This is a genomic window from Luteibacter jiangsuensis (genome assembly GCF_011742555.1).
Classification (GTDB): Bacteria; Pseudomonadota; Gammaproteobacteria; order Xanthomonadales; family Rhodanobacteraceae; genus Luteibacter; species Luteibacter jiangsuensis.
Genome location: NZ_JAAQQR010000001.1, coordinates 514,350 through 572,020 on the forward strand (window position 1 = coordinate 514,350; position 57,671 = coordinate 572,020).

The window sequence follows — 57,671 nt, forward strand, 5'->3', positions numbered from 1 at the left end:
CGAGACGGCGCCGGATGCCGAGGTTGATGCGCGCACGGCGATCGGCGGCATAGGTCTGCCACAGGTAATCGCGCTCGTTGTCGGTGACCATTTCGAGGGTCAGCTCGTCATGGTTGCGCAGGAAGATCGCCCACTGGCAGTTGTCCGGAATAGCCGGCGTCTGCCGCATGATGTCAGTGATGGGGAAACGATCCTCGCGCGCGATGGCCATGTACATGCGCGGCATCAGCGGGAAGTGGAACGCCATGTGGCATTCGTCGCCGTTGCCGAAGTAGTCCTGCGTGTCTTCCGGCCACTGGTTGGCCTCGGCCAGGAGCATGCGGTCGGGATAGTGCTGGTCGATCTCCGCACGCATGAGCTTCAGGATCGCATGCGTCTCGGGCAGGTTCTCATTGTTCGTGCCCTCGCGCTCGATGAGGTACGGCACCGCGTCGAGGCGGAGGCCGTCCACGCCCATGTCGAGCCAGAAGCGCATCACGTCCATGACCGCCTTCAACACCGCCGGGTTGTCGAAGTTGAGATCGGGCTGGTGCGAGAAGAAGCGATGCCAGAAGTACTGGCCGGCCACCGGGTCCCACGTCCAGTTCGACTTTTCCGTGTCGAGGAAGATGATGCGCGTGCCGTCGTATGCCTGATCGGTATCGGACCAGACATAGAAATTGCGGGCCGCGGAGCCCTTCTTCGCGTGCCGCGCGCGCTGGAACCACGGGTGCTGATCCGAGGTGTGGTTGATGACCAGCTCGGTGATGACACGCAAGCCACGCGCATGCGCCTCGGCGATGAAGCGCCGGGCGTCCGACAGCTTGCCGTAATCGGGGTGCACCGCCTTGTACTCGGCGATATCGTAGCCGTCATCACGGCGCGGGCTGGGATAGAACGGCAGCAGCCACAGCGTGTTCACGCCGAGTTCGGCGATGTAGTCGAGCTTGTCGATCAGTCCTTGAAAATCGCCCACGCCGTCGTCGTTCGAATCGAAATACGACTTCAGGTGCACCTGGTAGATGATCGCGTCCTTGTACCAGAGCGGATCGCTCGAGAAGTCGGGGGCGACCGTTTTCTTCTTTCCCTTGTTTCGGGTTGCCATGGATCAGACTCCGGGAAGCCGCACCTGCCACACCGCATACGGCTGGCCGAGGCCAAGCCATACGTGCTGCGTCGTGCCGCGCCAGCTTAAATGTTGGTCGTGCAGGAGGTCCTGTACGTCGAGGGTAGCGTCTGCGGAGAGTCCCCAGTCGGCGAGCGGCAGGGACAGGTCGGCCGCTTGCGCGTTGTGCGGGTCCATGCTGATCGCCACGAGGACGAGATCGTCGCCCGCGCGTTTTTCGAAGAACAGGACCTGGTCGTTGTTCGCCGGCAGGAAGCGCACGCCGAGGTGCGACTGCAGGGCGGGATGCGCCCTGCGGATGTGGTTCAGCCGGGTGATCTCGGCCACGATATTTCCGGGCGTATCGAAGTCGCGCACGCGGATCTCGTATTTCTCGGAATCGAGGTATTCCTCCTTTCCGGGGATGGGCGCGGATTCACAGATCTCGAACCCGGAGTACATGCCCCACAGGCCGGACAGCGTGGTGGCCAGCGCCGCACGGATCAGGAACCCCGGCCGCCCCGAGGTCTGCAGGAAGTACGGGTTGATGTCAGGCGTGTTGACGAAGAAGTTCGGACGGAAGAACTCCTTCGGCTCCGTGGTGGTCAGCTCGGTGAGGTAATCGATGAATTCCTGCTTCGAATTGCGCCAGGTGAAGTACGTGTACGACTGGCTGAATCCGACTTTCGCCAGGCGATACATCGGCTTCGGCCGTGTGAATGCCTCAGACAGGAACAGGGCATCGGGGTATTTGGCGCGCACGCGCGCGATCATCCACTCCCAGAACGGGAACGGCTTGGTGTGCGGGTTGTCGACACGGAAGGTGCGCACGCCCTCGCCCGCCCAGAACAGCACCACGTCGCACAATGCCTGCCACAGCGACGGCACGGCGCCGTCGGCGTAGAAATCGACATTGACGATGTCCTGGTACTTCTTCGGAGGATTCTCGGCGTATTTGATGCTGCCGTCCGGCCGCCAGTCGAACCATTCCGGGTGCTCCTTCAGCCACGGATGGTCCGGCGAGCACTGGATGGCGAAATCGAGGGCCAGTTCCAGCCCGTGTTCGTAAGCGGCGTCGCGCAGCGCGCGGAAGTCGTCCAGCGTGCCGAGCTGCGGATGGATGTCGGTGTGCCCGCCATCGGGGGAGCCGATGGCGTACGGGCTGCCGGGGTCGTCCGGGCCCGGCGTGAGGGTGTTGTTCGGCCCTTTCCGGAACGCCTTGCCGATCGGATGGATCGGCGGGAAGTACAGTACGTCGAAGCCCATGTCGCGGATCGCCGGCAGGCGCGCGATCGTGTTCCGGAACGTGCCGTGCTCCGACTTCGATGCCGTCATGGAACGCGGGAAGAGTTCGTACCAGCTGGCGAAGGTGGCCTCGCGCCGGTCCACCTCGAGGGGGTACGCAGGCGTGGTGCTGGATTGCTCGCGCGGGTCGGTTGCCGTCATGAGTGCGAGCGTGCTTTCGGCCAGCAGCCATTCCAGCCGCTCGTCGCCTTCGCTCTTCGCTACCGCCGCGGCGAGATGGCGCAGCGCCTTCGCCCTGGGGCCCGTGGCGCCGGCGGCCCGCCTTTCGACCAGCAGCCTGCCCTCTTCCAGTTCCAGTGCGAGGGGAACATTCGCGGCGTGCTTTACCTCGATCTCGTGGCGGTACGTGGCAAAAGGATCGCGCCACGCCTCGACCTGGAATTCGTAACGGCCGATGCGCGTCGGTGTGAACGATGCCGTGTGGATATCGTTGTTCACGAGGACCATGGGGGCCTCGCGCCACGCTTTCTCGTCCGCCGCCCGGTAACGCAGGCGAGCCGCGAGCACGTCGTGGCCGTCCATGAAGACATCGGCGGTGACCGTCACGGCCTGACCGACGATGCGTTTGGCAGGAAACCGGCCGCCGTCGACAGTCGGCTGCACCGCCTCGATCATGACGTGTGGAGCGCGCGTCGCCTCCTGCAGCCACTCCTTCTGCGCCCCGGCGCCCAGCTTGCGCTTGATGGGAGTGGACGGCGTGCCGCGCAGGGTCAGCACCTCGCCCGGGGACAGCGTGATGCCCTCTCCCTGGTCGAAGACCTTGCGGCCGTCGGGTGCCGTCCAGGGCGCGAAGTGCGTGGCGGCGCCGATCAACGCATCCGCCGTCGGGACCGCCACCTCGCGGTCCAGTGAGGCATTCACCAGGGTGAGCGTCGCGCCCGGCGAGGTGCGCGAGTCCATCGTGTCCAGGGTGAGGAAACTCGCGACGCCACCGCGAACGACCACCTCCGGGCGCGCGGCCACCGTCGCGCCGATGGCCGCATTGGCTGCCCTCACGGCCGCGGATAGATCCAGGACACCGTCCTTCGCGAGCGCGGACGGCGTGAGTGCGCTGCCCCGGCGCGGATCGAGCGCGTCGTGCACCGCGTATTCGAAGCCCATCGGCATCATCCAGCCCGCGGGAGACGTCGCGCTGAACGCGACGGCGCGCCCGTACGCATGCGCCAACTGGTTCTCCTCGCCGAGTTCGTCCCCGAGCCGCTTGGCGAACGGTTCCTCCACGCACGCGAGCGCAGGCGCCACCGCGGCCAGACGCTCCGCTTCCTGGGCAAACCAGGGGGCGCGAAAATCCCACCAGTTGGCGGACGACACGACGGCGTCGAACCCGGCGCCCTCGAGGGCCGCCACTTCGTCCGGGGTAAGACCCGGCGTCCACGCCAGGAAGGACGCGCGCGGCGCGCCCGTGTGGACGGCGTCAATCAGGGTCTTCCATGCGGTCGCACGCAGCCGCTGCGGGTGAACCACGCGAAAGCCCGAGACCCCCGCCGCGATCCAGTGGCGCAGGCGCTCGGCCCACCATGCGCCGGCGGCCGCGGCCACGTCCGGATCGTTCAGGCGCCAACGCACACTGTCGCTCTCGCTGGGGGTCCAGCGCGGGTCCGGCGTGCCGTGCTGCGCCGCTACCGCGCGGAACCATTCCGGGTGCTCCGCGCGCAACGGAGCATCGGACGAGAGTTCGTCGAGCGGGAGATCCAGCCACAATTCCAGGTTGTGCGCCCTGCACGCCTTGGCGAGCTGGGCAAGGCGCGTCGTCGCATCGCCGTCGCCGAGCGCGGGGTTGATGCGATCGAAATCGCGCGTGACGAACACGTCCCCGCAAGGCGACGCTGCAAAGGGTGGCGCGACGAGCAGCTGGCGGAACCCGAGCCCGGCGGCTTGTTCGATCCACGCGTTCCAGGCGGTCAGCGGCCCCGCGAGAAGGGGATGCAGGTAATAGATACGAAAGGGCGCGCTGTGGCTGGCCTGCATGTGACTCGCGTTCCTGGGGAATGGACACAAGCATGCCGGGCCGGATGTATGCATCGTGCCAATGACCCGGGCACGCGAAGGCTAGGACAGTGACGCATCCGGGCGTTGCGGGAGTGTGAATGCCGGACGGTGTCGTCGTCCCTGCGAAAGCAGGGACCCAGGGCCTCGGTCTCCGGTCGAACGGCGAAGCGCTGGATTCCTGCTTTAGCAGGAATGACGGGGGCTTCAGGAATGACAGTGGCTTACACCGAACGCATTGCCTCGGCGATGGCCTGCTCGTTGTCGCCCGGGCACTGCTCCAGCAACCGCGCCGAGCCCTCGCGGTCTGCCGCGGGGCGGTTCTGTCCGAGCTTCCACTTCCCTTCAATACGGGCAATGGGAATGCGGATGCCGACGATGCCTCGCAGCATCGGCGCCACGTAGTCCGCCGGGGCGTCGCTCAGCTTCCAGGGCTGTGCTTGGCCGGTGTCGTGCTCGGACTGCTCCGTCAGGCGCGACAGCAGGTCCAGCAGGCGGTCCGGGTCGGTGAACGTCTCCGCCGTACCGTATGCGTGCACGGCGATGTAGTTCCAGGTGGGCACTTCGCGATGGTGCGTGGCCTTGCCGGGATAGCCATTCGGCGAGATGTACGCATGCGGCCCGGTGAACATCGAAAGCACCTCGCCCGCATGCCGCGCGACATGGTCGTTGCCGCGTGCCACGTGGGCGTAGAGGGTGCCCATGGGGCCTTCGTCGCGGGCCAGCACGAACGGAACGTGCGTGGCCTCGATGCCGCCCTCGCCCGCCGTCACCAGCGTGCCGAACGCGTTCGCCCGGATGGCGTCGTGCAGGACCGGCAGGCGCGACTCGACGAAATCCTTCGGCGTGTACATCGGCTTATTGCCCGAACTTGATCTCTTCGCCTTCGTGCCCGCGATCCCAGCCGCGCAGCTCGTCGCGAATATGGGCGATGCGCTGGCGACCGAGCGCGTTGCGCTCCTCGTCCAGAACCAGGCCATCGAGCAGTTCGGCCAGGCGCTGCGCGGTGGGCAGCATGGCGTCCCAGGCATCCAGTGCGGGAACCGGTCCCGGCAGCGCCATGAAGAAGGAAAGGCCCGGGGTCTGCAACGTGGCGATGCGGGCCATGTCGAAATTGCCCGGCTTCACGAGGTTGGCCACGCTGAAGATCGGGCCTTGCTCCGGATGGCCGTCCACCAGGCGGTGGTAGATGCCCATGTCGCCGAATTCGAGGCCGGCCTTCTCGGCCGCCACCACGAGGTCGCTGCCGTTGAACTTGCTGCCTTCGCGGGCGACGACGTAGAGGCTGACGATGCGCTCGACCGGCGCATTGGACGGACGGCGGCCGAGGTCGGAACGGGGCGGCGTCCTCGGCGGCGGCGGCGGAGCCGGTGCGGGCGCAGGGGCCGGTGCAGCGGCCACCGGCTCGTCCATCTCGAAGGGAAGGTCCAGACGGGGGTCCACCCGGCCCGGGCGCGCCTCGGGTTCGTCCTGCAGGACGGGTGCGGCCGAAGCGGTGCGCTCGCCCGCAAGCGAGGCACCCAGGCGCTCGAGTTCCGCGCGCAGGTCGACGTCGAGCTCGCCCTGGGCAGGCCGGGGATTGAAAAGCGGATCGTTGGCGTCGTCGTCTTCGCGCGCGCGGAACGATGTCAGCCCTTCCCCGTCGGCATCGCTTTCCGCCTCGTCGCCGAACACCGGTTCGCGCCGCTCGCGGGCACGCTCCGGCTGCTCCGGCATGGGCTTGCGCCGCCCCTGCTCCTTGCGCGGCTGGCCGAACAGCCAGAGCAGCACGAGCACGACGATGCCGACGAACAGCATCGGGATGCCTACCGCGGGATTCCAGGCGAGGCCGATGGCGGGATTCATGGGTACGATTCCTTAGGTAATGCTCAGGCGACGCCGGCGAGTTTCGAGGCCTCGGCCAGATCGACCTGGACGAGACGCGAGACGCCCGGTTCGCGCATGGTAACGCCGCAGAGCTGGTGCGCGGCTTCCATCGTGGCCTTGTTGTGGCTCACGAAGATGAACTGCACCTTCTCGCTCATCTCGCGCACCATGGCGGAGAAGCGGCCCACGTTGGCCTCGTCGAGCGGTGCGTCCACTTCGTCCAGCAGGCAGAACGGCGCCGGGTTGAGACCGAAGATGGCGAACACGAGCGACACGGCGGTGAGCGCCTTCTCGCCACCCGACAGCAAGGTGATGTTGGACACGCGCTTGCCCGGCGGACGGGCCATGATCGCCACGCCGGTGTCGAGCAGGTCTTCGCCGGTGAGTTCCAGGTAGGCGTGGCCGCCACCGAACAGGCGCGGGAACAGTTCCTGCACGCCTGCGTTCACGCGGTCGAACGTTTCCTTGAAACGCTGCCGGGTTTCGCGATCGATCTTCTTGATCGCGCCTTCCAGGGTTTCCAGCGCGCCGGCGAGATCGGTGAGCTGCGCGTCGAGGTACTCCTTGCGCTGCGACTGCTCGGCGTGCTCCTGGATGGCGGCGAGGTTGACGGGCTCCAGCCGGGCGATCTTCTGCGAGAGATCGACAAGCTGCTGCTGCCAGCGCTCCGGCTCGGCGTCTTCGGGCAGCTCGGACAGCAGGGCTTCGAGTTCCAGGCCCGACGCGACGATGGCCTGCGCCAGTTGGTCCGCGCGCAATTGCAGGGCCTGGGCCGCGAGGCGCTTCTCCGAAACGCTCTCGCGCACCTGGTTGAGCACGTGCTCGATGCGCTGGCGGTCCTGCTCCAGCTTGCGGAACTCCGCGTCGCAATCTTCGAGGGCGCGGCGCGCCTCCACGAGTTGCCGGTCGACCAGCAGTCGCTGGTCGAGGTAGGTCTGCCGCTCGGCTTCCAGTTCGGCGATGGGGTCGGAACCCGCCGCGAGCTGCTGATCGATCTCGTCGCGGCGCGCCACCACCTGCCGCAGCTGCGTGTCCAGGCGCGCCAGCGCCTGTTCCAGCGAGGCGAGCGCCGCGCGCTTGGATTCCATGCCCAGCGCCAGCTGATGCGCCTGCTCGGCGGCCTCGCGCGCGTTGATGCGGGCTTCCTCGCGCGCCTCGAGCAGTTCGCGGCGTTCGTTCTCCAGCCCGCGGCGCTCGTCTTCGCGATCGCCCATATGCCCCACGGCCTCGTCGAGGCGCGCGCGGGCTTCACGCGTCTGGCTTTCCAGTTCGTCGAGCTGGTCGACGATCGCGGAGATTTCGCCGCCAACCTTTTCGGCGCGCGCGCGCGCCGTTTCCATCTTGCCGCGATGGCTCTGCAACTGCCCCGCGAGTTCCGACAGGCGGCGATGCGCCGCGTAGAGGTCGCGCTGCGCGTCATCGCGCTGGCGTTCCGTTTCGAACTTGCGCGTGCGCAGGCCTTCCAGTTGTTCCGTGCGTTCCTCGATGGCAGCTTCGAGCGTCTCGATCTGCTCGTTGAGCTGGCGCAGGTCGCGTTCGCGGGCCAGTACGCCCACCTGGTTGCCGGAGGCACGGCGTATACGCACCCAACCCGGGCCCATCCATGCGCCGTCGCGAGTGATCACGGATTGATGGGCTGCCAGCGAGTCTACGCGGGCAGCGCCTTCTTCGACCGAATCCACCACGAAGATGTTGCCCAGCAGATTCACCGCCGCGAGCGGACCGCGCACATGGGCGGCCAGCGTACCCGGGCTGCCGGGACCGCCGGTTGCACCCGCGAACAGGGCCACGTCGGCCTCGCCCAGCGAGGCGAACTCGCCGGCAAGGGCGTCCGGTGCGTCGACCAGCACGCCATCGAGCACACCTGCGAGCACCGTCTCCACGGCCGATTCGTAACCGGCGTCGACCTGCAGCGATTCGCCGAGGCGGCGGGAACGATCCAGCCCCAGCCGTGCGAGCCAGCCGGTGGCCGCGGATTCTTCCTGGCCGAGCGCCGCCGTCTGTAGCGCTTCGAGCGAAGCCTGGCGGCCACGCGCGGTCTGCAGCTGCTGCCGGGCGTCGTTCAGTGCCGACTGCACCTGACGTTCTTCCTCGAGGGCACCCTCGTAGGCCGCCTTGTGCTGGTCGAGCACGCCGCCAAGGTGTTCGACGCGCTCGCGCTGGGTTTCGTGTTCGGTGTCGAGCTGCTCTGCCGCGGCGTCGAGCGCGGCGACATCGGTAGCGCGCTGCTCGGCTTCCAGTGCTTCGCGGCGGCGCGAGAGATCCACGGACTGGCGATCGAGGTAGGCGAGCTTCGTACGCTCCACCTCGGCCGCGCGGCTGGACTCCGAGGCGCCGCGGGTGTGCGCGTCCCAACGCTGCTGCCAGTCGGCCAGGCGGGCTTCGGTAGCGCGCTGCGCCTCGCCGGTTTCATCCTGGATCTGTTGCAGGGCCTCCAGCTTGGGCTCGCCTTCGGCAAGCGCCATGCGCAAGGTCTCGATCTGTTCGCGGTCTGCCGCGATGTGGCCCTGCAGTTCCTCGTGCTCGCGCTCGGCGTCGGCGCGGGAACGGGTCAGGCGCTCGCTCAGGTCGCGGTTGTGCCGCACCTGTTGCTCCACGCGGGCAATCTCGGCGCCGACCTTGTAGACCTCGGCCTGCACCTGATTCAAATGTTCGCTGGCGCCATGGTGCCGCTCGCGCACGCTTTCCAGCTGCGCCTCGACCTGTCGCTGCGACGCGAGGTGCTTTTCGATTTCCAGTTCGGCTTCGCGCAGGCCGGAACCTTCGCCCTCGTGCTGGCGGTGCAGGCTTCTGTATTCGAGCGCGCGCAGTTCCGCTTCGCGGCGCGTGTGTTCTTCCTTGAAGGCCTTCCAGCGTTCGGCGGCGCGGGCCTGCCGATTCAGGTGTTCCAGCTGTTTTTCCACCTCGTCGCGCACGTCGCGCACGCGGTCGAGGTTCTCGCGGGTGGACTTGATGCGGCTCTCGGTTTCCTTGCGCCGCTCCTTGTACTTGGAGATGCCCGCGGCTTCCTCCAGGTGCGTGCGCAGTTCCTCCGGTGCCGCTTCGATGATCTGGCTGATCATGCCCTGCTCGATGATCGAGTAGGACCGCGGGCCCAGGCCGGTGCCGAGGAAAAGATCGGTGATGTCGCGGCGGCGGCAGCGCGCGCCGTTGAGGAAATAGGCCGACTGGCCGTCGCGGCTCACCACGCGCTTGACCGAGATTTCGGCGAAGCTGGCGTATTCGCCCTGGATGGTACCGTCGCCATTGTCGAAGATGAGCTCGACCGCCGCCTGGCCCACGGGCTTGCGCGCGCTGGACCCGGAGAAGATGACGTCGGTGAGGGAGTCGCCGCGAAGGCGGCTGGCGGCCGACTCCCCCATGACCCAACGGATGGCGTCGATGATGTTCGACTTGCCGCAGCCATTCGGGCCGACGACGCCGGTCATATTGGTGGGCAGGTGCAGCGTGGTGGGATCGACGAAGGACTTGAATCCCGCCAGCTTGATCGTGGTCAGACGCATTATGGTTTCCGTTGGGACGCGGCCGTGGGCCCCGCTCGGGAGCCTCCCCCCGGCTGATCGACCACTTTGCCAAACGGGGACGGGGCGCGCAATACGCGAGGTTACACGAGAAAGCCGCTGTAACCTATTGAAATGTGAGAGTGAGGCCGCGTTTCCGATGCGTTCTTCTGGCAGATGGGCGACGGGGGACTTTGCTTATGACCTTAGAAGGACCTGCTTCGCGAATCCTCAGAGGCGATCTGACGCCGTTTTTGCGGGGTGTTTCGCTTCGTAGGGTGGGCTCGCCTGTTCGGCCTCGCTCGTGGTGCCTGTGCCGGTTTCTGAAAGCCAGTGCCGATGGTGCGGAGTGTTGGTGGGAGAGCGGAGCGCGAGCCGATGATTTGCTTTCGCCTATTGCCGACCGGGGCGCTGGGTGCCTGCTTTCGCAGGCACGACGGTTGGTGGGGACGCTGTGATGCCGTTGCATCGCGCTCTTGTGGGAGCCGCTTCAGCGGCGATGGGTGCTCGCGGCAAGCGGGCCCGCTGCCGCGGGATCGCCGGCGAAGCCGGCTCCCACAGAGCACGATCGTATCTCGTGCGAAGAGGGAACGTCGTACGAGCACGCCTTGCGCGTTTATGCCCGTGTCGGGTACGACATGTTTTGAGGCCGAACCTGGGAGCTGGCGCGCCAGCGTGTGGACTGGCGCGAAAAGCTGTCGTACCCGACACGGGCATAAACGCGCAGGGCTCGCTCCTACACAACACGCAAGAGACTCCCAACTACCGTCGTGCCTGCGAAAGCAGGCACCCAGCGACTCAAGCGCGGACGGTCGCCACAGACGGACAAAACGACGCCACGCCACGCACTACACACCACATGCCACCGCACCGTCGGCTGCCGGCTTTCAAGCCACGAAACAGGCGCCGATGCGAGGCCGAACAGGCGAGCCCACCTTACGAAGCGAGAACCAACAGACACCAAAGAACGCGCAACGCGCGCTCCTATTCGCCCGGCGCCTTTGCTTCGATCGACAGGGCGTGGATGCCGTCGGGCATCATGTCGCCGAGTGCCTCGTACACCATGCGATGCCGCTGGATGGGGTTCTTGCCGGTGAAGGCGGGGCTGACGATCCGGGCGAAGAAGTGGCCTTTGCCCTGCCCCGAATGCCCCACGTGCTTGTGGCCTTCGTCGATCACGTCCAGTTCGACCGGCGCCAGCGCCTGCGTGAGCAGGTGTCGGATGCGCTCGACCTTCTCGACGGTCACGGAAGGACCACCCGGAACGGACGAACGGCCACATCGCGATAGACGCCAGCCTCGACGTACGGATCGGCTTCGGCCCAGGCCTTGGCGGCCGACAGGTCCGGGAACTGGGCCACGATCATGCTGCCGTCGAAACCCGCCTCGCCCGGGTCTTCCGAGTCTATGGCCGGAAACGGCCCGGCCAGCTTCAGGCGCCCTTCCTCGAGCAGCGCCTTGAGCCGAGCGACGTGCGCCGGGCGCGCGGCCATGCGCTTCTCAAGCGAGTTCGGATGATCGAGGGCGACGATGGCGTACCACATGGGCTGGGTTCCTGCGGGAAATCGCTGATTGTAACGCTGCCGCCTGTCCGTCAGTCGACTGGATACAGCGCGAAGGTCTTGCAGCCGTCCATGACATGACCGAACGCCTTCAGCGAAAACTTGTTCAAGGCCTGGCAGCGCGACCCCATGATGCCACCGGCAATGAGCGGCGCCATCTCGTCGGCGCCCCCTCCGCCCTGCATCGAGACGAGCGATGCCTCGCCGATCTCCTCATCGGTCGTCGCGGAAAAGACCGCGAGGTCTTCCCACACCGAGAGTTCCTTCTGGAATCCGCCGATGGATCCCGGCGGACGCGCGGGGCTCAGGCCCGGTGTACGCAGGCGCGATGCGTAGACCGGCCGGAGCACGACGCGATACCGGCTGCCGATGGACGCCTCCGTGGCCTTGTCCGGATCGACCGCGAACCTTTCCGCGTCCTTCGACCACACGTAATCGACGATCCGCACCTTGCCTGCAGCAGGCTGCAGCGCGAGACCCAGCCGTTCGTGCATCGCCCGGCAGCTGAGGTCGCCGGCCAACCAGTCACGCTGGGGCAAGCCCTCGAATCCCTCGTACGGCGGGCAGGACGGAACATAGATGGTCGCGGGCAGCAGCGACTGGTCCAAAGGCACCGGGGCTCTTTTGACGGCCTCGCCGCAGCCGGCCAGCAGAACGGAAGCGCCGGCGATCAGCGCAAAGAAGAAAGAGCGAACCTGCATTCGTAATCCCCTGTAACGAAAGCAAACGACAACGGCGCATCGTGCACCGGCTCGACCGCGTCCCGCCAGCTCAGGCCTCGGGACGCATGGTCGGGAACAGCAGCACGTCGCGGATGGACGACGAGCCGGTGAGCAGCATCACGAGGCGGTCGATGCCGACGCCGAGGCCGCCGGTGGGCGGCAGACCTACTTCGAGCGCGCGAATGTAGTCGGCGTCGTAGTGCATGGCCTCGTCGTCGCCGGCCTCCTTCGCATCCACCTGGGCCTGGAAGCGTGCCGCCTGGTCTTCGGAATCGTTGAGTTCCGAGAAGCCGTTGGCGATTTCCTTGCCGTTGATGAAGAGCTCGAAGCGATCGGTGATGCCCTTGTCGGTGTCGCTCTCGCGCGCCAGCGGCGAGACTTCCACCGGATGATCGGTGATGAAGGTGGGCTGGACCAGGGTGTGCTCGACGGTGGCTTCGAAGATTTCGAGCAGAAGCTTGCCCCAGCCGTACGAAGGCTTCACATGGATGCCCAGGCGGGCGGCATGGGCGGCCATGGCCTCGCGGTCGCGCAACTCGCCCGGCTTGATCTCGGGGTTGAGTTCGAGCACGGCGTCTTCCATGCGCCAGCGGCGGAAGGCCGGGCCGAGGTCGACGGTGGCGCCATCCCATTCGATGACCGTGCTGCCCACGACGTCTGCCGCGGCCGAACGGATCATGCCCTCGGTGAGGTCCATGACCTCGTGGTACGTGGCATAGGCCTGGTACAACTCCAGCATCGTGAACTCGGGGTTGTGCCGCGTGGACACGCCTTCGTTACGGAAGTTGCGGTTGATCTCGTAGACGCGGTCGAAGCCGCCGACCACCAGGCGCTTCAGGTAAAGCTCCGGCGCCACGCGCAGGAAAAGCGGGATGTCGAGCGCGTTGTGATGCGTGGTGAACGGCCGTGCGGTGGCACCGCCGGGGATCACGTGCATCATCGGCGTTTCCACTTCCATGAAGCGGCGCGGCTCGGCTTCGAGCCAGCGGCGCACGTGGCTGATGATCTTCGAACGAAGCGCGAACGTGCGGCGCGATTCCTCGGTGACGATGAGGTCGACGTAACGCTGGCGATAACGCTGCTCGACGTCGGCCAGGCCGTGGTGCTTGTCCGGCAGGCCGCGCAGCGACTTCGTGAGCAGGCGGATGGCCTCGACCTTGACGGACAACTCGCCCGTCTTGGTACGCATGAGCACGCCGGTGGCCCCGACGATGTCGCCGAGATCCCAGCGCTTGAACGCCTCGTAGCCTTCCTCGCCCACGGTGCCCTGGTGCACGAACAGCTGGATGCGGCCGGTGCCGTCCTGCATCTGCACGAAGCTGACCTTGCCCTGCCCGCGCATGAGGATGATGCGTCCGGCAACAGCCACGCGACGCGGCGCTGCCTCGATGGCCTCGGCGGTCCAGGTGTCCTTGTCGGCGAACTCGTCCTGCAGGTCGCCGGCGAAGCTGTCCACCTTGAAGTCGTTCGGGTAAGCGATGCCCTGCGCGCGCAGCGCTTTCAGTTTCTCGCGACGCTCGGCGATGAGGCGGTTCTCGTCGGCAGCGGTGGCGGAGGCTGTGGCGTTGGCGTTTTCGGTCATGGCTTGGGTTGGTTTCGAGGTGGATGCGGGGGTCGAAGCCCCCGGGGGGTTATCAGGCGTCGATGCGCTTGGAGCCGGCTTCGAGGCCCGCCTTGAGGCTTGCCTCGACGAATTCGTCGAGGTCGCCATCGAGCACCTTCTGGGTGTCGGAGCGTTCGATGCCGGTGCGGAGGTCCTTGATGCGAGACTGGTCGAGCACGTAGTTGCGGATCTGGCTGCCCCAGCCGATGTCGGACTTGGTGGCTTCCAGTGCGTCCTTCTCGGCGTTGCGCTTCTGCACTTCCAGTTCGTACAGCTTCGCCTTCAGCATCTTCATGGCGCGATCGCGGTTGGCGTGCTGGCTGCGCTCGGTCTGGCAAGCCACGACCGTGTTGGTCGGAATATGCGTGATGCGCACCGCCGACTCGGTCTTGTTCACGTGCTGGCCGCCGGCGCCCGACGAACGATAGACGTCGGTCTTGAGGTCGGCCGGATTGATGTCGATCTCGATGTCGTCGTCCACTTCGGGCGACACGAACACCGAGGTGAAACTGGTGTGCCGGCGGTTGTCGGAGTCGAACGGGCTCTTGCGCACCAGGCGGTGCACGCCGATCTCCGTTTTCAGCCAGCCGTAGGCGTAGTCGCCTTCCACACGGAACGTGGCGGACTTGATGCCCGCGACTTCGCCGCCGGAGACTTCCATGAGCTCGGCCTTCCAGCCGCGCGACTCGGCCCAGCGCAGGTACATGCGAAGGAGCATTTCCGCCCAGTCCTGCGCCTCGGTGCCGCCGGCGCCGGCCTGGATGTCGACGAACGCCGGGGCGGCGTCGAGCTTGCCGGAGAACATGCGCTGGAATTCGAGCTTGCTCACGCGGGCGTCGACCTTGTTCAGGTCGTCCACGATGGACTGCACGGTGGCCTCGTCGCCATCGGCGGCCGCCATGTCGAGCAGCTCCTTGGCGTCGTCGAGCGCGGCCGTCATCTCGTCGATGCCGGTGACGATGGTATCGAGCTGGGCGCGTTCGCGGCCGAGCTCCTGGGCGCGCTTCGGGTCGTCCCACACGTTGGGACTCTCGAGTTCGCGGTTGACTTCCTCTAGCCGTTCTTTCTTGACGGCGTAGTCAAAGATACCCCCTAAGCGACTCGACGCGGCCCTTGAGGTCCGCGATCTGCGCGAGGATCGGATTGGTTTCGATCATGGTCGGCTGGCCTGATGGGGCGGCGTCGGAGCACGCCGGCTAAAGCGGGTAATGTTACCAAATGCCTGCCCCTTCCGCATCGCAGCACCCGTAGGAGCGGACCTTGTCCGCGACAGCTTTTCGCGAAAAGCGGCAGGACCTGTTGCCATATCGCGAAAAGCTGTCGCGGGCAGGGCCGCTCCTACACGGGCAAGGCCTCCCGGTGCACGCCGCGCACCGACCGGCCCGAGGGGTCGGCGGAGGCGGCGAACGCGGGGTCCCAGGCCAGGGCCGCCGGCGACGAGCAGGCGATGGACTTGCCGCCCGGCACCGTCGCAGCGCACGCCTCGCCCGGGAAGTGTTTCTCGAAAAGGCAGCGGTAGAAATAGGCTTCCTTCGTGGCCGGCGTGTTGAACGGAAAACGGGACGCCGCCGCGGCGAATTCGCGATCGGACACCTGTTTCTCCGCGTGGTCCTTCAGCCCATCGATCCACCCGTATCCGACGCCGTCACTGAACTGCTCCTTCTGCCGCCAGAGAATCTCCGCCGGAAGGGCGCCGTCGAAGGCCTCGCGCAACACACCCTTCTCGATCCCCTTGCGGGCCACCATCTTGGCGTCGGCATCGAAGCCCATGGCGGTATGCAGGAATTCGAGGTCGAGGAACGGCACGCGCGCCTCCACGCCCCAGGCCGACATCGCCTTGTTCGCACGAAGGCAGTCGTAATACTGCAATGCCTCGAGCTTGCGCACGGTTTCGGCATGAAATTCGCGGGCCGACGGCGCCTTGTGGAAGTACAGATAGCCACCGAAGATCTCGTCCGAACCCTCGCCGGAGAGCACCATCTTCACGCCCATCGCCTTGATCCGACGGGCGAGCAGGAACATGGGCGTGGACGCGCGGATGGTGGTCACGTCGTAGGTTTCGATGTGCCGCACCACCTCGGGCAAGGCGTCCAGGCCTTCCTCCAGCGTGTAGCGGAAACCATGGTGCACGGTGCCGAGAGCGGCCGCCGCGATTTCCGCGGCCTTGAGGTCCGGCGAGCCTTCGAGGCCGATGGCGAAGGAATGCAGGCGTGGCCACCAGGCCTCCGCAACGTCGTCGTCCTCGATGCGGCGGCGCGCGAAGCCGGCGGCCACCGCCGCCACCAGCGAAGAGTCGAGGCCGCCGGACAGCAGCACGCCGTACGGCACGTCGGTCATCATCTGCCGGTGCACCGCCGCCTCGAACGCGGCGCGCAGGACGGGGGGATCGATCGTCCGCCCTTCCGTCGCGGCGTACTCGCGCCAGGCGGGCGACCAGTAGGGCACGGCCTCGCCACGCAGGCTGTCGTAGACGTGGCCCGGCGGGAAGGGCGCCACGTCGGCACACACGCCGACTAGCGCCTTCATCTCCGATGCGACGTACAGACGCCCTTCCCTGTCGTGGCCCCAGTACAGCGGACAGACCCCCAGGGGATCGCGCGCGATGAGGACCCGACGCCGCCGGGCGTCCCACAGGGCAAAGGCGAAGATGCCGTTGAGCGTGTGCACGAAGTCGGCGTCATGCTCGCGGTAGAGGGCGTTGATGACCTCGCAGTCGGAGCCCGTGGTGAACGCATAGTCGCTGGCGGCGCGAATCTCGCGGTGGTTGTAGATCTCGCCGTTCACCGCCAGCGCCAGGTCGCCCTCCGGTGAGCGCAGTGGCTGCGCGCCGCTGGCCGGGTCGACGATGGCCAGGCGCTCGTGCACGAGGATCGCTCCGTCGTCGACATACACGCCACTCCAGTCCGGCCCGCGGTGACGTTGCCGCTGCGACAGTTCCATCGCCCGCGCGCGCAGGGCGACGAGATCGTCGCCGGACGAGAGGCCGAACATTCCCAGAATCGAACACATAGGTCTTGCACTCCTTGTGAGAAAGCACGCAAAGAAAAAAGCCCGCCTTGGGGGCGGGCCTTTCGTGATTCGGATGGTTTCGCCTGAAACCGCCTACACGCCGACCCTCCCGAGGTTCCGGGCACGGTTATTGGTGTTGGCGTTATTGGCGGCGATGCGAAGCATGGGCCGACTAAAGCACGTTACGGACGGCGACGCAAGCACCGGTCAGGCGGCAGCCAGGCGTTCCACCACGCGGCGATAGGCGTTTGCGGAAGACGCCTCGGCCACGTGCGCGAAATCGCGTACGCGCCATTGCCCTCCCACCATCACGTCGCGCACCAGCGGCGTGTTTCCTGCGAACAGGAAGCTGTCCATGACGTCCGCCTCGTCCCTGGCGGCCAGTAACGGCGAACGATCGTCGAGCACAAGCAGATCGGCCCGCGCGCCGGCCGCCAGCCTGGCGATGTCGCTACCGGACGCCTGCGCGCCGCCGACAAGGGCACGCTGCCAGAGTGCCGTGCCCACGCTTTCCTCGGGCAGCCGCGCGGCGACGTTGCGGTGTCGCGTCACCAGGCGCTGTCCGTATTCCAGCCAGCGAAGCTCTTCCACCGGCGAGACGGAAATATGCGAATCCGAACCGATGCCGAATGTGCCGCCCGCATCGATGAAGGCGGCCAGAGGGAAAAGGCCGTCGCCGAGGTTGGCTTCGGTCGTGGGACAGAGGCCGGCCACGGCGCCGCTCTTCGCGATGCGGTCGGTTTCCTGGGCCGTGAGGTGCGTGGCGTGGATCAGTGTCCAACGGGCGTCCACGTCGGCGTGGTCCAGCAACCATTCCACCGGCCGCGCGTGACGCACGGCAAGGCAATCCTGCACCTCGCCGATCTGCTCGGCGATGTGGATGTGCACCGGAAGCCCTTGGGCGATACCCGTCGCGAGGAGCGCGCGCATGGCGTCTTCGGGCACGGCGCGCAGTGAGTGCAGCGCCATGCCCAGCGTGAACATGTCGTCCTGCATCGGCGCCAGGCGCTCCAGCAAACTCACGAAGCTGCCCACGTCGTGACGGAAACGCCGTTGCCGTTCCGAGAGTGGCCGGCCGTCGAAGCCGCCCGTCATGTAGAGCACCGGCAGCAACGTGAGACCGATGCCGGCCTCCCTCGCCGCCTCCACGAGTGCCAGCGACATGGCAGCCGGATCGGCGTAAGGAACGCCGCGCGGTCCGTGGTGCAGGTAATGGAACTCGCAGACCTGGGTATAGCCCGCCTTCACCATCTCGACGTACAGCTGTGTGGCGATGGCTTTCAGGTCGTCGGGATCGATCGCCTCCGCGAAGGCGTACATGGTTTCGCGCCAGGTCCAGAAGCTGTCCTCGCCCGGTCCGCGTCGCTCCGCCAGCCCGGCCATCGCGCGCTGGAATGCGTGCGAATGGAGGTTGGGCATGCCCGGCAGCACAAACCGGCCGATGCGCGTCGCATCGCCTGCCGCCGGACTGAACCGCCCTGATGCGATGCCAAGCGCGACATCGTCCCCGGCACGCCACGCGCCGCCTTGCCAGAGAAAGTCTGCGCTTATGGCGGTATTCGACATGACGTCATTCCTGCGACCGGGGATGCGGCATGGTACTCCGTGCCGCCGTTGTGCAGCGGCCGAAACTTTCAGGGAAGGCAGCGGTGGAGTCGCTGGCGCATAATAAGACGATGAACGAGAGCAAGGCTTCACAGCCGCCCAAATTGCTGCTTCGCCTGGCCCGCCCCGCCGACGTTCCGGAACTCGTGGCGCTCACCGCCCGCGTGTACACGGCGGAATGGGGCCACTCCGCCGAAATGCTGCATGGCCAGCAGACGCACTTTCCCGAAGGCCAGTTCGTCGTCGAATACGAAGGCCGCATCGTGGGTTTCTGCGCCACGTTCCGCATCGCCGAGACAGTGGCCCTCGCGCCGCACACCTGGATGCAGATCACCGGCGGCGGGTTCGCTTCGCGCCACGACCCGGAGGGCGACTGGCTCTACGGCATGGAGGTGGTGGTGCATCCCGACTACCGGGGCATGCGCATCGGACAGCGCCTCTATATGGCGCGCAAGCGGCTGTGCACCGACCTCAAGCTGCGCGGCATCGTCTTCGGCGGGCGCATTCCGGGGCTGGCCCGCGCCATCGGCCGCTACGGCAGCGCCGAGGCCTATGTCCAGGCGGTGGTCGAGGGCAGCCGCCGCGATCCCACGCTCAGCTTCCAGCTGCGCAACGGCTTCGAGGTGATCGGCCTGCTCCGCGGCTACGTGCCGTCCGACCACGAATCGCTCGGCTATGCGGCGCACCTGGTCTGGCGCAACCCGCACCGTCTCGACCAACCCGACATGCCACGCGTGTCGCAAAGCCACCGCCTGCCCGACAACGTGCGGGTCGCCTCCGTGCAGTACCAGCAGCGCCGTATCTCTTCGTTCGCCGAGTTCGCCACCCAGGTGGAGTACTTCGTGGATATCGCCGCGGATTACGACGCCGACTTCGTCGCCTTTCCAGAGCTGCTCACGCTGCAACTGCTGTCCATCGAGAACGCGGAACTGTCGCCGGTGGATTCGATCCGCCGCCTTTCGGAATACACCGACGAGGTCAAGGCGCTGTTCCACCGGCTGGCGGTGCACTACAACATCAATATCGTGGGCGGGTCGCATCCCACGCGGCAACCGAATGGCGACATCCACAATGTCTGCTATGTGTGCCTGCGCGACGGCTCCATCCACGAGCGCGAGAAACTGCATCCCACACCGAGCGAGCGCAATGTCTGGAACATCACCGGCGGCGACGCCGCGGCCACGATCCAGACCGACTGCGGCCCCATCGGCGTGATGATCTGCTACGACTCCGAATTTCCCGAAGTGGCGCGCCACCTCACCGACCAGGGTGCATTGATCCTGTTCGTCCCCTTCTGCACGGACGTGCGCGAGGGTTACCTCCGCGTGCGCTACTGCTCCCAGGCACGCGCCATCGAGAACCAATGCTATGTCGTCCTTTCCGGTAACGTGGGGAATCTTCCAGGCGTGAACAATTTCGATATCCAGTACGGGCAGAGCTGCATCCTCACGCCCAGCGACTTTCCCTTCGCGCGCGACGGCGTCGCCGCCGATTCCACTCCGAACATCGAAACCGTGCTGTTCGCCGACCTCCGCCTGGAGAACCTCGCCCGTGCGCGCAATTCGGGTGCGGTGCAGAACCTCAAGGACCGCCGCTACGACCTCTACGAAGTGCGCTGGGCGCGCAGCACGGAGGTGAAATGAGCGACACGCCGGAAACGGAGCCGGTTCCGGCTGCCTCGCCCCTCGAACGACTTCGCGGCCATGCCTGGCTCTCGCCGGCGCAATGGCGGCGCCGCCTGCTTTTCTGGACCGGCGCGGTCATGGTCGGGTTGTCCGCGGTCTTCTTTGCCAAGGCCGCCGACTTCGCGTTCGAGCTGTTTCGCGGGGTGTCGTCCCATGGCTGGTGGGTGCCGCTGCTCATCACGCCGCCCACGTTCGCCCTGCTCTGCTGGCTCACCCAGGGGGCCATGAAGGCCACCCGCGGTTCCGGCATCCCGCAGGCCATCGCAACGCTGGAGGTCGAGGACGAAGCCTTCCGCACCCGCCTGCTCTCGCTGAAGATCGCCGTGGGCAAGATGGCGCTCACGCTGGGAGCGCTTCTCGGTGGCGCCTCGGTCGGGCGCGAAGGGCCCACGGTACATGTCGGCGCCGGTCTGCTCTATTCGCTCGGACGCCGCTTCGGTTTCGACGAACCCGCCGCGGCGGGGCGCTTCATCCTCGCCGGTTCGGCAGCTGGACTCGCCGCGGCGTTCAACACGCCGCTGGCGGGCGTCGTGTTCGCCATCGAGGAAATGTCCGGCACGTTCGAGCACCGCATGAGCGGCACCCTGCTCACGGCCGTGATCGTCGCCGGCGTGGTGTCCCTCGGCGTGGTGGGCAACTACGCCTATTTCGGCGAGATCGCCGCCGGGCTCCCGCTGGGCCGAGCCTGGATCGCGGTGCTGCTCACCGGCCTGGTGGGCGGCCTTGCGGGCGGGCTGTTCGCCCGCCTGATCCTGCCCTCGGCCAGGGGCTTTCGCGGCTTCGTCGGGCGACTGCGCGGGTACAACCCGGTCGTGTTCGCCGGTGCCTGCGGGCTCGCGCTCGTGCTGCTGAGCTTCCTGAGCACGCATGGGCTTTACGGCACGGGCTACGGCCAGGCACGCGACATCCTGCAGGGCCATGGCGATACCGGTCCCTTCTTCGGCGTACTGAAGTTCTTCGGCAACATCGCCTCGTCGTGGGCCGGCATTCCGGGCGGCATCTTTTCGCCGGCCCTCGCCGTGGGTGCCGGCCTCGGAGGAAACATCGCCAGCCTGATGCCGGGCGCCGATCACGCGGCCATCGTGCTGCTCGGCATGGCCGCATACCTTTCCGGGGTGACGCAATCGCCGCTCACTGCCGCCGTCATTTCCCTCGAACTCACGGCCAACCGGCAGATGGCGCTACCGATCATGGCCGCCTGCCTGCTTGCCCGCGCCGTGTCGGCGCTGGTGTGTCGCGTGCCGGTGTACAAGGCTCTCGCCAACGAACTCGTGACGCAGTACGAGGAGGAGCGCGCGCGACGCGAGTCTCCCGTCGCCGAGGGCAATGCATGACTGTCGATCCGCGCTGGGACCACCTGCTTCTCGACGTCGGCCTGGCCACGCTGCTCGACAACGGCGTGCCCTATGGTGCCGTCGAGCACGGTGCCATCGGCTGGCGCGACGGAAGGATCGCCTTTGCCGGCCCCGTCACCGAACTGGCAGGCGAACCGCACGAACTCGCCCGTCATGTCGAGTCGCTGCCCGGCACCTGGGTCACGCCCGGACTCGTCGACTGCCACACGCACCTCGTCTTCGCGAGCGATCGCGCGCAGGAATTCGAGCAGCGGCTCGAGGGCGCCTCGTACGAAGAGATCGCCCGCGCGGGCGGCGGCATCGTTTCCAGCGTGCGTGCCACGCGTGCCGCGAGCGAGGACGAACTGCTGCGCCAGTCGCTGCCGCGCGCGAAGGCACTGCTCGCGGACGGCGTCACCACACTGGAAATCAAATCGGGCTACGGCCTGGAACCCGACGCCGAGCGCCGCATGCTGCGCGCGGCAAGGCGCATCGGCGAGGAGCTGGGCATCGACGTGCGCACCAGTTTCCTCGGTCTGCATGCGCTTCCGCCGGAATATGCAGGGCGACGCGACGACTATGTGTCGCTTGTCTGCGACATCATGCTGCCGTCGCTCGCGGCGGAGGAACTGGTCGATGCCGTGGACGCGTTCTGCGAAGGCATCGGCTTCACCGCCGAAGAAACGGAAAGGCTCTTCACGAAGGCCACCGCGCTGGGGCTGCCGGTGAAGCTGCACGCCGAGCAGCTTTCCGACCTCGGCGGCGCGGCGCTCGTGGCGCATTACGGTGGTCTGTCCGCCGACCATCTCGAATGGACGAGTGACGACGGCGTGCGGGCCATGGCCGAGGCCGGCACGGTCGCCGTGTTGCTGCCCGGAGCGTACTACGCGCTTCGCGACACCCGGCCGCCGCCGGTCGACGCCTTTCGCCGCCACAACGTGCCCATGGCGGTCGCCACGGACCTGAATCCCGGCACGTCGCCGCTGCTGTCGCTGCGTCTCGCCATGGGCATGGCGTGCACGCTGTTCCGGCTTACACCCGAAGAAGCATTGCGAGGCGCGACGGTGAACGCCGCGCGCGCCCTCGGCCTCGCCGATCGCGGCACGCTCGCGGCAGGCCAGCGCGCCGATCTGGCAGTGTGGAACATCCGCCACCTTCCCGAGCTCTGCTATTGGATCGGCGGCAACCTGCTCAGGGAAAGCTGGCTCGGCGGCGAGCGCGTGCTTCTGTAGGCGCCATCCGCGCAAACTTTCCGAAAAGTTCCATCGATCCCCTGGAATCGAGTCCGTAACATCGTCGACGCTTTGCCTGTTGCAAACGCTGAGGAATGTCGTTGAAGGGTTCATGGTCGTCCCTCGCCGGGGCGCGCGTCGTCGTACGTCTCGTCGCCTGCGCATGGCTGGCCTGCGCCATGACGGCGTGCGGCGGGCGCGAGCAACACGAGGAAGAACGTGCCCGGCGCGCACGGCAGATGCGCGACGTGTCGCGCATGCTTGACGCCATGGAAGCGGACACGACGCCCGCGGCATCCCATGGCGCACCGATGGCCGCGCCGCTACTTCCGCCCCACCCCGCCACCACGATCACGCCGGACGACGATCCTTCGCTGCCGTTGCTGGCAATAGGTGCGATTGCCGTCGCGGGCGGGCTGGCCATACCGGCGCTAGCAACCTTCGCATGGCGCCGACGCAAGCGCCTCTTCGTCCCGCGCCCGAGCGCATCTTCCGACCGGCCCTCTGCGACCGATCCACCGCTCACCTCCGCCCCGGTGACGCATCCCGACCGGACGATGCTTCCGCCGACTTGGGTCTACTGCGGTTCGTCGTTTGAAACACCGCGTATTCAGGTCGCGGACGACCCGGTGAGCCTGCTCGTGGTGCCTATGGCGACGGCGCCGCCCGCGAGGGCCGACCCATGGGACACGTGCGTGCGCGAGGCGCGTGCGCTTCCGCGCCACGATGCCGAAGCGCTCCTGGCGCGCGTGGAAAACCAAGTGCGGGCGACACTGGATGACGCAGACGATCGCGCGCGCCCCATGCTGCTTGCACAGTGGATGCGAATCCGCCTCGCCCGTGCCGAACGGCTTTCCGGCGCCACACGCCTGTTCGCGATGCGCGAACTGGTCGCAGCCATCGAAGGCGATCCGGCCGCGAACGATCCTGTCGCGATCGATGCGCGCATCGAAGCGCAACTCGCGTGGGCATCCTGGATGCGGGGCGATGCCGCCGCTTCACGGCTCGCCGAAGCGGAACGCCTGTGCACCATGCTGCGCGACGACGATTCCCGATCCGCCGCGCTCGCGTTACGACGAAAGGGCCAGATATTCGTGCAGCGAGCCGAGCTCGCGCGGGGGCGGCAAGCGCTCGCCGACATGGAGCGTGCGCAGACCTGCTTCGATGAGGCACACACGCTGTCGCCGGATGCGGAAACGGCGCTGCTCGTAGCGCGAACCGCGCTGCACCGGGCACGCTCGCTATCGCCGGCGGACGCGGCGGACGCGGCGGACGCATGCGCGCATGCGCTCATGCATGCCTTCCTCGCCGAACACGAACCCGACTGTCGCGCCGAAGCCCTTGCCTGCCGGCTCGACATCCAGTTGGTTTACGCCGCGCTCGCCGCGGACGATTACGGTCACGCCGGTGTGACCGCGTCTCTCGGACGCGACCTGGAAGCGGCCGGCCCGCTCGCACCGGCCGCGCGCATGGCACTCGCCGAAGCCTGCCTGCGCGAAGGCGACCACGCGAAAGCCGCAGGCCTGTGCGAATCGATCTGGGGTGACGGCGGCGCCCAACCGAGGCTGCTGAACCTCTGGCGCGACGCATGCGATCGCTGGGGCCGCAGCGAAGACCACGACCGACCGGCGCTCGCGCGCTCCCTCCGCCGACTCGCCATCGCCCGATCCACCTTGTAACCCCACCGAGCCTCGCCATGCTTCCTCTTGCCAGCGTCACCCCGCCCTTCTGGTCCACACGCTACGGTATCGCCGCCGCCGTTGCGGTCGACGATCCCGTGACCCGCTCCCTGCAGCTCTACGGCGAATGGGCCGAACACGAAACCATCCTGCTCAGTGGACTGATCGAGGAAGGCCACACCGTGCTCGAATTCGGCGGCGACTTCGCCGCGCATGCTTTGTGGATGTCCCACGTCGTCGGTCCGAAAGGCGAGGTGCATATCGCCGAACCGCGCCGCATCCGCTTTCAGCAAGCCTGCGCGAACGTGGCCATCAACGGACTGGGCAACGTGTTCACTCACCCGGTGTGGCTCGGACGGGACAAGAGCAGCGCCGCCCTCGACACGATGACACCGATCGACGGCGCGAGCGCCAACGAGAAGATTCGTATCGTCACGATCGACAGCCTTCGACTCGACGCGCTCCACCTCATCAAGGTGAACCAGCCGCACGCACTGGCGAATATGCTCGCCGGTGCATCCGAAACACTTCGCACGTACCGCCCTCTGCTCTACGCCCGCCTCTCCGGTCTGGACACGGCCCAGGCCGAAGTGGATGCCATCAAGGCGCTCGGCTACCGCGTGTGGTCGCACGTGCCCTACCTGTTCAACATCGACAACCACGCCGGCGTGGAAGCGAACATCTTCCCCGGCATGGTTCTGCAGAACGTCATCGCCGCCCCGGCCGACAGCCGTTTCGAATTCGCCGAACGGCTGGAACTCTAGTAGCTCTGGGCACCGGTGCATCGCAGGCTTTTGCGAAGTCCGACGCGCAGGTAAACGCGCTCTGGCAGTTCCGTGCGCAGACAGGCCGTAGTAAGCCAACGCGCGTGAAGCTTCGCCCAGACACCACTAAGGCAAAGGCAACCCCGATGTCGCGAGCATTCCTCGACGCTTCCCTGAAGACTGTGCTGGCCGCCGCCATCGTTGCGGCGCTAGCCGCCTGCAACCGCGAGCCGCCGGAGCAAGCCGCCGATGTGCCGCCACCCGCCCAAAGCGCTGCCGCGCCGGTGCAGGCAGCACCGTACCAGCGCCCGACGGCCGATCAGCTCTACGCCCTCGTCGCGCCCATCGCCCTCTTCCCCGATAACCTCGTGGCGCAGACTCTCGCCGCTTCGACGCATCCGGATCAGGTCGGCGATGCGCGGCAGTTCATCCAGGATCATCGCGATCTCACCGGTGCGGCACTGATCGATGCCGCGGACGGTCAACCGTGGGATCCCAGCGTGAAGTCGCTGGTTGCCTTCCCCGCCGTTCTCGACCAGATGGCGAACAATGGCGAGTGGACCGACGCGCTCGGCCAGGCGTACGCCAACGAGCCGTCCGACGTGATGAATGCGATCCAGGTGATGCGCTCGCGTGCGCAGGCGAAAGGCAATCTGAGGAGCACGGCGCAGCAGAAGGTGCGGGTGGTGGAGCGCGAGGCGCCCGTCTCGCAGACACAGGTGGTCGAAACGGACGAGATCGTCGGTCCGCCTGCGCAGACCATCGAGATCGAACCTGCGGACCCGGACGTGGTGTACGTGCCCGATTACGATCCCGATGTGGTTTATGGCGAGCCGGTGTATTCCCGCGTGTACGAGACTCGCTACATCGAACCCCGCCCCGATTATCGCGATGCCGTCGTCGCAGGCGTCATCGGCTTCGGCACGGGCATTCTGGTCGGCGAGCTCTTTGCCCACCACGAACACCGGGACCGGCCGTGGGGCTGGGACAGCTGGCACACCTCATGGGGCGGCTACCGCGATGGCGGCCGGCCGACCGTGGTGTACGACAACCATCCCTATGTCGTGAACCGCACCGTGGTGAACAACCGCTACGTCGATCGCTCGGTGCACATCGACAACCGGCACGACTTCGGCAACACCTATAACCGCCCCGGCCTGCCGGCTCCCGGGCCGGGTCCGGGCCAGGGACCGCACCCCGCGTTCGCTCCACAAGGTGCCGGTGGCCCGCCGCAGCGGCCGTTCCAGCCAGACTATGCGCACATGCAGCGCCCCAACTTCGCACCCAGTGCGTTGCACGCCACCGCGCCCAACGCGCACCCGGCGCTGCCGCCACCACGCCCGAACATTCCCAATGTCGGCCAGGCCGGCCGTCCGTTCCCGGGTGCACCGGGACAGCCCGGGCAGCAGCCGGTCCAGCCGGGTCGCGTCGCCGATCACGAACGTTTCGCCGACCATCTGCCGCCGCAGGCGAGACAGGCTGCGGCCGCCCCGGCAGCACAAGGCCAACCGCGTCCGCTCCCGCACGCCCCGCAGGAGCCGCGCGGGCAGATGCAGCCGCCCCACGCGCAGCCGCAGTTCGTACAGCATGCGCCGCCCATGCCGCGCAACGACGCCCCAAGGTTCGAGCACCAGGCACAGCCCCAGCGGGAAGCGGAACGGCGGCAGCCACCACGGGAACAGCAGGTCCAGCCGCCGCGTCCGCAGCCGCAGTCCCAGCCCGAGAGGCAGTTCGCGGCGCCTCGGCCGCAGCCCGAACAACGCTTCGAAGCGCCTCGCGAGATGGCGCACATGCCCCAGCCGCGCCCGGAGGCACCTCGTCCTCAGCCACAACGTCCGCAGCCACAAGAACACCACGAGCAACCGCACCCGGCGCCGCCGCAGCACCACGACGACCACAAGAAGCACGACAACTGACGCCCTGGCGCCAACAAAAAGCCCCGCTCGAAGCGGGGCTTTTCGTCTCACGCATTGGGAAGACTTACGCCTTCTTGCGCGGTGCGGCCTTCTTGGCGGCAGGCTTGGCCGTGGCCGGCTTCGCAACGGCGGCGCCGGTGACGACGTCGATGTGCGGACGGGCATTGCCGTAGCTGGAACGGTAGATCTTGCCGCGACGGGTGCGGCGGTCGCCCTTGCCCATGGGAAACTCCTTGATTCGTAATGATGGAGAGGAACGGCCGGCCATCGTATCAGCGGCCGCGCAAAGCGCAAGTGGAGCCGTTCAGTGTACGTGGCGCGTGCCCTTGCCGCAGCCCAGCTGCTCGTCCGGACAGGGGCCGGGATCGAACTGGACGGTGGCATGGTCCACCCGCCAACGCTCGCTGAGCATGCGCTTGATGGCCGTCAGCACGCGAGCCTGATCGGCGCGTTGCGCGCCGGGCGCCAGCTCCGCATGCAGGGTAGCCATCCGCGAGCCCGCCGTGACCTGCCACACGTGCACGTGGTGGATGCTCACGATGCCGGCGTCCGCGCCGTGCAGCTCCTGCCGGACCACGGCCAGATCGACGCCCTCCGGCGTACCTTCCAGCAGGATGTGGCCGGATCGGCGCACCAGCGACCAGGCACTGCGCAGGATCAGGAGCGACACCAGGACGGATAGCACCGGATCGGCCCAGTTCCAGCCCATCCAGCGCACAGCCAGCGCCGCGAGCACGGCAGCCACCGAGCCAAGCAAGTCGCCCAGCACGTGCAGGCTGGCGCCCGCCACGTTGACGTCGTCGGGATCGTGGCCGTGCAGGACGCGCAGTACCACCACGTTGGCGACCAGTCCGAGCGCCGCGACCACCAGCATCACCCCCGAGAGGATGGGCTGCGGCGAGAACAGGCGTTGCACTGCCTCGTACACGATGAAAGCAACCAGGGCGAACTGCGTCAGGGCGTTCACGAAGCCCGCCAGCACCTCGATGCGCCCGTAGCCGTAGGTGCGCCGCGCATCGGCGGGCCGTGCCGCGAATCGCGCCCCAAGGAACGCCAGCAGCAGCGCCAGTGCGTCGACCAGCATGTGACCGGCGTCCGCGAGCAGCGCCAGCGACCCGGACACGATGCCGCCCGCCGCTTCCAGCAGCAGCATCAGCAGGGTCAGGACGAACGCGAACAGCAGCTTGCCTTCGCTCCTTCCCGCGGCATGAGCGTGATCGTGATCGTGCGCATGCGGATGGGTGTGGTCGTGTGCCATGGGCGAAGGCTAGGAAATAGCGGCGCGGTTACACAATCACGGATGCGCGCAGGAAGGGCCATGGATGTGGCCGGCGTGCTCGCTGCGGTCGACGCGCAGGTTCACGAAGTGGGCCGTGGCGACGAGCAGACCACCGCACGTGACCAGCACGCTGTGCACGAGCAGCGAATGCGCGTGCAGGAACGTGACGCCCAGCACCAGCAGAAGCAGGCCCGGAATGGCGAACAGCAGGGGCAGCCGCCGGCGATGTCGCCGGTATCCGGAGATGAGCGCCGCACTGGCAAGCACCGACGCGAAAGCGACGAAGCCCGCCTCGAAACGGTGATCTGCAAGGAACGACAGGCCGAGCAGGGGCAGCAGCGCGATGACGAACGGCAGCGCGGCGCAATGGATGGCGCAAAGGAACGAAGCTGTGGCGCCCAGGCGGTCGGCGGCATGCCACCAACGGCGAGGTGTTTCCTGCTCAGCGGACGGGTCGGTCATGGAAGACATAGCGTGACTTGTTGCACGGGTCGAGGCAAGTAATGATACTTTATAACATTGCAAAACCCAAGACGGAGTTTCACCCCGATGCGTAGAACCCTCATCGCCCTGGCCCTCGCCACCAGCCTCGGTGCCACCCTGCCGGCGGCAGCCGACGACCTTCCCCAGGACGGCAACCCGGGAACGGACACGAAGACCTCCCAGGGCAAGAGCCGCAAGCAGGCGGAAAAACTCGACGCGATCGTGGTCAACGCGGTGCCGCTCGGCCAGAGCGCCGATCAGATCGTGGCGCCGGTGGCGGTGCTCGCCGGCTCGGCTCTCGACGACGCCAAGGGCGTGTCGCTCGGCGAAACGGTGTCCTCGATTCCCGGCGTGCAGACATCGGCACTCGGTACCGCTGTCGGCCGTCCCGTCATCCGCGGCCTCGACGGCCCGCGCGTGGCCGTGCTGGAGAACGGGCTCTCGTCGCAGGACGTGTCCAATGTGAGCCAGGATCACGCGGTGACCCTCGAGCCCTTCCTCGCCGACCAGATCGAGGTGCTGAAGGGCCCGGCCACCCTGCTCTACGGTTCCGGCGCCATCGGTGGCGTCGTGAACGTGGTGGATGGCCGCGTGCCCGAGAAGGCGCCCGAGAACGGCTTCGCCGGCCGCGCGGAAGTTCGCCATGATTCCGTGTCCGATGGCCGCACCGGCCTTCTTCGCCTCGACGCCGGCGACGACCGCTTCGCCATCCACGTCGACGGCATGCACCGCGACAACGACGACTACGACATCCCGGGTGGCACGCTGGCCAACAGCGCCGTGAAGACCAGTTCCGGCGCGGTGGGCGCCTCGCTCCTCGGCACGTGGGGCTACCTCGGCCTTTCGGTCTCGCGCTTCCTCGACCTCTACGGAAGCCCCGCGGAACCGGGCGACCCCGCCGCGGGCGAAGACCCGGTGCACATCAAGATGGCGCAGACCAACTACACGCTGAAGGGTGGCCTGGTGAAGCCGTTCGAGGGCATCGACAAGATCGAATTCAGCCTTGGCCACGGTGCCTACCAGCACGTGGAATTCGAAGGCGACACGCCGGGCACCACGTTCTCCACCGACAGCAACCAGGGGCGCCTGGTGGTCACCCATGAACCGCTTGCCGACTGGGACGGCGCTTTCGGCGTGCAGACCCAGCATCGGCGATTCGCCGCGGTGGGCGAGGAAACCTTCGTGCCGGCCACCGCGACGAACGGCGTCGGCGTGTTCCTCACCGAGCAACGCGAGTTCGGTCCGGTGAAACTGGAACTGGGCGCGCGCCACGACAAGCAGAGTGTGGATCCGGACAATGGCCCGAAGCGCGATTTCGCGCCGAACAGCTTCTCTGCCGGTGTCGCATGGCGGTTCGCGGAACAGTGGCACCTCTCGCTCAACCTCGACCACGCCGAGCGGGCGCCGTCGGAAGAAGAACTGTTTGCGAACGGTCCGCACGAGGCGTCGAACACCTTCGAGATCGGCAGCGACCTCGAGAAGGAAAAATCCAACCAGGCGGAACTCGGCCTGCACTTCCACGGCGATGCCGTCGAGGGCAAGGTGGCCGTGTATTACAACAAGTACAGGAACTTCATCTACCTCGCCGATACCGGTGAAGTCGAAGACGATCTCCCCGTACGCGTCTGGTCGCAGAACGATGCCACGTTCCGCGGTGCAGAGGCCGAGGCGACCTTCCACCTCGCCAAGGGCACATCGGGCAACTGGGACCTTCGCGTGTTCGGCGACACCGTGCGCGCCACACTGTCCGACGGCGGCGGCAACGTGCCGCGCATCCCGGCGGGACGCGTCGGTTCGACGCTCAGCTGGAACGCCGACAGTCTGCGCGCCAGCGTCGGCGCGGTGCGCTACATGAAGCAGGACAAGGTGGCCGCGTACGAGACCGACACGGCCGGCTACACGCTCGTCAACGCGCACTTCGCCTGGACGTTCGTCAATGACGACCGCAGCCAGTGGGAGGCCTTCGTGGACGGCAACAACCTCACGAACCAGACGGCCCGTCCGGCCACGTCACTGTTCAAGGACGTGGCGCCGCTTCCGGGCCGCAACATTTCGGTAGGCCTGCGCGCCTACTTCTGAGTTCCCGGCCACCTTGCCCCTCCTCCCTCCCCGGGGTGGCCGGAACGACGTGGGGCGCCCTTCGGGGCGCCCCACTTTTTTTGCATCTCAGGAGCCGCGGCAGTTCTTGCAGGTGCCGTGCACTTCGAGCGTCTGCGCCTGCGGGCGGAAGCCGAGCGCTTTCGCCTGTGCCTCGATCAGCTCCGCCACGCGTTCGTCGCAGACTTCCTGCGCACCATGGCAGGTGTCGCAGATGAGGAATGGCACCTGGTGCGCCTGCTCCGGGTGGTGGCAGGACACATAAGAGTTGATCGACTCCAGCTTGTGGATGAAGCCATTCTCGAGCAGGAAATCGAGCGCGCGATAGACCGTGGGAGGCGCCGCGTTGCCGTGCTTCTCGCGCAGGCGGTCCAGAAGGTCGTACGCCTTCACCGGCTTGCCGGCACCGGCCACCAGTTCCAGCACCTCGCGGCGCAACGGCGTCAGGCGCAGTCCGCGCTCGGACGACGCCTGTGCCACGGCGGCCACGAAGCCTTCGGCATCGTCGTGGTGGTGGTTGTGTCGGTGGGCGGCGGTGGTCACATCGATATCCTCGTGCTCGTCATCCTAACATGCGGGCCGCTCAAGGCTTTTTCGACCCGGGAAGGGGTGGCGGCCGGCTCTGGCCAGGCGCCGGAGCCGATACCGGCAACGGCGGGGGTTCGCTCCGCGGCAGGAAGGGCGCGATCCAGCCGAAAGGTCCCAGGATCAGCGACGCGATCACCGTGGCCTTCAGCATGCCCCGCCACCAGCCCAGCAGGGCGCCGACAAGGACGAAAACCACCTGCCAGACGACCAGTTCGCCCCAAGGCACCAAGCCCATGAGGTTCGTGAAAACATGCATGAACGCGCCCGGCTCAGTCGGGTCGACGCCTTGCATGGCTTTCGCAAGCAGCTCGTCCACGATCTAGCGACGTGTAGGAGCGCGCCTGCGCGCGACATCTTTTGGGGCCATGAGCAGCAGGCCATGCTGCTTCTCGCGAGAAGCTGTCGCGCGCAGGCGCGCTCCTACAAGAAAGCGGCGGTCTTCAACCCGCGGCACGAGCAAGCGCGTCGTCGATGCGTGCCAGCGCGCCTTCGCGCCCCGCCAGGTAGATGGTGTGCTCGATCGAAGGCGATACCTGCGTGCCTGTCATGGCGACACGCAGAGGCGCGGCCACCTTGCCCATGCCCAGTTCGAGCGTGGCGGCAACACGTTCCACCGCGCCATGCACGGCTTCCGGCGTCCACTCGGGCAGCGCGGCGAGTTCGGCCCTGGCGGTCTGGAGCGCTTTCGGCGCGGTGTCGTTGCGCAGGTGCTTCTCGACCGCCTTGTCGTCCCATTCGACGATGGGGCCGTACCAGATCTTCGCGCGCTCGGCCATTTCCTTGAAGGTCTGGACACGATCGCGCAGCGCCACGACCACATCGGAGGGATTCGGGCCCTTTGCGGGATCGATGCCGATCTTTTCGAGATGCCAGGCGAGTTCGGGCCCGAGCGTGGCCGGATCGTCCGTCTTCAGGTAATGCTGGTTGAGCCAGGACAGCTTGGTGAGATCGAAACGCGAGGCGGCCTTGTTGACGTCGCCGATGTCGAACAGTGCCGTCATCTCCTCCAGCGAGAAGATTTCCTGATCGCCATGCGACCAGCCAAGGCGCACGAGGTAGTTGAGCAGCGCGTGCGGCAGGAAGCCGTCGTCGCGGTACTGCATGACGCTTACCGCGCCATGGCGTTTGGAAAGCTTCTGCCCGTCCGGACCGAGGATCATCGGCAGGTGCGCGAATTCCGGCACCGGCGCGCCCAGCGCCTTGTAGATGTTGATCTGGCGCGGGGTATTGTTCACGTGGTCGTCGCCGCGGATGACCTCGGTGATGCCCATGTCGATGTCGTCGACCACCACGGCGAAGTTGTACGTGGGAAAACCGTCGGAACGGAAGATGACGAGATCGTCGAGCTCTTCGTTGGACCACTCGATGCGGCCCTTCACCTTGTCGTCGAACACGACCGAACCCGTGGTCGGGTTCTTGAAGCGGATGACGCGGTTGGGGTCGTCGCGATACGGCTCGTTGCGGTCACGGTAATAGCCGTTGTAGCGCGGCTTCACGCCCGCGGCCATGGCCGCGTTGCGCATGGCCTCGATCTCTTCCTTCGTTTCGTAGGCGTAGTACGCCTTGCCCTCGCGCAGCAACTGGTCGGCCACTTCGCGGTACCGGTCCATGCGCAGGGTCTGGTAGTACGGGCCTTCGTCGTGCACCAGGCCCAGCCACGCCATGCCGTCGAGGATGGCCTGCACGGCTTCCTGCGTGGAACGCTCGCGATCGGTGTCCTCGATGCGCAGGATGAACGCACCGCCACGCCTGCGAGCTTCGAGCCAGCAGTACAACGCGGTGCGCGCGCCGCCGATGTGCAGGTAACCGGTTGGGCTTGGGGCGAAGCGGGTGCGAACGGTCATCGTCGAATTCATTGGGCGGACAAGCGAATCATTTTACCGGCTTTTATGTGGGAGCCGCTTCAGCGGCGATTCGGCGCTCGCGGCAACCTTGCCCGCTGCCGCGGGATCGCCGGCATAGCCGGCTCCCACAGACCGGCGCGGCCGGCTCCACAGGCGCCCGGTCACACAATGGTCATACGCCCATAACCGCCACGACATGCCCCCAAGGGACCATGCGGCAAGCCAGGCCACAGGGCATCGTCATGCGAATCGGCATCGTCACCGAGACCTACGCACCGGACGTGAACGGCGTCGCCCTCACTATCCAGTCGCTTGCCCGCGGCATGGTTCGCCGCGGCCACGCCGTCGACCTGATCCGGCCGGTCCACCCGTCCACGCCGCCCCTGGCGGACGCGGGCATGGACGTCCTGGCCGTCGAAGGCGCCGCGGTGCCCCGCTACGCAGGGCTCCGCTTCGGCCTTCCCTCCCGCTTCCGCATCGAGCGCCGCTGGCGCGCCGACCGGCCGGATGCCGTCTATGTGGCCACGGAAGGCCCCCTGGGCTGGAGCGCCGTAAGCGCCGCCCGCCGGCTCGGTATCCCGGTCGCCACCGGATTCCATACGCGCTTCGACTTCTACGTCGGTCATTACGGGTTCGGCGCGCTCACACCGCTCGTTCGGCATTACCTCACCCGGTTCCACAAGCGCGCGCAGGCGACGCTGGTGCCGACCGGCCAACTCGCCGGCGAATTGAACGACCTCGGCGTGCACGACGTGCGGGTGCTTCGCCGTGGCGTGGACACCCAACGCTTCCACCCCGACCGCCGCGACGACGACCTGCGCGCGTCGTGGGGGGCCGGGCACGACACGCCCGTGGTGCTCTGCGTCGGGCGGGTGGCACCGGAAAAGAACCTGGATGTGGCTATCGACGCGTACCGCGCCCTCGCCCGGCGAGTGCCGCAGGCCCGCTGTGTGATCGTCGGCGACGGCCCCGGCCGGCCGGCGCTCGAAGCGGCGCACCCGGATGTCATCTTCGCGGGTACGCGAAGCGGCGACGACCTGGCCGCGCACTATGCCAGTGCGGACATCTTCGTCTTTCCCAGCCTCACCGAAACCTTCGGCAACGTGGTGCTCGAAGCCATGGCTTCGGGTGTCCCCGTCGTCGCCTACGCCGAAGCCGCGGCGCGCGAATTCATTCGCAACGGCCAGAACGGCATTCGCGTGGCTCCGGGCAACGAGGGCGGCCTTGTGGAACGCGCCGCCGTGCTCGGCGCGGACACCCATGCGCGTATCGCCATGGGAACCGCGGCACGCGCGTCCGTCGCGGGGCTGTCTCCCGAATCGGTCGTCGCGGACTTCGAATCGATCATGCAATCCCTCGCCGAGGAGCACGTCCATGAACGCAGCACCGCCGTCGCCGCGTAGGGCGAACCTCGACCGGCGCATGTGCGTCGCGGCCAACCGCTGGGGCGCGCGGCGCGCCATCGGCATCTTCTTCGGCGCCATCAGCCGCCTGGGCGATGGCGTGTTCTGGTATTCGCTGATGACGGTAATCGCGATCGTGGGCGGCTGGCGCGGCGTGGCCGTCGCGTTGCAGATGGCCGTCACGGGCCTGACCGCACTCATGCTCTACCGCGTGCTGAAACGGTGGACGCGCCGCCCTCGCCCGTTCCGCACCTGCCCCGGCGTGATCGCGCACGTACCGCCGCTGGACGAATTCAGCTTCCCGTCCGGCCATACGCTCCAGGCCGTGTCGTTCACGGTGGTGGCCGTGGCGCATTACCCGGTGCTGGCACCGTTCCTGATCGGCTTCGCAGCGCTCGTCGGCGCGTCGCGCGTGGTACTGGGGTTGCACTATCCCAGCGACGTGTTGGCCGCCACAGCTATTGGCGGCGGACTTGGCACACTGTCGTTGTGGGCGGAGCGCGTGCTGCTCTGAGGGCAATCAGGCCGCCGCGCGCGGTGCCTTCTGCAGGATGCCGAGCATGGCGCCGAGCTTGTCGCGCATTTCGCGACGGTCGACGATGACGTCCACCGCGCCGTGGTCGACGAGGAATTCCGAACGCTGGAAGCCTTCCGGCAGCGTTTCGCGCACGGTCTGCTCGATGACGCGGGGACCGGCGAAGCCGATCAGGGCCTTCGGTTCCGCCACGTTGACGTCGCCCAGCATGCCCAGGCTGGCGGACACGCCGCCGGTGGTCGGATGCGTGAGCACCGAGATGTAGGGCACACCGGCATCGCGCATGCGCGCGAGCGCGGCCGAGGTCTTCGCCATCTGCATCAGCGAGAACAGGCCTTCCTGCATGCGTGCGCCGCCCGTGGCGGAGAAGCACACCAGGGCGCTCTTCTCGGCAAGGGCTTTCTCGGCCGCGCGCGCGAACTTCTCGCCCACCACCGAACCCATCGAGCCACCCATGAAGGAGAATTCGAAGGCCACGGAAACCAGCGGACGATCGAGCAGGCGACCGGACATCGCGATCAGCGCGTCCTTCTCGCCCGTGTTCTTCTGCGCAGCCGCCACGCGGTCCTTGTACTTCTTCTGGTCCTTGAACTTCAGCGCGTCGACCGCTTCCATCTTCGGCCACAATTCGGTGGTGCTGCCTTCGTCGAAGAAAGCGGCCAGGCGCAAGCGAGCGGAAATGGCATGGTGGTGTCCGCACTTGGGGCACACCATCAACGACTTCTCGAGCTCGGGCTTGTAGAGCACGGTGCCGCACCCGGCGCACTTCTCCCACACGCCTTCAGGCACCTTGCCCTTGCCACCGGCCGCGCCGGGGGCGCGGGTCTTCGGCGTCATGATCTTCTGCAGCCAGTTCATCGTGTCTCTCCGAATATCTCTTTAGCGCGCGTCGAGCGCGGCGCGGATCGGTGCCAGGAAATCGCGTGCCCTGCCGACGGCGTCCTCGGCCGAGGCCGCGCCGGAGAGGCGGTCGACCAGGGCGCTGCCGATGACTACGGCGTCGGCGAATTCGCCGATGGCCCGGGCACTGGCGGCATCGCGGACACCGAAGCCCACAGCCACCGGTGCCTTCGACCGTGCGCGGATCCCGGCGACGCGTTCGGCGATGTCGCCGGTGCTCAGCTGGGCCGCGCCGGTGATGCCGGCGAACGATACATAGTACAGGAAGCCCGACGCCGCCTCGCACAGGCGCGCCAGGCGACCCTCGGCGGTGGTCGGCGACGCGAGGAGGATCTGCGCCAGCCCAGCCTGCCGGAGCGGTTCGAGCACGTGCGACTCCTCCAGCGGGCAGTCCACCATCAGGACGCCATCGACACCGGCTTCGACGGCATCTTCGGCGAACGCCGCGTAACCGTACATCTCGATGGGGTTGAGGTAACCCATGAGCACGATCGGCGTTTCCGCGTCGGTCTCACGGAACGCGGCGACCCAGGCCAGCACGTTGGCGAGGCCGACGCCCTTCGCGAGGGCGCGTTCGCTGGCGTGCTGGATGACGGGACCGTCCGCCATGGGATCGGAGAACGGCACACCCAGTTCGATGAGGTCGGCCCCTGCGGCCACGAGGCCATGGAGCAAGGCCACCATGCCATCGGGCGAGGGATCGCCGGCGGTGACGAACGGAACGAGGCCGGTACGACCAGCGGACTTCAGCGCCGCGAAGCGGCGTTCGATGCGGCTCATCAGAGTTCGATTCCTTCGCGCGCGGCGATCGTGTGCACGTCCTTGTCGCCACGCCCGGAGAGGTTGGCGAGGACCAGTGCGTCCTTCGGCAGTTCGCGGGCCAGCTTGATCGCCTGGGCGATGGCATGGCTCGATTCCAGCGCGGCGAGAATGCCCTCGGTGCGCGCCAGGAGGTGGAATGCCTCGAGGGCCTCGTCGTCGGTGATGCCGACGTACTCGGCGCGGCCGGCGTCCTTCAGGAAAGCATGTTCCGGGCCCACACCCGGGTAATCGAGGCCGGCGGACACCGAATGCGTCTCGACGATCTGGCCGTTCGCGTCCGACAGCACATAGGTGCGGTTGCCGTGGAGCACGCCCGGCTTGCCGGCGGCAAGCGACGCCGCGTGATGGCCCGTGGCGATGCCCTCGCCCGCGGCCTCGGCGCCGACGATGCGCACGTCGCGATCGTTGAGGAAGGCGTGGAACAGGCCGATGGCGTTCGACCCGCCGCCGACGCAGGCCGTGATCACGTCGGGCAGGCGCCCGAACTGCTCCAGCACCTGCTCGCGCGCCTCGCGGCCGACAATGGCGTTGAAGTCGCGCACCATCTGCGGATACGGGTGCGGACCCGCGACCGTACCGATGATGTAGAAGGTGTCGGTGACGTTGGTGACCCAGTCGCGCATCGCTTCGTTGAGCGCGTCTTTCAGGGTTTTCGAGCCCGAGGTGACCGGCACGACCTCGGCGCCGAGCAGGCGCATGCGGTACACGTTGATCTTCTGCCGCTCGATGTCCACGGCACCCATGTAGACCACGCACTTCAGCCCGAGTCGGGCGGCGACGGTGGCACTGGCCACGCCATGCTGGCCCGCGCCGGTTTCCGCGATGATGCGGGTCTTGCCCATGTGCCGGGCGACCAGCGCCTGCCCCACCGTGTTGTTGATCTTGTGCGCACCCGTGTGGTTCAGGTCTTCGCGCTTCAACACGATGCGCGCGCCGCCCACGTGCCTCGACAGGCGCTCGGCGTGGTACACGGGGCTGGGGCGGCCCACGTAGTACTTCAGGTCGCGGTCGAGTTCCGCGATGAACGCCGGATCGTTGCGCAGCTTCTCGTACGCGGCGGTGAGTTCCGCCAGCGGCTCCATCAGCGTTTCGGCCACATAGATGCCGCCGTACTCGCCGAAGCGCCCCTGCGCATCGGGCCAGGCGTGAAAATCCGCGATCTCGGTCATTGCCTTCTCGTCAGCTTGAGCCATGTCACGCGCTGGGGACGGCGCGCACGGCGGAAATGAAGCGTTCCATCTTATCGCTATCCTTGATGCCCGGCGACGACTCGATGCCGCTGGAGACGTCCACCGCCCAGGGGCGGGCGATCCGGATGGCTTCGGCCACGTTCTCCGCGGTGAGTCCACCGGCGAGCAGCAGGGGTTGCGCAAGATCTTTCGGCATCAGAGACCAGTCGAAGCGTTGGCCGCTGCCGCCCTGCTCTCCCAGGCCGTGACCGTCCAGCAGCAGGCCCGCAGCGCGCGGGTAGTCGCGCAGGCGGGCCAGGGCGGGCGCGCCCTCGCCCATGGCGATGGCCTTGAGGTAGCGCACGCCGTAAGACGAGCATTCGTCGTCGCTTTCGTTGCCGTGGAACTGCAGCATGTCCGGACGCAGCACGCGCAGCACTTCCTCGATGAACGCCGGCTCGTCATCCATCACCAGCGCCACCGTCGTGACGAAGGGCGGCACCGCATCGCGCAGGCGGGCGGCCTGCCCGGGTTCGACGAACCGCTTGCTCTTGCGGGTCATCACGAAACCGATCGCGTCGGCGCCCAGTTGCGTGGCCCGCCGCACGTCGTCGATGCGGGTAAGCCCGCAGCACTTGATCCGGGTCATAACGTCACCTCCTGTGGCAAGTTCCAGTGTGCTTCGTACAAGGGCCCGAGGAAGGTCAGGCCCTCCGCGGGCGCGGTGGCGCCGGCCACCTCGCGATCGCGGCCTTCGAGCAGTTCGGCCATCCAGGCCACGGGGCGTTCGCCACGGCCGATCGGCAGCAACGAGCCCACGATGTTGCGAACCATGTGATGGAGGAAGGCGTTGGCCTCGATCTCCACCACCACGTGGATGTCGTCGCGGAACACGCGAATGGAGCGCACGTTGCGCCGTGCGTGCGCCGCCTGGCAGGAAATGGCGCGGAATGCCGAGAAATCGTGCTCGCCGACGATCGCCTGCGCGGCTTCGTGCATCGCGTCGGCGTCGAGCTGACGGCGTTCCCAGGCGACGAAGCGCGCGTCCAGCGCGGGGCGAACGAAACGCGGCAGGATCCGGTAGCGATAGCGCCGCGCCCTTGCGGAGAAGCGGGCATGGAAGTCGTCGGCGACGGGCTGGGCCCAGGTGACCGCCACGCTGTGTGGCAGGTTCGAGCAGGCACCGAGGATCCAGCCGCGCATGTCGCGCACCACGTCGGTGTCGAAATGCACCACCTGGCACCGGCCGTGCACACCGGCATCGGTGCGGCCTGCCGCCGTCACCTCGATCGGCGCGTGCGCGACGTAACTCAGCGCCTCCTCGAGCGCACCCTGTACGGTCTTCGCATGGCTGAGCCTCTGCCAGCCGAGGAAGTCGGTGCCGTCGTATTCGACGCCAAGGGCGATGCGCATGGGCGGTTCGTGGGGCGGTGGAAACCGTCAAGGTTACCACCGCCCGGCCAGTGCCCGGGTCTGCCCGGGCACTGGCCTTCCGCCGTTACGGTACGCCGCGGGCGGGCGGGTCGTTCTCGAGCAGCGCCCGGTGGACCCAACCGCCAACGGCACCGCCGAGCAGTGGCACCACCCAGAACACCCATAGCTGGGCCAGCGCCCAGCCGCCCTGGAACACGGCCACGCCCGTGCTGCGCGCGGGGTTTACCGAGGTGTTGGTGACCGGGATGCTGATGAGGTGGATCAGCGTCAGGGCCAGGCCGATCGCAAGCGGCGCGAATCCGACCGGCGCGCGCTTGTGCGTCACTCCGAGGATCACCAGCAGGAAGAACATGGTCAGCACGAACTCGGCCACCACCGCGGCAAGGAACGAATAGCCGCCCGGCGAGTGCTCGCCGTAACCGTTGGTGGCGAATCCCGCCGTGACGTCGAAGCCGGGCTTTCCGCTGGCGATGAGGTAAAGCACCCCACCGGCCACGATCGCGCCGACCACCTGGCTGACGATGTAGGGCAGCACTTCCCTGCCCGGCATGCGTCCGCCCGTGTAACAGCCGATGGTCACCGCCGGATTGAAATGCGCTCCGGAGATGTTGCCCACGGCATAGGCCATCGTCAGCACGGTGAGGCCGAAAGCCAGTGAAACGCCGACGAAACCGATGCCGAGGCCCGGAAAGGCCGCAGCCAGCACCGCACTACCGCAACCACCAAGAACAAGCCAGAAAGTGCCGAAGAACTCCGCAAACAATCGCTGAGACATCTCACACTCCTTGCGCGTTGGGAAGCGTTACGGCGTCAGGCGATGTCGTCGAGGATCCGCCTTGCCGTGTCTTTTTGCATCTGCGAGCCCTCGGCCAGCACCTCGTCGAGCATCAGGCGAGCGCCCTCGGCGTCACCCATGTCGAGGTAGGCCCGGGCGAGGTCGAGCTTGGTGTCGACCGGGTCGTCGCTGAAGCTCTCAGGGTTGTGGTCCGCGATAGGTTCCTCGTCCGGGAATGTCGGCTCGTCGAAGCGAGGCAGCTCGGTCGGCGACGTGGCCGCCACATCGTGTTCCTCCTCGAAGGCCCAGGTGGAGCGCTCTTCGGTCGCCTCGTGCTTCTCCCCGTGGAGGATGTCGCCGAAGCTCGCCTGCGGCGCTTCGGACGGCGTTTCGAGGTAGGGCGATTCGGGGGCGTCGACGTCGAACACGTCGGGTGCGTTCGGGCGTCGGTCCGCCTCGGCGCGCTGCACCGGTGTCAGATCGAAATTGAAGTGGTATTCGCTGTGCTTCTGCGGCGTCGGAGCCTGGTTGCGCGCCTCTTCCTCGGGCCCGGTGACGTAGTTGCCGAGATCGAATTCCTCCAGGGCCGCGGCCGTGTCGGCATGCGAGCCGGCGAGCGAGCCATCGTGCTCGTACGGCTCGTCGATCTCGTCGACCGGCGTACCGCCGAAGAGCGGATGGGTCGGGGCGAGGTCTTCGCCCATCATCACCACCTCGCGCCACTCCGGCTGGTCCGGATCGGCCACGTGGGCAAACATCGCTTCGGCGGCGGCTTCGAAATGGTCGACGTCGCGACGGCCGTAATACAGGCTCACCAGTTCGAGGTGGAGGCCGATGTCGTCGGGATGCTCGGCCAGCGCGTCGAGGATCTCGCGCTGGTCCTGGTCGATCGCGTCGCCCGGCTGGCCGAAATCGAACGCCGGCTCCTCGCCGAAGCGGTCGGCGAGCGAGCCCGCGGCGACAGGTGCCGCCGCCTTCGGCTTCTTACGCCCGAACACGGCGGCCACGAGCAGCAGGAGGATGACGATTGCGCCACCGCCCCATGCCCACGGCTGCATGTACCAGGGATCTTCTTCGACCGGCTTCGGCACCACGACCGCCGGCTTGGCGGCCGGCTTCGCGGCAGGCTTCGACGCGGGCGGCGGAACAGCCGCCGCTGCGGGCTCCTTCAGCGGCGCGGTGGTCACCGTCGAACCCGCCGCCGGTGCGGGCGTTGCAGCCACGGCGGTCGACGGCGCGGAAGCCGCCGTGCCCGCCTTCGCAGGGGCGCTGGCCGCCGGGACGGCAGGGGCCGCCGCCGGGGCGCCCGGTGCGGCCGCCGGCGCATTCGCCGCAGCCGTGCCGCCACTCTTCTGCGCTTCGGCCAGCTTCCGCTGGAGCTCGGCGATTTCGGAATCCTTGAGGCTCAGCAGGCGCTGGTTCTTCGAGTTGATGTCCTCGAGCTCGCCGATACGCGACTTGAGTTCGGCACCCTGCTGCTTCAGCGAAGCCACGTTTTCCTGCGAGGTGGCCAGCTCCTGGCGCAATCCCGCGACCTGTGCGTCGCCCGTGCCACCCTTGCTGCCGGCACGGGTGGAGGCGGCGTCGCCGCCCTCCTTCGAGGGCACGATGGCCAGACGATCGCTGGCGGACTGCCTCGGCTTGGCTTCGCCCTGCCCGGCGCTGGTGGACGCCTCGTCGGCGACGACCGAGGGCGCGCGGGCGGTACCGGCGCGCCAGCTTTCGTTCTGGCGCCGGACTTCGGCCAGTGCTTCGTTGCTGGACTGCGCCTGCACCTCGTCGGCCGAGGGGATGCGGAGGATCGCACCCGTCTTCAGGGCGTTCATGTTGTCGCGGTAGAAGGCGTCGGGGTTGGCCTTCTGCAGCGCCACGAGCATCTGGTTCATGTCCGCGCCGCCGGCATGGTCGCGGGCGATCGAGGAAAGCGTCTGCCCACGCTGCACCGGTCCATACGTGCCGCCGGCGGACGCCGCGGCGGGCCGTGCGGCTGGCTGGGTGCGCGCAGGCCGGGCGGCGGCATGGGCGGGCACACGCGCCGGGACCTCGCTGGTCCTGGACGGGGCGGCGGCTGGCGCCTGCGACGGTGCGGCCGAAGCGGCCGCGGCGTTCAGCGGCGTGCCCGGCGGGTCGAGCAGCATGGTGACTTCGCGAATGGCCTTGTTACCGCCCGACGACACTTCGACGAGGAAATCGAGGTACGTGTCGCGCACCGGAGCGGCACTGGTGACGCGTATCACGGGGACGCCCGCGGCATTCTTCGCCACGGCAAAGTTCAACGACACGGGCAGGCCGGCGCGGTTGAGCCCGGCGCGCGTGAACGCCTCCTCGGACGCGAGAGCCACGTGGACGTTGTCGAGATTGCCCGACACCCCGCTCAGCGGGATCTCCGCCACGAGCGGCTGGTCCATCGTGGAATGGAGCTGGACCGGCCCCAGGTTCTGGGCCAGTGCCTGGCTGCCCCAGGAGACCAGCGCCAGCATGATCGAAAGCTTCAACGTACGGTTCATCACTTTCCCCCGAACAAAACCCATGCCGACGGCTCGCCTCTTTCGGGCGTTCGGCCGCGAAGGCGCCACTGTAGTGCACCCCAGCAACAACTAACAATAGCGGGTACGGCTAGTTACGCGACAACGTTGAGGCGTTCGCGAGACTCGTACACGCTTCCCATACAGTGCCCTACTTCCCCTGACTGGCCTCCAGCTGACGGCGCAGTTCCGCGATCTTCCGGTCGCGCTCCTCGATGTCGCGACTGGTGGCCTGCGAGGTGGATTCGAGCGAGTCCACCTGCTTCCGGAGTTGCTCCACCCGGGTGCCTTCGTTCTTCTCATGAGCACGAAGCCTCTCCAGCTTCGCCTGCTCGGCCGCGGGCGACGAGGTCGCCTGCGGCCGTTCGCCCGCCGCCGCGAGCGGCGCGCAGGCAAGCAGCACCCAGGCGGCGACGCGGCAACGCATCAGAGGTAGTCCTCGACCAGAATCTCGGCGATCTGCACCGCATTGAGCGCCGCGCCCTTGCGGATGTTGTCGGCGACAATCCACAGGTCGAGGCCACGTTCGTGCGAGATGTCCTCGCGAATACGGCCCACGAACACCGGGTCCTTGCCGGCCGCGTCGCCCACGGGCGTGGGATACCCCCCCGCCTTGCGCTCGTCCTGCACCACGACGCCCGGCGCTTCCTCGAGGAGTTCCCTGGCGCGCTCCGCGGTGATCTTGTCGCGGGTTTCGATGTGCACCGCCTCGGCGTGTCCATAGAAGACGGGCACGCGAACCGCGGTCGGGTTCACCTGGATGGAAGGATCCTCGAGGATCTTCCGGGTTTCCCAGACCATCTTCATTTCTTCCTTGGTGTAGCCGTTCGCCTGGAATTCGTCGATGTGCGGGATCACGTTGAAGGCGATCTGCTTCGGAAACTTCGCGGTTTCGACATCCTGGAAGTTCAGCATCTGGGCCGTCTGCTTGCCCAGTTCCTCCATGCCGCTACGGCCAGCGCCCGACACCGACTGGTAGGTGGCCACGTTGATGCGCTCGATCCCGGCCTCGCGATGGATGGGCGCCAGGGCTACGAGCATCTGCATCGTGGAGCAGTTCGGGTTGGCGATGATGCCGCGCACGGTGTAATCGGCGATGGCATGCGGATTCACCTCGGAGACGACCAGCGGAATGTCGTCCTGGTAGCGGAACTCGGAGGTGTTGTCGATCACCACCGCGCCGGCGGCGGCCGCCCGGGGGGCGTGCTCACGACTCACCGACCCGCCCGCGGAGAAAAAGGCGATGTCGACGCCGGCGAAGTCGTATTTGGCGAGGTCCTGGACGATGCAAGGTTTCCCGTTGAAGTCGACCGTACCGCCCGCCGAGCGCTCGCTCGCCAGGGGCACCAGTTCGCTGATCGGGAAATCCCGTTCGGCGAGGATCGACAGGAGGGTTTCGCCGACCGCGCCGGTCGCGCCCACCATGGCCACCTTGTAACTCGTCTTCTTGCTCATGCTTCGCTTCGTCAGGCGTTGGGAATAAGAGGCCGGCTGGCGTCGGCCAGCACACCCGGGTTGAGGATCGAGGGTGGCCGGCCGGCGTGAGGACCATGCCCGAACGCCGCCAGCACATTGTCCACAGCCAGCGCCGCCATATCGCGACGTGTGTCGCGGCTTGCGCTGGCGATGTGCGGACTCAGCACGATATTTTCGAGATGCAGCAGGCCGGGATGCACCGACGGCTCGCCCTCGAACACGTCAAGGGCGGCCGAGGCGATGGTGCCGTCCGCCAGGGCCCTTGCCAGGGCCGCGTCGTCGACGATGCCGCCCCGCGCGATGTTTACCAGGGTGGCCGTCGGCTTCATGGCCGCCAGTTCCGCCGCACCGATGGCGTGCCGGGTCTGCGGTGTGAACGGCAGCACCAGCACGAGGTGGTCGGACTCCGCGAGCAAGGTGGCTTTGTCGACATACGTGGCACCGCAGTCCAGCTCCAGCCCGGGCTCCAGCCGCGATCGGTTGTGGTAGATCACCCGGCTGCGAAAACCGGCGGCGCGGCGCGCGATCGCCTGGCCGATGCGGCCCATGCCAAGGATGCCCAAGGTCTTGCCATGAACGTCGGCGCCCAGCCAGCCATCGAAGCGGAATCCCTGCCAATGCCCCTGGCGCAGCCAGCGCTCGGCCTCGCCCACCCGGCGGGCCGCCGCGAGCAGGAGGGCCCAGGCATAGTCCGCCACGGTTTCGGTGAGCACGTCCGGCGTGTTCGAGGCACCGATGCCCGCCGCGGTCAGGGCGTCGAGGTCGAGGTTGTTGTACCCCACGCCCAAGTTGGCGACGAAGCGCAGGCGTGGCGCGGCCGCGATCGTCTGCGCGTCGATCCGCTCGGCAAGGCCGACGATCGCGGCATCGGCGTCTGCCAGGCGGGCCGCCCTGTCGGCCGGCGTGAACGCGTGCTCATCGCTTTCGGCCCGCACCTCGAAGTGAGGACGCAGGCGGTCGACGATGTCCGGAAAGATCGGACGTGACACCCAGACCTTCGGTTTGTTCATGGCGTCAGCCTTCGAAGGTTCCCGGGATGCGCGGCGGCACCACGCCCACGTCACCGCACTGCGCGCGGTGACGCAGTGCCTGGTCCATGAGTACGAGCGCCATCATCGCCTCGGCGATGGGAACGGCGCGGATGCCGACGCAAGGGTCGTGCCGTCCCTTGGTCACCACCTCGGTGGGCTCGCCGGCCCGGTCGATGCTGCGGCCGGGAACGAGAATGCTGGAAGTGGGCTTGAACGCCATCGATACCACCACGGGCTGCCCCGAGGCGATGCCGCCGAGGATGCCGCCGGCGTGATTGGAGAGGAAACCCGCCACGGTCATTTCGTCGCGATGTTGCGTGCCGCGCTGGGCAACGGCAGCGAACCCGTCGCCGATCTCCACGCCTTTCACCGCGTTGATCGACATCATCGCCGCCGCCAGTTCGCCGTCCAGCTTGCCGTAGATGGGCTCACCCCACCCCGCCGGCACGCCGTCGGCCAGGACGGTTACTTTCGCGCCCACCGAATCGCCGGACTTGCGCAGGGCGTCCATGTAGGACTCCAGTTCCGGCACCTGCTCCGCATGCGGCCAGAAGAAGGGGTTCGTTTCCACGACCGAGGCATCGAACCCGCGCGGAACGATCTCTCCGATCTGTGCCACGTGCCCGTGCACGGTGACGCCGTGGCGCTCGGCCAGCCACTTCTTGGCGATGACGCCGGCGGCGACCCGCATGGTGGTCTCGCGCGCCGACGAGCGGCCACCGCCGCGCGGATCGCGCACGCCGTACTTCTGCCAGTAGGTGTAATCGGCGTGGCCGGGGCGGAAGGTATCGAGGATGTTGCCGTAATCCTTGGAACGGGCGTCGGTATTGCGGATGAGCAAGGCGATCGGCGTGCCCGTGGTCACGCCCTCGTAGACGCCGGAAAGGATTTCCACGTCGTCGGCCTCGCGGCGTTGCGAGGTATGCCGCGACTTGCCGGTGGCGCGGCGCTCGAGGTCGGCGCGGAATGCAGCGGCGTCGAGCGCGAGGCCCGGCGGGCAACCGTCCACCACGCAGCCGATCGCCGGGCCGTGGCTTTCGCCGAACGTGGTGACGGAGAGGAGCTTGCCGAACGTATTGGAGGACACGGGGTTTCCGAAGGTCAGTGTCTTGCGGCGCGCACCGCGGCGATGTCCGCGGCGTGCTCGACGAGGTCGCGCCGTTCCAGCGCGAAGATGCCCATCGGTCCGACCTTGAACTCCAGCCAGACGAAGGGCACGCGCGGAAGCAGCTCGACGAGTGCGTGCTCGCTGTCGCCCACTTCCACGATGAGCAGCCCGTCCTCGCTGAGGTGGTGAGCGGCCTCGTCCAGGATGCGCAACGTGATATCCAGTCCATCATCCCCGGATGTCAGGCCAAGGACGGGTTCATGGCTGTATTCGGCCGGCATGGCGGCGTATTCGTCGTTGGTGACGTACGGCGGGTTGGACACGATGAGGTCGTACACCTCGCCTTGCAGGCCGGCGAAGAGGTCGGACTTGATCGCGCGCACGCGGCCTTCCACGTGCTGGTACACGATGTTCTCGTTGGCGAGCGACAAGGCATCGTCGCTGACATCGACGAGGTCCACCTGCCAGTCGGGGTTGTACTCGGCCATGGCGATGCCGATGCAGCCGGACCCGGTGCAGAGGTCGAGCGCGCGCTCGACGTGGCGATCGTCCAGCCACGGCGTGAAGCGGCTTTCGATGAGTTCGGCAATGGGCGACCGCGGCACGAGGGCACGGCGGTCGCTCTTGAACTTGAGCCCGGCGAACCAGGTTTCGCCCACGAGGTAGGCCACGGGCACGCGCTCGACGACGCGCCGCTCGATGAGGGCCAGCACGGCCTCGCGCTCGGCGGCCACGAGCTTGCCCGCGCCATAGGCGGGCGGCAGGTCGGGCGGCAGGTGCAAAGCGGACAGGACGAGGTGAGTGGCCTCGTCGATCGGATTGTCGTGACTGTGCCCGAAGGTGAGCCCGGCGGCCGAGAAGCGGCTGGCGCCATAGCGGATGAAATCGATGATGGAGGACAGTTCGCTGGTCACGGAGGGGGATTTCGATGGGGCTGGCCCGTGAGTATAGCCGTCCGGGTGGCCTTCAGCGCTTCGGCCCCGGGTCGCTCGTGGCCGCGCGGCCGTCCTCGTGGTGCCCCGCGTAACGCCTCAGATATCGCGGCGTGGCTGGCATCGCGACGGCGACGTCGTACCACCCTGCGCTTGCGGCGAGATCGAACGCCAATGTCTTGCTCCCGCCCGCGGGCAACTCCACGACGTGCGCCGGTGCACCGTCATAGGCGTTCGCGACGCGACAGGCCGCCGGTTGCGAACCACGATTGGAGAGCACGACCTCGATACGCCGTTCGCGAGGCACGCCGCGAACCTCCGCTTCGACGGGATCGTCGGCGAAGCCGCGCAGCGCGCAGAAATAGCCGTTCGGGCCGTGGATGCGGCGATCGTACGCGTCGCCGGCCTTCGCGAGTTGCCAGCGGTCCTCGATGCGATCGCCTGCCGCGACGGTGTAGCGGCGGGGCGGAGCGTCGCGACGGAGGCCGTCATAAACGAGGAAGGCCGCGCCGACCAGGCCCCGGTTGTCGAAGGCGATGTGGCTGGCGCCGCCGTCCAGACGGTGCCGAAGCGTCCATGCATAAGCGAGAGGGCGCGCCGGGCGCGAGCCGGGTTCCTGCGCTGGCATCGCCTGTCGGGCCGGAACGAGGATCGGCGCCTTCGCGTTCGAGCCGGCAGGAACGCCCAGCTTCGGCATGGCGCTGTCGTTCGTGCCGGCGAAATCGAACGCGCTGGTGAGGTCGCCGCAGACGGCGCGGCGCCACCCGCTGATGTTCGGCTCCTCGACACCGAAGCGCTTTTCGAGAAAACGCAGCACGGAGGTATGGTCGAAGGTTTCCGAACAGACCCAGCCGCCGCGCGTCCAGGGCGATACGACGATCATGGGCACCCGATTTCCGAGCCCGACGGGTTGCAGGCCGCCGGGATCGCTGCCGGGTACGACGGGTGCCGCGATGCGCGGATGGCGGTCGAGGTCCATGATTTCGTCGCGCAGGCTGGAAACGAGCTCCCTCGACACCATGCCCTCGCCGTCTTCTCCACTCGACAATGGCGGCGCGGGTGGCACCACGTGGTCGAAGAAGCCGTCGTTCTCGTCGTAGTTCAGGAAGAGGACCGTGCGGCTCCAGACCTTCGCATTGGACGTGAGGGCTTCGATCACCTTGCGAATGTAATGGGCGCCGTCGACCGGCGACGCGTTGGGATGTTCGCTGTATTTGTATGGCGCGACGATCCACGTGACCTGAGGCAGGCGGTCGTGCAGCACGTCGTTGCGCAGGTCGCGCAGGGTATGCGTGGAAACGCCGTTACGTACGAGCGGGCCGGCCGGATCGGCGCCTTCCTTCACCTGGTACTGCGCGAAGAATTCCAGCGAGTTGTCGGTGTAGTTGTCGGTCGGTGAACCGGGCTCGCCGGTACCGCCCTGGTAGACGCGCCAGCTGATGCCCGCCTTCTCCAGCCGTTCCGGGTAGGTCGTCCACGTGTAGCCATTGGTCTCCGGACGCTCTTCGGTACCGGGCCCGTTGTCCTTGCTCCCGAGGCGTCCGGAGGGGTCGGACGTGCCGCTCCACAGGTAGATGCGGTTGATCGCGGTATCGGCCAGCGCGGACGCGTGATAGGCATCGCAGATGGTGAAGGCGTCGGCCAGCGCGTAGTGGAAGGCGGCATCGTCGCGCCGCAGGTACGCCATGGTGAGCACGTCCTGTTTCTGCTCGATCCAGCGATCGTTGCGTCCGAGATTCCAGGCGCCGTGTCCACTGCTCCAGCCATGGTCGGTGCCTTCGTGGTGATCTCCCGAGGCGTGCGTGTCCAGGTGGAAGGGATATACCCATGCCACGTCGTCGCCGACGCCGCGCGACTTCCAGAACTTGGTGCGGGCGTCGCCGAGCGGCTGCCGCCACACCGGATCGCCGTTGCCGAGTTCCAGCACGCGCGGATCGCCGAAACCGCGCACGCCGCGCAGGCTTCCGAAGTAGTGGTCGAAGGAACGGTTCTCCTGCATGAGCACCACGACGTGCCCCACGTCGGCGATGCTGCCGGTCCGCCGATCGGGCGGCGTTGCCAGTGCTTTCGCGATCGCGGCGGGGAACCCTTGCGCGACCAGCGAGGCCGCCACGGTGGCCCCGGCGGCGTGGAGGAATCGGCGGCGATCGCTGGAGAACATGCCGATCAGTCCCTGGCGAGCGATTCGATCAGCGCCGCATGCAGCGCCGGGGTGGCGGCGGCCACGACGCGCGCGCCGCTGTCGAGACCCAGCGGCCGGCCTTCCCAATCGGTGACCATACCGCCAGCGGCCTGCACCACGGGCGCGATGGCCAGATAGTCGTAAGGCATGAGGTTGGCCTCGATCACGGCGTCGATGTGGCCCGAAGCCAGCATGCCGTAACCATAGCAGTCACCGCCGAACCGCCGCGTGTAGGCCTCGCGGCTGGTTCGATCGAAGCGCCGCCATTCGTCGGGCGTGAACATGTCGGGCGTGGTGGTGTAGACGGTCGCCGAGGCCAGGCTCTCGCAGGCGCTCGTGCGGCACGGCCGGCCGTTCATCGTCGTGCCGGCGGTCACGTGGCCGATCCAGCGCTCGTCGAGCGCCGGCATGTCGAGCACCCCTAGCACGGGGCGGCCGCGATGCAACAGTGCGATCAGGGTGCCCCACAAGGGCCACCCGGAAATGAAGCTCCGCGTGCCGTCGATCGGGTCGATGGACCAGACGAATTCCGCATCCACACGGGTGGCGCCGTACTCCTCGCCCAGCAGTCCGTGCTCCGGCCAGGCCAGTTCGATCCGCTCGCGCAGCATCGACTCCACACCGCGATCCACGGCCGTGACGGGGCTCATGTCGCCCTTGAGCGTGACATCGACGGGCCGCCGGAAGCGCGGCAACGACAGCGCACGCGCGTTGTCGGCAATGCTCGTGGCGAAGGCTTCGAACTGCTTCCGCTCTGCGGCGGACAACGATTCCATCAAGGCGCTCCTGGTTCGCAGACATGCGCGGCGGCTAGCCACGGCACGTTTCGGGGTGATGACAAAAACGAAAATATTCCGGTGGACGCGTGATCCACATATTTGCAAATATACCCAAAACGCCACACAAGATGTGGCTTGGGAGACCACCGTGCGTCCACACCGCCACATCGCAAGCGTGATCCTGATGCTGGCCGTCGGCGTGGCGCACGCGGGCAGCGTTACCGTCTACTCCGCCCTGGAAAGCGACGAGATCGCCACCTACCTGGGCGCAGCGAAGAAAGCGTTGCCCGACATCGATATCCACGTGCTGCGCCTGTCCAGCGGCGACCTGGCGGCGCGCCTGCTGGCCGAATCGCAGCGCCCGCGCAACGACGTCATCTGGGGCATGGCAGTCACCGACATGCTGGACCCACGGATCGCCGCCCTGCTCGCCCCGGTACACGGCACGCATATCGACAGCATGCCGCCCGGGTTCCGCGATCGTGACGGACGGTGGTTCGCCCCGACCGGGTTCCTCGCCGCCTTGTGCGTGAACCGCGAAGCGCTGGCGGACCAGGGCCTGCCGATGCCGCGCAGCTGGAACGACCTGGCCTCGCCCGCCTACCGGGGGCAGATCGCCATGCCCGATCCGTCCTCTTCCGGCACCGGCTACATGCTCATCTCTTCGCTATCCGACGCGGGGCGCGACCCGGCGGGCATGGCACTCACGCTCGGCATCGCACGCAATGTTGGCCAGGTGACGTTGTCCGGGTCGGCGCCTTGCAAGCTCGCGCGCATCGGGGAGTTCCCCATCGGCATTTCCTTCGCGTTCTCGGCCATGCAGGCGATCCGCCAGGGCTATCCGGTAACGATGGTGATTCCGGAAGGCGTGAAAGGTTACGAGCTGGAGGCGTCCGCACTCATGAAGCAGGCGGCAGGCAACGAGGACGCCCGGCGCTTTCTCGACTGGACGGCGTCGCCGGAAGCCGCAGCGCTCTATCGCGGCTACAAGGAAATCGTCGCCGCGCCCGGCAGCGTGCCGAGCGCGGAACAACAACGGGAAGGCCTGCCCGCCGACCTCGTCGCCACGCTGCCCGTGCGCGACTTCGACACGGCCGCACGGGAACGCGCGGCGCTTATCGCCAGATACAAGCGGCTGACGCGCTAGCGTCACCGACGGGGGAACTGAAGGGGATGCATCTGCGGATCGACCACATCGCGAAGTCATGGGATGGGCAGATGGTGCTCGACGCCGTGTCCTTCGCCGCGCGCGAAAACGAATTTGTGTGCCTGCTCGGCCCGAGCGGCTGCGGCAAGACCACGCTCCTGCGCATCGTTGCCGGACTGACCGCGCCCGACGCCGGCCGCATCACCCTGGCCGGCCGCGACATCACCGCCCTTCCCGCCCGCGAGCGGCGCATGGGCCTCGTGTTTCAGGCGTACTCGCTCTTTCCCGACATGACGGCCGCCGCCAACGTCGGTTATCCGATGCGCCTGCGCCGCGAGTCGCCGGCGAAGATCGCCGCCCGTTGCAGCGAACTGCTCGAGCGGGTGGGCCTCGGCGGACTCGGCGCCCGCTTTCCGGACGAGTTGTCCGGCGGGCAGCAGCAACGTGTGGCGCTGGCGCGGGCACTTGCAACCGAACCCGCGATGCTCCTGCTGGATGAGCCGCTGAGCGCGCTCGATCCCGCCATTCGCGGGCAGTTGCGCAGCGAGATCCGCCTGCTTCAGCGCGCCCTGGCCATTCCCACCATCATGGTGACGCACGACCAGGAAGAAGCGCTGGCGATGGCGGACACCATCGTGTGCATGAACCATGGTCGCATCGAGCAGATCGGCACGCCGCGCGATCTCTACGAACGCCCGCGCTCGCGTTTCGTCGCCGAGTTCGTGGGGCGCGCGAACCTGCTGCCGACGTCGTTCGTGCGCGACACCCTGCCTGGCTTCCTCGAACGCCGCCCGCCCGGCGGCGAGGCCACCTACGAGTTCTGCCTTCGTCCGGAAGATGTGCTGGTCCAGAGCGACGCACACGGCGAGGCGGTGGTCGAAGATTTCGTCTTCCTCGGCAATCTGGCACGCGTGACGGTGGCCTGGCGTGGCCGGCGGCTGCTGGCCGAATTGCGGGGAAACAGCACCCTGGCCCGCGGCGAAGCGGTATCGGTGGAGGCGTTGCGCGGCGCGTGGGTATGCGCATGACGAGAGCCCGCGCGCCCGCAGCCTGGCTCCTGGTATTGCCCGCGCTGGGCCTGGCCCTGTTTTTTCTGCACCCGCTGGCGACGGTGCTCTGGCGCAGCGTGACCGATACCCAGGGCGCCATTACCGCGGGCAATTACCTGCGACTGTTCGACGATCCGGGACTACCGCACGCCGCGCTGCGCAGCCTCGCCATAGGTATCGCCACGACAGCAAGCTGCGTGCCCCTCGGTCTGGCGTTGGCCATGGCGCTGCACCGCTCGCGCCTCCCCGGGAAGGCGCTCATCCGTGGCGCCCTGCTTCTGCCGATGCTGGCGCCTTCGCTCGTGCTCGGCCTCGGTCTCGTGTGCCTGCTGGGGCGCAATGGCCTCATCCATCGGCTCACCGGTGCCACGACCGACATCTACGGTTTCTGGGGCCTGCTGATCGCCAACACGCTGTACGGACTGCCGCAGGTCGTCATCATCGTGTCTGCCGCGCTGGCCCGCACGCCCGCACGGCATTACGACGCCGCCGCGTCCATGGGAGCCACGCCGTGGCGGCAGTTTCTCGATGTCACCCTGCCGCGCCTGCGCTTCGCCCTGCTCGCCGCAGCTTTCCTCGTCTTCACCGAAACGCTTACCGATTTCGGCAGCGCGGTGGTCGTGGGTGGGAACTATCGCGTGCTGGCGATGGAGATCTACAGCGAAGTGGTGGGCCAGCTCGATTTCGGCATGGGCGCGACGCTGGGCGTGGTGCTGCTCGCACCCGCCCTGCTCTCGGTATGGCTCGCGCGCATCGCGCGTCGCCGCCAGGACAGCGGCGACGCCATGCCCGGCCGCATGCTGCTGCCGGCAAGGCATGCGTGGCGCGATGCCGCATTGGGTGCGTTGAGCCTCGTGATCCTGCTTCCGATGGTTGCGGTCGTGGGAACTGTGGCCTATGTGAGCGTGGTGAAGCTGTGGCCGTACGACCGCACGCTGACTCTTGCGAACTACACGAGCGGCATGCCTGACGGGTACGGCCCCGTGGCGACGTCGCTCGGCATGTCGTTGCTGGCTGCATGTGCCGGTTCCGTCCTCGTGTTCGCGCTTGCCGCCGGCCTGCGCCGCGCTCCGCGGAGCATTGCGCGTCCCATGCAGTTCCTCGCTTCGCTGCCGGCCGCCGTGCCGGGCATGGTATTGGGGCTGGGTTACGTGCTGGCCTTTGATCGTGGCGCGCTGTCCGGGTGGTTGTACGGGGGGCTCGCCATCGTGTCGTTCTGCAGCCTCTACCACTACCACGCTCAGGCCTTCCTCGCGATGCAGACCGGCATGCGCCAGGTGCCCGACGCGCTCGACGACGCCGTCGCCGTATGCGGCGGCGGTACCGGACATGTGCTGCGCGACGCCGTGATGCCTTTCGTCGCGCCCGCGGCGATTTCCACCTTCTTCTATCTGTTCATGCGCTCCATGGTGACGCTGTCGGGCGTGATCTTCCTGGTCACCCCCGATCTCGGCCTCGCCTCGGTCACGGTGATGCGCCTGGACGAGAACGGTTTCCTGGCGCAAGCGGCCGCCTACGCGATGTGCGTGGTGCTGGCCGGCGCGCTGGCGCTCGGCGCGATGCGCCTCATCCTCCACGTCCTCAAGGAACGACGCCATGTGGCATGAAGAACGACATTCCCGTATCCGCGACCTGCTCCGCGCCAGCGGCCAGGTATCGGTGGAACGCATCGTCACGGAGTTGGGCGTATCCCGCGAGACGATCCGCCGCGATCTGGTCGAACTGGCCGAGCGTGGCGAGATCCGCCGCGTGCACGGCGGTGCCGTGCTCACTGGCGACGAGCCACCGATCGACGTGCGCCACGCCACCCGGGTTCGCGAGAAGCGCGCTATCGCGAAAAAAGTGGCCGCACTCGTGGAAAGCGGACAGACCATCTTCATGGATGCGGGCAGCACCATGAACCTCGTCGCCGAGGCACTCGCCGCACGCAGCGGGCTGACCATCGTGACCAATGCGGTGGACGTGGCCTCGCGGTTCGCCTCGCGCCCGGGCAACGAGGTGCACCTCCTGGGGGGCCGCTTCAACGCGCAGATCGGATGCACGCAGGGCGCGGCCACCGTGGCGGAGATCGCCCGCTACCAGCCGCACCTCGCCATCGTTTCCCCCGTGGGGATTGACGCGAAATCTGGTGCCAGCAGTTTCGAAATGGAAGAGGCCGAAGTCGCAAGAGCGATGTGCGCAAACGCACGGCGCATCGTGATTGCGGCCGACCATTCCAAGATCGGCGTGCGCAGCCGCGTCGCCTGGTGTCCCGCAGACCGCATCGACGTCCTCGTCACCGACCGTCGTGCGGAACGCTCGCGTGCGATCGACGCCCTTCGTAAGGCCGTGGGCGAGGTCGCCTACGCCTGAAACAACCCGCGCCAGGAAGGCCGCCGCCACCGCAATTTCAATCGATAGAAAACATTCCAGCCACACATCACATGTCTTCCCGGAGCACTCACATGCATTCCCGCCCCAACCTTCGACGTACCCTCTTGTGCGCCGCCGTCGCGGCCTCTCTGTCCGGCGTGGCGTTCGGCCAGGCCACCACCGGCCGCATCGCCGGCCAGGCCCCGGCAACGGCCGGTGAGACCGTGCTCGTGGAGGGCAGCAACGGCCTCGTGCGCGAGGTGTCCGTGGACGCCCGCGGCCGCTACTCGGTCGAGGCCCTGCCCCTGGCCACGTACAAGGTGTCGCTCAAGGCCAACGGCCAGGTCGTGGACACCCGCGACAACGTCACGCTTCGGGTCGGTGCCGCCACCGACGTCTCGTTCGACACCGCCGGCGGCGCGACCGACGCCGCGCAGCTCGAAGGCGTGACGGTGTCGGCCACCAGCCTGCCCAAGATCGACGTGGCCACGGTCGCGTCGAGCACCGTGATCACCGCACAGGACATGGCCCGGCTTCCGCTGGCGCGCACCGCCGAGGCGGTGGCCCTGCTCGCACCCGGCGCCTCGCCGGGTGCCCGCGGCTTCAAGGGCGCCTTCGGCAACCGGCTGGTGAGCTTCGCCGGCTCGTCGGTCACCGAGAACGCGTATTACATCAACGGCATGAACACCACCGATCCGCTCAGCGGCTTTGGCGGCATCACGCTGCCCTATGGCGCGGTGGACCAGCAGGAAGTGTTGAGCGGCGGTTATTCGGCCATGTACGGCCGCTCCGACGGCGGCGTGATCAGCCAGGTGGGCAAGCGCGGCAGCAACGAATGGCACTTCGGCGCGCAGGTGCTGTGGGAACCCGACTTCGCACGCGCCAGCGCGCGGAACATCAAGTACGGGCACAACAATCCCAATCCGCCGGGTTCCGTCTTCCTCCGCAACGACGACAATCACGAGCACAGCAGCACCATCAGCGCTTACGCGGGTGGTCCGCTGATCAAGGACAAGCTCTATGCCTTCGCCGCCGTGGAGATGGAGCGCAGCGAGGGCAACACCATCGGCGACGTGAACCACGCGTACGACACGCGCTACACGTACAAGGACCCCAAGTGGTACGGCAAGCTCGACTGGAACATCAACGACAGCAACATCCTCGAACTGACCGGCGTCAACCAGACGCATCGTAGCAACGGCAACAAGTACGCCTACGACTACGACGACAACACCATCGGCGACTATGCCGGCACCGATTACACGTACAAGACCAAGGCGATGGTATACGTCGCCAAATACACCAGCTACATCACCGACGACCTGACCCTGACGGCGCTCTACGGCAAGTCCAAACTCACGTATTACAACGAGCCGCCGTTCACCGGCGTCACCGGCCCCTTCATCGGCGGTGTGAACCAGCAGAATCCGGCCTTGAACGGCGGTTCGCCGATCACCAACGGGCAGACGCTGGACACCGTGGACAACCCCGACCACGAGTCCACCAACCGCAACCTTCGCGTCGACCTGAACTACAAGATCGGCAACCATTCGATCACCGCCGGTATCGACAACCAGGATTCCCACGACATCGACGACGGCACCACCATCGGCGGCGACGGTTACGAACTCTGGTACGGCAAGCAGGACCCCAACCTCAACATCAGCGACAACCCGTTCGTGGGCAAGCCGGGCGACTACCCCGGCGGTGAGAACGGCTATTACGCCTACTACCGCCACTACAACACGCTGGCCTCCGTCCGCGTCAAGCAGCGCGCCCAATACGTGATGGACGACTGGCAGGTCACCGATCGCCTGCTGCTTTCCTTGGGCCTGCGCAACGACCAGTTCACGAACTACAACCCCGAAGGCAAGCCGTATCTGAAGCTCACCAAGCCGCAATGGGCACCGCGCCTCGGCTTCAGCTGGGACGTGAACGGCGATTCGACGATGAAGATCTACGGCAACGCGGGCCGCTACTTCCTCGCCATGCCGGCTTCGGTGGCCCTGCGCACCTCCGCCGGTTCGCTCGCGGTGAACCAGTATTTCACCTATACCGGCATCGACTCGCACGGCCTGCCCACCGGCATCACCTACATCGCCTCCCAGACCGGCGGCGGCGTGTCGCCGAACGGCGAATACGGCCAGGCACCCGATCCCCGCACCGTCAGCTCGAAGAACATCAAGTCAGAATACCAGGACGAGTTCATCCTCGGCATGGACCAGCAGTTGAACGCCGACTGGGTGTGGGGCGCCAAGGCTACGGTGCGCAAGCTGCGCAACGCGCTGGACGACGTGTGCGACAACGGTGCCATCAGCCGCGCCGCCGCTGCGCAGGGTGCCGACATCGACACGCTCACGATCGGCAGCTGCTACCTGTCCAACCCGGGCCGCGCCAATGTCTACCAGCTGAAGAAGGACGGCGGCGGTTACTACAACGTGACCGTCACGAACGACGACTTCGGCTTCAGCCATCTCAAGCGCAACTACTACGGCCTGGACCTCTACCTCTCGCACCCGTTCGACGGCAAGTGGTCGGGTAAGGTGGATTACCTGTTCTCGCGGAGCTACGGCAACACCGAGGGCCAGGTGCGTTCCGACGTGAACCAGGGTTCGGTCGCGGCCTCGCGCGACTGGGATTACGCCACGCTGATGGACTACGCGAACGGCTACCTCGCGAACGACCGCAAGCACCAGCTGAAGCTCTACGGCTCCTATCAGATCGCCGCCGAATGGATGGTGTCGGCCAACCTCACGGTGCAATCGGGCCTGCCGAAGTCCTGTCTGGGCCGCTACGGCGCGAATGAAAGCGATCCCTCCGGTTACGGCAGCTACTACCACTTCTGCTTCGGCGAGCCTTCGGCGTACGGTGCGAAGGGCCGCCAGCCCTGGGAGGAACTGCTCGACGTG

General features: G+C 67.3%; 46 protein-coding genes (2 of these 46 cut by a window edge). 14 read left to right on the plus strand and 32 right to left on the minus strand.

All coding sequences use genetic code 11. The features are described 5' to 3' along the window. The 12 genes from treS to HBF26_RS02195 form a co-directional block, all read right to left on the minus strand. Positions 1-1,084: the beginning of a maltose alpha-D-glucosyltransferase gene (gene treS, locus HBF26_RS02140; protein WP_167122587.1), read on the minus strand. 2,234 nt of this gene lie to the left of the window's left edge; the window shows 1,084 of its 3,318 coding nt (coding positions 1-1,084); its start codon is at positions 1,082-1,084; its stop codon lies off the left edge, out of view. A 3-nt stretch (positions 1,085-1,087) separates the two neighbouring features. Further along, on the minus strand, positions 1,088-4,357 hold the full coding sequence (locus HBF26_RS02145; protein WP_167122589.1) for a maltotransferase domain-containing protein: 3,270 nt from the start codon (positions 4,355-4,357) through the stop codon (positions 1,088-1,090). 242 nt (positions 4,358-4,599) lie between these two features. Beyond that, a complete protein-coding gene (locus HBF26_RS02150; RefSeq protein WP_167122591.1) occupies positions 4,600-5,229 on the minus strand; it encodes an FMN-binding negative transcriptional regulator in 630 nt (209 codons plus the stop codon). Between the two features lie 4 nt (positions 5,230-5,233). Next, positions 5,234-6,220: a cell division protein ZipA gene (zipA, locus tag HBF26_RS02155; protein WP_167122593.1), complete on the minus strand. Its 987-nt coding sequence runs from the start codon at positions 6,218-6,220 to the stop codon at positions 5,234-5,236. Positions 6,221-6,243: 23 nt separating this feature from the next. Further along, positions 6,244-9,744 (minus strand): chromosome segregation protein SMC, encoded by a 3,501-nt coding sequence (smc, locus tag HBF26_RS02160; RefSeq protein WP_167122595.1) that lies wholly within the window; start codon positions 9,742-9,744, stop codon positions 6,244-6,246. Between the two features lie 981 nt (positions 9,745-10,725). Next, positions 10,726-10,989, minus strand: a complete 264-nt coding sequence (locus HBF26_RS02165; protein ID WP_167122597.1) for a BolA/IbaG family iron-sulfur metabolism protein — start codon at positions 10,987-10,989, stop codon at positions 10,726-10,728. Beyond that, a complete protein-coding gene (locus HBF26_RS02170) occupies positions 10,986-11,285 on the minus strand; it encodes a YciI family protein (protein WP_167122599.1) in 300 nt (99 codons plus the stop codon). The genes HBF26_RS02165 and HBF26_RS02170 overlap by 4 nt, the downstream gene beginning before the upstream one ends. 50 nt (positions 11,286-11,335) lie before the next feature. Next, entirely contained in the window at positions 11,336-12,004 is a 669-nt protein-coding gene (locus HBF26_RS02175) for a hypothetical protein (protein WP_167122601.1), read from the minus strand. 70 nt (positions 12,005-12,074) lie between these two features. Continuing rightward, entirely contained in the window at positions 12,075-13,607 is a 1,533-nt protein-coding gene (lysS, locus tag HBF26_RS02180; RefSeq protein ID WP_167122603.1) for a lysine--tRNA ligase, read from the minus strand. A 52-nt stretch (positions 13,608-13,659) separates the two neighbouring features. Then, positions 13,660-14,785, minus strand: a protein-coding gene (prfB, locus tag HBF26_RS02185; RefSeq protein WP_167122605.1) for a peptide chain release factor 2 whose coding sequence is annotated in 2 segments (ribosomal slippage) — positions 13,660-14,709 and positions 14,711-14,785 — 1,125 coding nt in all. Because the reading frame shifts where the segments join, the coding sequence is not laid out codon by codon here. Positions 14,786-14,966: 181 nt separating this feature from the next. Continuing rightward, positions 14,967-16,637 carry an asparagine synthase B gene (asnB, locus tag HBF26_RS02190; RefSeq protein ID WP_167122607.1) on the minus strand — a complete coding sequence of 557 codons (1,671 nt, stop codon included), beginning with the start codon at positions 16,635-16,637 and terminating at the stop codon, positions 14,967-14,969. Between the two features lie 207 nt (positions 16,638-16,844). Continuing rightward, entirely contained in the window at positions 16,845-18,203 is a 1,359-nt protein-coding gene (locus HBF26_RS02195) for a formimidoylglutamate deiminase (protein ID WP_167122609.1), read from the minus strand. 110 nt (positions 18,204-18,313) lie between these two features. Between HBF26_RS02195 and HBF26_RS02200 the strand changes: the two genes are divergently transcribed. The 6 genes from HBF26_RS02200 (at position 18,314) to HBF26_RS02225 (ending at position 26,852) form a co-directional block, all read left to right on the plus strand. Further along, the gene (locus HBF26_RS02200) at positions 18,314-19,885 is read left to right on the plus strand and encodes a bifunctional GNAT family N-acetyltransferase/carbon-nitrogen hydrolase family protein (protein WP_167122611.1); all 1,572 of its coding nucleotides are present in this window, start codon (positions 18,314-18,316) and stop codon (positions 19,883-19,885) included. Next, entirely contained in the window at positions 19,882-21,261 is a 1,380-nt protein-coding gene (locus tag HBF26_RS02205) for a chloride channel protein (RefSeq protein ID WP_167122613.1), read from the plus strand. The genes HBF26_RS02200 and HBF26_RS02205 overlap by 4 nt, the downstream gene beginning before the upstream one ends. Then, positions 21,258-22,493 (plus strand): imidazolonepropionase, encoded by a 1,236-nt coding sequence (hutI, locus tag HBF26_RS02210; protein WP_167122615.1) that lies wholly within the window; start codon positions 21,258-21,260, stop codon positions 22,491-22,493. Before HBF26_RS02205 ends, hutI begins: the two co-directional genes overlap by 4 nt. A 101-nt stretch (positions 22,494-22,594) precedes the next feature. Further along, positions 22,595-24,172, plus strand: coding sequence for a hypothetical protein (locus HBF26_RS02215; RefSeq protein ID WP_167122617.1), 1,578 nt, complete (start codon positions 22,595-22,597; stop codon positions 24,170-24,172). A gap of 17 nt (positions 24,173-24,189) precedes the next feature. Beyond that, positions 24,190-24,936: a class I SAM-dependent methyltransferase gene (locus tag HBF26_RS02220; protein ID WP_167122619.1), complete on the plus strand. Its 747-nt coding sequence runs from the start codon at positions 24,190-24,192 to the stop codon at positions 24,934-24,936. Positions 24,937-25,082: 146 nt separating this feature from the next. Further along, positions 25,083-26,852 (plus strand): DUF3300 domain-containing protein, encoded by a 1,770-nt coding sequence (locus HBF26_RS02225; protein WP_167122621.1) that lies wholly within the window; start codon positions 25,083-25,085, stop codon positions 26,850-26,852. Between the two features lie 64 nt (positions 26,853-26,916). Here the strand turns inward: HBF26_RS02225 and HBF26_RS02230 are convergent, their stop codons facing one another. From HBF26_RS02230 to HBF26_RS02240, 3 genes are all read right to left on the minus strand, one after another. After that, entirely contained in the window at positions 26,917-27,075 is a 159-nt protein-coding gene (locus HBF26_RS02230) for a 30S ribosomal protein THX (RefSeq protein WP_167026439.1), read from the minus strand. Positions 27,076-27,156: 81 nt separating this feature from the next. Further along, the gene (locus tag HBF26_RS02235) at positions 27,157-28,110 is read right to left on the minus strand and encodes a cation diffusion facilitator family transporter (RefSeq protein WP_167122623.1); all 954 of its coding nucleotides are present in this window, start codon (positions 28,108-28,110) and stop codon (positions 27,157-27,159) included. A 36-nt stretch (positions 28,111-28,146) separates the two neighbouring features. Then, on the minus strand, positions 28,147-28,602 hold the full coding sequence (locus tag HBF26_RS02240; protein ID WP_425482960.1) for a MerC domain-containing protein: 456 nt from the start codon (positions 28,600-28,602) through the stop codon (positions 28,147-28,149). A 78-nt stretch (positions 28,603-28,680) separates the two neighbouring features. Here HBF26_RS02240 and HBF26_RS02245 point away from each other — a divergent pair, with 78 nt between their 5' ends. Continuing rightward, entirely contained in the window at positions 28,681-30,693 is a 2,013-nt protein-coding gene (locus HBF26_RS02245; RefSeq protein ID WP_167122625.1) for a TonB-dependent receptor, read from the plus strand. A gap of 87 nt (positions 30,694-30,780) precedes the next feature. Here the strand turns inward: HBF26_RS02245 and HBF26_RS02250 are convergent, their stop codons facing one another. From HBF26_RS02250 to gltX, 3 genes are all read right to left on the minus strand, one after another. Next, a complete protein-coding gene (locus HBF26_RS02250; RefSeq protein ID WP_167122627.1) occupies positions 30,781-31,254 on the minus strand; it encodes a transcriptional repressor in 474 nt (157 codons plus the stop codon). Between the two features lie 40 nt (positions 31,255-31,294). Then, complete coding sequence (locus tag HBF26_RS02255) at positions 31,295-31,615, minus strand: hypothetical protein (RefSeq protein WP_193569728.1); 321 nt, start codon at positions 31,613-31,615, stop codon at positions 31,295-31,297. A gap of 124 nt (positions 31,616-31,739) precedes the next feature. Next, a complete protein-coding gene (gene gltX, locus HBF26_RS02260; protein ID WP_167122629.1) occupies positions 31,740-33,143 on the minus strand; it encodes a glutamate--tRNA ligase in 1,404 nt (467 codons plus the stop codon). A 242-nt stretch (positions 33,144-33,385) separates the two neighbouring features. Between gltX and HBF26_RS02265 the strand changes: the two genes are divergently transcribed. Both HBF26_RS02265 and HBF26_RS02270 read left to right on the plus strand, forming a co-directional pair. Continuing rightward, the gene (locus HBF26_RS02265; RefSeq protein ID WP_167122631.1) at positions 33,386-34,546 is read left to right on the plus strand and encodes a glycosyltransferase family 4 protein; all 1,161 of its coding nucleotides are present in this window, start codon (positions 33,386-33,388) and stop codon (positions 34,544-34,546) included. After that, a complete protein-coding gene (locus tag HBF26_RS02270; protein WP_167122633.1) occupies positions 34,518-35,060 on the plus strand; it encodes a phosphatase PAP2 family protein in 543 nt (180 codons plus the stop codon). Before HBF26_RS02265 ends, HBF26_RS02270 begins: the two co-directional genes overlap by 29 nt. Before the next feature lie 6 nt (positions 35,061-35,066). Here the strand turns inward: HBF26_RS02270 and accD are convergent, their stop codons facing one another. The 14 genes from accD to hisN all read right to left on the minus strand — a co-directional run bounded on the left by accD (position 35,067) and on the right by hisN (position 50,211). Continuing rightward, positions 35,067-35,939, minus strand: coding sequence for an acetyl-CoA carboxylase, carboxyltransferase subunit beta (gene accD, locus HBF26_RS02275; protein ID WP_167122635.1), 873 nt, complete (start codon positions 35,937-35,939; stop codon positions 35,067-35,069). 21 nt (positions 35,940-35,960) lie between these two features. Beyond that, positions 35,961-36,761, minus strand: coding sequence for a tryptophan synthase subunit alpha (trpA, locus tag HBF26_RS02280; RefSeq protein ID WP_167122637.1), 801 nt, complete (start codon positions 36,759-36,761; stop codon positions 35,961-35,963). Then, positions 36,761-37,972 (minus strand): tryptophan synthase subunit beta, encoded by a 1,212-nt coding sequence (gene trpB / locus HBF26_RS02285; RefSeq protein ID WP_167122639.1) that lies wholly within the window; start codon positions 37,970-37,972, stop codon positions 36,761-36,763. The genes trpA and trpB overlap by 1 nt, the downstream gene beginning before the upstream one ends. A 25-nt stretch (positions 37,973-37,997) precedes the next feature. Then, positions 37,998-38,621, minus strand: coding sequence for a phosphoribosylanthranilate isomerase (locus HBF26_RS02290; protein ID WP_167122642.1), 624 nt, complete (start codon positions 38,619-38,621; stop codon positions 37,998-38,000). Next, a complete protein-coding gene (gene truA, locus HBF26_RS02295; RefSeq protein WP_167122644.1) occupies positions 38,618-39,385 on the minus strand; it encodes a tRNA pseudouridine(38-40) synthase TruA in 768 nt (255 codons plus the stop codon). The genes HBF26_RS02290 and truA overlap by 4 nt, the downstream gene beginning before the upstream one ends. A gap of 85 nt (positions 39,386-39,470) precedes the next feature. Continuing rightward, positions 39,471-40,181 (minus strand): aquaporin Z, encoded by a 711-nt coding sequence (gene aqpZ / locus HBF26_RS02300; RefSeq protein ID WP_167122646.1) that lies wholly within the window; start codon positions 40,179-40,181, stop codon positions 39,471-39,473. Positions 40,182-40,216: 35 nt separating this feature from the next. After that, a complete protein-coding gene (locus HBF26_RS19710; RefSeq protein WP_167122648.1) occupies positions 40,217-42,688 on the minus strand; it encodes a motility hub landmark protein FimV in 2,472 nt (823 codons plus the stop codon). A 169-nt stretch (positions 42,689-42,857) separates the two neighbouring features. Next, positions 42,858-43,133 (minus strand): hypothetical protein, encoded by a 276-nt coding sequence (locus HBF26_RS02310; protein ID WP_167122650.1) that lies wholly within the window; start codon positions 43,131-43,133, stop codon positions 42,858-42,860. Next, entirely contained in the window at positions 43,133-44,161 is a 1,029-nt protein-coding gene (locus HBF26_RS02315) for an aspartate-semialdehyde dehydrogenase (protein ID WP_167122652.1), read from the minus strand. Before HBF26_RS02315 ends, HBF26_RS02310 begins: the two co-directional genes overlap by 1 nt. Positions 44,162-44,172: 11 nt before the next feature. Next, positions 44,173-45,192, minus strand: a complete 1,020-nt coding sequence (locus HBF26_RS02320; protein WP_167122654.1) for a 2-hydroxyacid dehydrogenase — start codon at positions 45,190-45,192, stop codon at positions 44,173-44,175. Positions 45,193-45,196: 4 nt separating this feature from the next. Then, complete coding sequence (gene aroC / locus HBF26_RS02325; protein ID WP_167122656.1) at positions 45,197-46,300, minus strand: chorismate synthase; 1,104 nt, start codon at positions 46,298-46,300, stop codon at positions 45,197-45,199. Between the two features lie 14 nt (positions 46,301-46,314). After that, a complete protein-coding gene (gene prmB, locus HBF26_RS02330) occupies positions 46,315-47,235 on the minus strand; it encodes a 50S ribosomal protein L3 N(5)-glutamine methyltransferase (protein ID WP_167122658.1) in 921 nt (306 codons plus the stop codon). Between the two features lie 52 nt (positions 47,236-47,287). Beyond that, positions 47,288-49,414 (minus strand): phosphocholine-specific phospholipase C, encoded by a 2,127-nt coding sequence (locus tag HBF26_RS02335; RefSeq protein WP_167122660.1) that lies wholly within the window; start codon positions 49,412-49,414, stop codon positions 47,288-47,290. Between the two features lie 5 nt (positions 49,415-49,419). After that, positions 49,420-50,211: a histidinol-phosphatase gene (gene hisN, locus HBF26_RS02340; RefSeq protein ID WP_167122662.1), complete on the minus strand. Its 792-nt coding sequence runs from the start codon at positions 50,209-50,211 to the stop codon at positions 49,420-49,422. A 151-nt stretch (positions 50,212-50,362) separates the two neighbouring features. On the opposite strand from hisN, the gene HBF26_RS02345 reads away from it, so the two are divergent. From HBF26_RS02345 to HBF26_RS02365, 5 genes are all read left to right on the plus strand, one after another. Further along, a complete protein-coding gene (locus HBF26_RS02345; protein WP_205287580.1) occupies positions 50,363-51,361 on the plus strand; it encodes an extracellular solute-binding protein in 999 nt (332 codons plus the stop codon). A gap of 26 nt (positions 51,362-51,387) precedes the next feature. Beyond that, positions 51,388-52,389, plus strand: coding sequence for an ABC transporter ATP-binding protein (locus HBF26_RS02350; protein ID WP_167122666.1), 1,002 nt, complete (start codon positions 51,388-51,390; stop codon positions 52,387-52,389). Continuing rightward, entirely contained in the window at positions 52,386-54,017 is a 1,632-nt protein-coding gene (locus tag HBF26_RS02355) for an ABC transporter permease subunit (protein WP_167122668.1), read from the plus strand. The genes HBF26_RS02350 and HBF26_RS02355 overlap by 4 nt, the downstream gene beginning before the upstream one ends. Continuing rightward, positions 54,007-54,762: a DeoR/GlpR family DNA-binding transcription regulator gene (locus HBF26_RS02360; protein WP_167122670.1), complete on the plus strand. Its 756-nt coding sequence runs from the start codon at positions 54,007-54,009 to the stop codon at positions 54,760-54,762. Before HBF26_RS02355 ends, HBF26_RS02360 begins: the two co-directional genes overlap by 11 nt. Before the next feature lie 92 nt (positions 54,763-54,854). After that, positions 54,855-57,671 carry the 5' portion of a TonB-dependent receptor gene (locus tag HBF26_RS02365; protein WP_167122672.1) on the plus strand. It continues 198 nt past the right edge of the window, so only the first 2,817 of its 3,015 coding nucleotides appear in the window; its start codon is at positions 54,855-54,857; its stop codon lies beyond the right edge, outside the window.

Bases quoted from the DNA above. Each gene is read 5' to 3' on its own strand.
- HBF26_RS02270 (WP_167122633.1), top strand. From the start codon at position 34,518: ATGAACGCAGCACCGCCGTCGCCGCGTAGGGCGAACCTCGACCGGCGC.
- HBF26_RS02150 (WP_167122591.1), bottom strand. From the start codon at position 5,229: ATGTACACGCCGAAGGATTTCGTCGAGTCGCGCCTGCCGGTCCTGCAC.
- smc (WP_167122595.1), bottom strand. From the start codon at position 9,744: ATGCGTCTGACCACGATCAAGCTGGCGGGATTCAAGTCCTTCGTCGAT.
- trpA (WP_167122637.1), bottom strand. From the start codon at position 36,761: ATGAGCCGCATCGAACGCCGCTTCGCGGCGCTGAAGTCCGCTGGTCGT.
- HBF26_RS02350 (WP_167122666.1), top strand. From the start codon at position 51,388: ATGCATCTGCGGATCGACCACATCGCGAAGTCATGGGATGGGCAGATG.
- HBF26_RS02230 (WP_167026439.1), bottom strand. From the start codon at position 27,075: ATGGGCAAGGGCGACCGCCGCACCCGTCGCGGCAAGATCTACCGTTCC.
- HBF26_RS02220 (WP_167122619.1), top strand. From the start codon at position 24,190: ATGCTTCCTCTTGCCAGCGTCACCCCGCCCTTCTGGTCCACACGCTAC.
- HBF26_RS02265 (WP_167122631.1), top strand. From the start codon at position 33,386: ATGCGAATCGGCATCGTCACCGAGACCTACGCACCGGACGTGAACGGC.
- aqpZ (WP_167122646.1), bottom strand. From the start codon at position 40,181: ATGTCTCAGCGATTGTTTGCGGAGTTCTTCGGCACTTTCTGGCTTGTT.
- HBF26_RS02200 (WP_167122611.1), top strand. From the start codon at position 18,314: ATGAACGAGAGCAAGGCTTCACAGCCGCCCAAATTGCTGCTTCGCCTG.
- HBF26_RS02195 (WP_167122609.1), bottom strand. From the start codon at position 18,203: ATGTCGAATACCGCCATAAGCGCAGACTTTCTCTGGCAAGGCGGCGCG.
- HBF26_RS02235 (WP_167122623.1), bottom strand. From the start codon at position 28,110: ATGGCACACGACCACACCCATCCGCATGCGCACGATCACGATCACGCT.
- asnB (WP_167122607.1), bottom strand. From the start codon at position 16,637: ATGTGTTCGATTCTGGGAATGTTCGGCCTCTCGTCCGGCGACGATCTC.
- HBF26_RS02360 (WP_167122670.1), top strand. From the start codon at position 54,007: ATGTGGCATGAAGAACGACATTCCCGTATCCGCGACCTGCTCCGCGCC.
- HBF26_RS02225 (WP_167122621.1), top strand. From the start codon at position 25,083: ATGTCGCGAGCATTCCTCGACGCTTCCCTGAAGACTGTGCTGGCCGCC.
- zipA (WP_167122593.1), bottom strand. From the start codon at position 6,220: ATGAATCCCGCCATCGGCCTCGCCTGGAATCCCGCGGTAGGCATCCCG.
- HBF26_RS02205 (WP_167122613.1), top strand. From the start codon at position 19,882: ATGAGCGACACGCCGGAAACGGAGCCGGTTCCGGCTGCCTCGCCCCTC.
- HBF26_RS02245 (WP_167122625.1), top strand. From the start codon at position 28,681: ATGCGTAGAACCCTCATCGCCCTGGCCCTCGCCACCAGCCTCGGTGCC.
- gltX (WP_167122629.1), bottom strand. From the start codon at position 33,143: ATGACCGTTCGCACCCGCTTCGCCCCAAGCCCAACCGGTTACCTGCAC.
- lysS (WP_167122603.1), bottom strand. From the start codon at position 13,607: ATGACCGAAAACGCCAACGCCACAGCCTCCGCCACCGCTGCCGACGAG.
- HBF26_RS02320 (WP_167122654.1), bottom strand. From the start codon at position 45,192: ATGAACAAACCGAAGGTCTGGGTGTCACGTCCGATCTTTCCGGACATC.
- HBF26_RS02240 (WP_425482960.1), bottom strand. From the start codon at position 28,602: ATGTCTTCCATGACCGACCCGTCCGCTGAGCAGGAAACACCTCGCCGT.
- truA (WP_167122644.1), bottom strand. From the start codon at position 39,385: ATGCGCATCGCCCTTGGCGTCGAATACGACGGCACCGACTTCCTCGGC.
- HBF26_RS19710 (WP_167122648.1), bottom strand. From the start codon at position 42,688: ATGAACCGTACGTTGAAGCTTTCGATCATGCTGGCGCTGGTCTCCTGG.
- HBF26_RS02310 (WP_167122650.1), bottom strand. From the start codon at position 43,133: ATGCGTTGCCGCGTCGCCGCCTGGGTGCTGCTTGCCTGCGCGCCGCTC.
- HBF26_RS02355 (WP_167122668.1), top strand. From the start codon at position 52,386: ATGACGAGAGCCCGCGCGCCCGCAGCCTGGCTCCTGGTATTGCCCGCG.
- HBF26_RS02335 (WP_167122660.1), bottom strand. From the start codon at position 49,414: ATGTTCTCCAGCGATCGCCGCCGATTCCTCCACGCCGCCGGGGCCACC.
- HBF26_RS02145 (WP_167122589.1), bottom strand. From the start codon at position 4,357: ATGCAGGCCAGCCACAGCGCGCCCTTTCGTATCTATTACCTGCATCCC.
- trpB (WP_167122639.1), bottom strand. From the start codon at position 37,972: ATGACCGAGATCGCGGATTTTCACGCCTGGCCCGATGCGCAGGGGCGC.
- hutI (WP_167122615.1), top strand. From the start codon at position 21,258: ATGACTGTCGATCCGCGCTGGGACCACCTGCTTCTCGACGTCGGCCTG.
- HBF26_RS02175 (WP_167122601.1), bottom strand. From the start codon at position 12,004: ATGCAGGTTCGCTCTTTCTTCTTTGCGCTGATCGCCGGCGCTTCCGTT.
- HBF26_RS02290 (WP_167122642.1), bottom strand. From the start codon at position 38,621: ATGACCCGGATCAAGTGCTGCGGGCTTACCCGCATCGACGACGTGCGG.
- hisN (WP_167122662.1), bottom strand. From the start codon at position 50,211: ATGGAATCGTTGTCCGCCGCAGAGCGGAAGCAGTTCGAAGCCTTCGCC.
- accD (WP_167122635.1), bottom strand. From the start codon at position 35,939: ATGAACTGGCTGCAGAAGATCATGACGCCGAAGACCCGCGCCCCCGGC.
- HBF26_RS02315 (WP_167122652.1), bottom strand. From the start codon at position 44,161: ATGAGCAAGAAGACGAGTTACAAGGTGGCCATGGTGGGCGCGACCGGC.
- HBF26_RS02170 (WP_167122599.1), bottom strand. From the start codon at position 11,285: ATGTGGTACGCCATCGTCGCCCTCGATCATCCGAACTCGCTTGAGAAG.